Source organism: Paraprevotella xylaniphila YIT 11841, from assembly GCF_000205165.1.
Taxonomy (GTDB): domain Bacteria; phylum Bacteroidota; class Bacteroidia; order Bacteroidales; family Bacteroidaceae; genus Paraprevotella; species Paraprevotella xylaniphila.
Window position 1 is genome coordinate 1 of sequence record NZ_GL883826.1, and the last position, 57,246, is coordinate 57,246.

The window sequence follows — 57,246 nt, forward strand, 5'->3', positions numbered from 1 at the left end:
CGGCCCATGCCGGGCGGGGGAACGGGTTTTATTCCCCGGGGGCTTCTGAAGGGAAAGCTTTATCTTTTACGTCTCCGAATTGTGCCCTGGTTTGTCACGTTGGTATAATACCAGTTAGATACCGAGTGGAAAAGCCACGCAACTTTGACCCTTTTGGGCAATCAGGATTTGCCCACCTTTGGCTACAATATGATTGACCCTTTAAAGTCCTGGTATTGGGGCAATATTATTTTACCCTTTTAAAATTTCTCGTTTTTCTTAGACCTTAACTTTCTCATACTTTCACCATATAACTTTATGGTATGGGCTGTATGTATGATGCGGTCAAGGATTGCATCGGCTATTGTCGGTTCACCTACCATGTCATACCAGTTGGAGGACGGGTACTGCGATGTGATGATGACGGATTTCCGTTCATGCCTGTCCTCGATGATTTCAAGCAGTATGGGACGCTCCTTGGCGTCAAGCGGTACAATGAACAGGTCGTCAAGGATGAGTAACTGGCAGCGTTCAATCTTCTTGAGTTCCGTTTCAAGTGTACTGGAAAAACCACAGCGTGTTGCCCCCGTACGCCAAACGTCGTTGACCCTCGCGGCGATTTAATCATTGACCCTTTTGTCTAAAATAAGAAAAAGAAGTTGTGTCAAAACGTTGGCACGACCTCTTTTATATTTTAAGTTCTGCTATATTTTCTTTTGGCTATGCTGCTTTTTCCTCATGCATTTGGCAACAAGTTGCTATATTCCAATTATCTCGTGTTATAAATAGTCCCATAAACATATATTTGGCAACTGTAATGATCCCCTTTCCTTCTTTTATCAGTTTAGCACACATTTTTTTGATATTAAAGGCTATGGCAAAGAAAGCAAAGTCCATTGTAACCTTGTCTTTTCCCACATGCCGGAATCTTCTGTATGCCATGTTGTATTTCATTTGTCCAAACACAGCCGCCGGTTCTATACACCTCCTGCCTCTACGCTTGATACCTTCTTCTGAGAGCAACCTTTCCCGTGCCTGCCGTTTGTATTGATTTAATCGGTGGTTGACTTCTATAATACGGTTCCCCCGGGCTTTAAAACAACTGCCACGCAAAGGGCAACCTTCGCATCTTTTTGCTTTATACCGGGCACTTTCGGTGATGTATCCGCTCGCTGTCTTGTCACGTTTGGTTCCTATACGGTTCATGTGCTGTCCCATAGGACAAACGTAATAATCCTCCCCCTCATTGTAATGGAGACTTTCGGCATGGAACGGGTTGGGAGTATAACGGGGACGCTGTTCTTTATGGAAGTAATTGTACTTGATGAAGGCTTCTATCCCATTCTCCTGCATGAACCGGTAATTTTCTTCCGAACCGTAACCGGAGTCTGCCACACAGATATTCGGTAAACGGTTATAGCGGTACTGGAAAGAGTGGAAAAAAGGTATGAGGGTCAGTGTATCGGTAGGGTTGGGAAACAGACGGAAGTCCGTGATGAATTGGTTTTCAGTACCTATTTGCAGATTATATCCGGGTTTGGTCTGCCCGTTCTTCATGGCATCTTCTTTCATGCGCATGAATGTGGCACCAGGATCGGTCTTGGAATAGGAGTTACGTTCTCCAAGGGTATCAAGGTGATTGTCGTATTCTATCAGCTTGTCACGATACCCTTCAAGTTCCCTGGCCTGCTTCTTCTTTTCGCGCAGGGCTTCCTTTTCTTCCTTATCCTTTGTTGCAGGTTGGCGTTCCAGGGCTTCTTTAAGTTCATCCACTATGTCAGAGAGCCTGCAGGGAGTAAACTCCAGGGATGTGTCTTTTATAGAGTTCTCCTGTGCAATGGCTTCATCCACCTGCTCCAAGAGAATACGGATTTTATCCATTAGTCTCGTACGGTTCCGTTCGACTCTCTTGCGCCAGACAAAAGTATATTTGTTGGCTTTGGATTCAATCTTTGTCCCGTCGATATACTCCACATCAAGGCTGATGAAACCTTTATCGGAAAGGACAAGAACCAACTGGGTAAATACATTATTTATTTCCTCCTTTACACGGTTACGAAAACGGTTGATCGTGATAAAATCCGGATGCTCATTACCGGCAAGCCAAATATAATGAATGTCACGAAGGAGGTGCTTCTCTATTTTACGGCAAGAGTGGATATTATTCATATAGGCGTAGATTATCACCTTAAGCATCATTTTAGGATGATAAGGACAACGGCCCGTTTCCTTATAAAGCTTCTTGAAACTCTCAAGATTGAGATTGTCAATAACTGCATTCACGATGCGGACTGGGTCGTTCGCAGCTATGTTTTCATCAATTCTTTGTGGAAAAAGAACGGTTTGGTTGGGAATGTAAGGACGAAAATGTAACTTTGCCATAACGAAAAACTTTATGCCTAAAGATACGAATACTTTGGGTAATAACAAAGCCCGGGCTTGAGAAAGTCTGGGCTTTGCGCATAAAAAAAGGCTGTGTCAGAGTTTTGACACAACCTCTTTACTGTATTTTGCTTTTCTTTGAAGTGGTGCCACCAGGAATCGAACCGGGGACACAAGGATTTTCAGTCCTTTGCTCTACCAACTGAGCTATGGCACCGACTTACTTCGGTTTTGCGAGTGCAAAGGTAAGGCAAAAAGAGGTTCAAACAAAATATTCCAAGAAAAAACTACGAATATTTTTTTTGTTTCAGAAAAAAACTCTATCTTTGCACTCGCAAAACGGAAAGTAGCGCAGTTGGTAGCGCACTACGTTCGGGACGTAGGGGTCGGGCGTTCGAATCGCCTCTTTCCGACATGAAGGCTTAATTCGTATAGGATTAAGCCTTTTTTGTTGATTTCCTAAAAGCTGAAATTGACACCTCCCATAAAAGTGGCTTTGGGCATCGGGTAGCCGGATATGATTTCGTAACGTTGCGCTAGTAAGTTTTCTCCACGAAGCCAAAGGGCAAGGTTGCGAGTGGCCTGGAACATTCCGCGAATATTCCACAAAACAAAATTTTCTGAGGTCTCATCGCCTTTCCCGTTTACCTTCACGTTCGTATAAAGACCTTGTATATATTGTACGCCGGAGGACAACAGCCATTTCTTTTTTGAAAAGGAAATGCCGACATATAACTTGTTTTCCGGTGCCGTTACGACAGGATGTTCCATGTGCAGGTAACTGTAGTTGGCGTCGGCCGACCATGTTTTGGATATACGGTATGCCATTTGTATTTCAAATCCGGCATTCTTGATTTTTCCCGTATTTACGTTCATCATGCGATGGTCAATGGAAGCCGTGGTAATCATGTTTTTACCGTTGATGTAGAAAAGGTTGAAGCCATAGGACAGGCGATTGTCAAGCAACCGTTGGTTGAATGCAAGTTCATAGTTCCACATGCTTTCTGCTTTCAAATCCGGGTTGGCTGTTCCCCACATGAACATTTCGCGGATGAGCGGATAACGGAAACCTTTGCTGGCTGTAAGTTTGATTTCAGCGTTTTTCGGAACTTGAAAGGCCAGGCCAGTTTGCGGAATCCATTCGGTTCCCGCCTGACCATGGTGGTCTATGCGGAGGCCGGCATTCCACGTCATCCACGAGCCGATTCTCTGGCGAAAGTCTATATAACCGGCGATTTCATTATGTTGCTTGTCTACGATGTCCTTACGTTCTCCTTTTTGCGGACCTTCTACGAACTTGTTCCATGCTTCTCCGCCAAAGTGGTACCAGTCTATTCCGGCGGTCAGCAGGTTGCCTCGGAAAAGCTGTGAATTTTGATACCACGATACCCCCATCATATTGTCACGGGAGTGGAAACGGTAAGGCAATGGGCTTTCTCCTTCGCTCGGGGCATAGCCGTCATTGATTTTATGACGTCCCCAGTTGTAGAAAAAACTCAATCTCCCGGAAGTCTTTTCATAATGGTTCTCCAAAGCGAAAGACGTCATTCCCCGCGTGATGTTTTGGTCGGCGTCCAGTAACGGTTGGCTGACTTCACCCGGTTGTGAAGCATTAAAGTGGGTGATGTTCACGTCCGCTTCGGCTTTCCACTTTGAGGACAGCTCATATCCGAGTTTGGCATACCCGCCATATTGCTCGAAACCCATGTCTGCACGGTGTCCGTCGGTACGATTGTACGATCCGCTGACGATGTTGGTGAATCGTCCTTTACGGATACGGTTGGTGGCTTCCGTTTGGAGCGTGTTGTAGGAACCGTAACCGACGTGGGCATGGGTGCTTATGCCTTCTGTCTGCATTTTCCTGGTGATGATATTAATGACTCCTCCCATCGCATTCGAACCGTATAAAACAGAAGCCGGGCCACGCAGTATTTCCACCTTCTCGGCCATTAAGGACTGGTAGGCATCAGCTATGGGATGCCCCATTAAACCCATGTACTGAGGATGTCCGTCTATCAAGACCATCAGCCTGCCGGAGCTTCCGCTGATGCCTCTCAAATTTATTTCTCCGGCAGCTCCGCCCGATACGCCGTATCCCATGATTCCGCGCGAGGAGACGAAAAGCCCCGGAACTTGCTCCGTCAGTATCGGAAGCAGCGAGGGCGTGTTGGCCTGTTCTATTTGTTTACGGTCTATGACGGAAACCGTAGCAGGGAGTTGTGCGGCATCGGTCTCATTTCGCGTGCCTGTCACTACGACTTCGTCCAAGGAACGGTCCTTTGGGGCGTTGCCCGTTTCTATTTGTGCTGCTGCGAATGGGGAATATAACATTCCTCCGGCTAGCAGGGATATGGCGAATGGCCTTTTCATAACTTTTTGATTTTTAGATGAAGCAAAGTTAACCGGAACTATTGGATAATGTATTACCTCAGCCACGGATAGAACAACCATTTTTACCTTGTGGGATATGGTTTTGTCGTTTTGCTGAGGAGCGTATATATGCGGAGCGGATGGTCGTGGACGCATATACGCTCTTACCAGTCTATTTCTTGAATCCCGTTGCTTTTTAAATAGGCATTGGCTTTGCTGAAGTGCTTGCAGCCTAAAAAGCCATGTTCGGCAGAACGCGGTGAGGGATGTGCGGCTTCCAATATCAGATGTTTTTTCCCGTCAATCAGGTTCTTTTTGGCTTTTGCATAGTTTCCCCATAGCATGAAAACCAGATGTTCCCGTTCCTCGCTGAGCTTGCGGATGACGGCATCGGTGAACGTTTCCCATCCTACGTTGCGGTGGGAACCGGTTTTGTATGCCCTTACCGTCAGTACGGAGTTCAAGGAGAACACGCCCTGTTCGACCCAACGGTCTAAGTTGCCGGAAGCCGGGACGGGTTTTCCTAAATCCTGATGGATTTCCTGGAAGATGTTGGCTAAAGAGCCGGGGATGGGGATTCCGTCCGGGACGGAAAAGCAGACGCCATAATATTGCCCGGGAGTGGGGTAAGGGTCTTGCCCGAGTATGACAACCTTCACCTTTTCGAAAGGACAGGCATTAAAAATGTAAAAGATACGGGAACCCGGAGGCAGCACGTGGGCACGGGCGTATTCGTTCCGCACGAAAGCGGTGAGCCTCTCGAAATAAGGCTTGTCGAACTCTTCCTGCAAGCGTAGCCGCCAACTTTCTTCAATTTTCACTTTCATAGTACGATGTGAGTTTGCTTGTTTCGGGCAAAGATAAGCAAAAATGTGTGTTTTCCTTGGTTTGTTTTTTAAAAAGAATGAAAATGATTCCATACGTTTTGCCAATGTGCCCTTTTTCCGTTAAATTAGAAGAATGAAACGGTTGTTTCGTTTTTTGTGTGTAACCCTAAAATAGAATATGTATGAAGCAAAAGAATAAAGCGGTTACCCTGCATGAGGTCAGGCTGTTATTCGAAAATAAATTTCCAGAATTGCTCGCCGGGGCTGTAGACAGCCCGGACGAGGCCTCTTTCCGTCAAAAGATAGACGCTTATTTGTCGGATGCGTCGTGGAATGCGGAAGGGGTGCGGGTGGTAAGGCGTTTGTTGGAGTATGACGGCCGGGTCGTTCATGAACTTTCGGTCGGGGAAGACGTGAAGGTGGAGACCCTTGACTTGTTGTGGCGTTTCTTGTCCGGACGTATGGAGGGAGAGGAGATTTCTCCGGATTTTGCGCTCGAATTGTACCACCAGTTTTCCAGATTGCATGCCGCCCCTTCCGGCGTGCCGGAGAAAGAGGATGTGCTCCGGTGGATGCGTCGTTGGCCGGACGGGCTGAATGAACAGGTGAGGGCCATCCGTGAGGCGAACAAAGAGAGGATTATGGCGTTGTTGGTCCGGAAGATAGAACATCGTCCGGCTTCTTCCGGACGCTATGTGTTTCCGGAAGGGTGTGGCGAGGCGGAAAAGCTCGGATGGGTGCGCCAGTGGTGGGGCGAAGCCCGTTTCCATTTGTCTATGGCCGTAAAAAGCGCCGCCGAACTGAACCGGATGTTGGGCGGTACGCTTTCTGGCGAGACGATGCGCGTTTACCAACAGGCGCAGGAAAAAGGGATTCCCGTTTTTGTTACGCCTTATTACCTTTCCTTGTTGAATCCTACCGGGAAAGGCTACGACGACGCGGCCATCCGCAGCTATGTCATTTATTCGTCCCGCCTGGTCGAGACGTTCGGTGGCATCCGCGCATGGGAACGTGAGGACATCGTCGAGGAAGGCAAGCCGAACGTGGCCGGTTGGTTGCTGCCCGGCGGGCATAACATCCACCGCCGTTATCCCGAAGTGGCCATCTTAATCCCCGACACGATGGGGCGCGCTTGCGGAGGCTTGTGCGCTTCCTGCCAACGGATGTACGACTTCCAAAGCCGGAGGCTGAACTTCGAGCTGGAGAAATTGAAGCCGAAAGAAAATTGGAACACCCGCCTGCGGAAGCTGATGGACTATTTCGAACACGACACGCAGATACGCGACATCCTGATAACGGGAGGAGACGCGCTGATGAGCCGCAATGCCACGTTGCGCAACATCCTGGATGCCGTCTGCAAGATGGCCGTCCGCAAACGGCAGGCTAACCTGTCCCGTCCCGATGGAGAGAAGTATGCGGAATTGCAACGTGTCCGTCTGGGGACGCGTTTGCCGGTGTACTTGCCGATGCGTGTGGACGACGAACTGTTGGACATCCTGCGCGATTTCAGGCAGAAAGCCGCAGAGGCGGGCATCACCCAACTTTTCGTGCAGACGCATTTCCAGTCGCCTTTGGAGGTCACGCCCGAGTCGCGGGAGGCCATCCGGAGGATACTGTCTACCGGATGGGCGGTCACGAACCAGTTGGTCTACAACGTGGCGGCTTCGCGCCGGGGGCATACGGCAAAACTGCGGAAGGTGCTGAACAGCCTGGGTGTGATTTGTTATTACACGTTCACCGTGAAAGGCTTTGAGGAGAATTATGAGGTCTTCGCCCCGAATGCCCGTTCCTTGCAGGAAAGTGCCGAGGAGAAAGCATGGGGGCGTCTGGCACCGGAGGCTGAGCACGACTTTCTGGAAAGCCTGGGCGGCGCACCGGACAAGGCCGTGGCCGTCCGGCAGTTTTGTGCCGCGCACGACGTGCCTTTCCTGGCTACGGATCGTAGTGTGCTCAATCTGCCCGGCATCGGCAAAAGCATGTCTTTCGCTTTGGTGGGAGTGGACGCCAAGGGACGCCGCATCTTGCGGTTCGACCACGACCGCACCCGTAGGCACAGCCCGATAATCGACCGTGTCCGCGAAGTGTATATCCGGGAGAACAAGCCGGTCTACCGTTACTTGTTGCAGTTGCAGGACATGGGAGAAGATATGGGTGAGTATGAAACGCTTTGGGCATATACCGAAGGCGAGACCGAGCGTCGCTTCCCGTTTTTTGAATATCCGGTTCCGGATTTCAGCGTGACGGGCCGTTATACGAATCTGGATGTGGGGGAAGACGAAGTCCGGGACCTCCGGCCTGACAGGTAAGCAACCTCATTTTGTTCGAATCTTTTATTCTTTCGCGTATGGATGCCTAACTTGTTGTAAATCTGCGCGAAAGATACTGCGAAATCAATCTCCGTAGATTTGAAAATCAATCTCAGCCGAACGATTTTTCGTTCGGCTGAGATTGATTTCTCGTTCTGCGCCAAATGATTTTGCAGCTTCCTGAGACCCCGTTTTGTCCGACTTTAATACTTTGGCTTCGTGCCTGTAAACAAGCGTCCATGCCTCTTCGCCTTCGTAATCGGAAGGGCGAAAGGGCATGGACGCTTGATATGTTGCCGGATAGGCCGGATTCGTTGGTTTACAAATCCTTAATCTCATCCAGATTATGCTGGATGTCTTCGTCTTTCAGTTCGTAGTTGGTCAGGTTTCCGGCCAGGTACTGGTCGTAAGCGGCCATATCTATGAGGCCGTGTCCGGACAGGTTGAACAGGATGACTTTTTCTTCCCCGCTTTCCTTGCACGCCTTGGCTTCGTTGATGGCGGCAGCGATGGCATGACAGGATTCCGGTGCCGGAATGATGCCTTCGGCCTTGGCGAACAGGCAGCCCGCGTCGAAGGATTCCAGTTGCTGGATGTCGGTGGCCTCCATCAGTCCGTCTTTCAGGAGTTGGGAGACGATGACGCCCGCGCCGTGGTAACGCAGTCCACCCGCATGGATGTTGGCCGGAGCGAAGTTGTGTCCCAGGGTGAACATCGGCAGGAGGGGAGTGTAGCCCGCTTCGTCTCCGAAGTCGTATTGGAAATGTCCGCGCGTCAGTTTCGGGCACGATGCCGGTTCGGCTGCGATGTAACGTGTCTTTTTCCCTTCCTTGATGCTATGGCGCATGAACGGGAAACAGATGCCGCCGAAGTTGGAACCGCCGCCGAAACAGCCGATGATGATGTCCGGATATTCACCGGCCATTTCCATCTGTTTCTCGGCTTCCAGGCCGATGATGGTCTGATGCAGGGTGACGTGGCTCAATACTGACCCGAGCGTGTATTTGCAATTCGGGGTCGTGCGTGCCAGTTCGATGGCTTCCGAGATGGCCGTACCCAAAGAACCTTGATAGTTCGGGTTCTTGGTCAGGATGTCCTTGCCCGCACGGGTGGACATGGAGGGAGAAGCGGTGACTTGCGCGCCGAACGTCTGCATGATGCTGCGGCGGTAGGGCTTCTGCTCGTAACTGATTTTGACTTGGTAGACAGCCGCTTCCAGCCCGAACACCTTGGCGGCGTAGGAGAGGGCCGCTCCCCATTGGCCCGCGCCGGTTTCTGTCGTCACGTTCGTCACGCCCTCCTTCTTGCAGTAGTAAGCTTGTGCCAATGCCGAGTTCAGTTTGTGCGAGCCGATGGGGCTGACGCTTTCGTTCTTGAAGTATATATGGGCCGGTGTCCCCAAAGCCTCTTCCAATCCGTAGGCTCTTACGAGCGGTGTGCTCCGGTAGTATTTGTACATTTCGCGCACTTCCTCGGGAATCTCTATCCACGCGTCCGTCTGGTTCAGTTCCTGACGGCTCAGTTCTTCCGCAAAAATCGGATACAGGTCTTCCGGTTTCAACGGCTGCTTGGTGGCCGGATTGAGTGGCGGCATGGGTTTGTTCACCATGTCGGCCTGGATGTTATACCAATAGCGAGGGATGTCCTCTTCTGCCAGGAAATATCTTTTTTTCTTTTCCATAATGCTTGTTGTATTCGATGTGTTTATTGAATTTCTTGTTCTTTAGTTGCAAACTTACTAAAAATCTCTGGAATAACCTCGAAAAACGGGTGAAATGACGCTAAACGACTTAATATCAGAGTTGTTACGGTGTCAAATGATGACAAGCCGAAAAAGCGGAAAACGCAAAGAAAAGCGGATTTAAGAAGAAGAATGGTTTGCAAATCATTACCCGTGAAAGAGTAAGATTTAACATATGGGAGATGCTATTGCACCGTTTGTCACCGATTTGCATATCAAGGTCTAACTCGTTGATATTTAACTTTGCAAACAAAAAAAACGAGTATGGCAAGAAGTACATTCAAAGTGCTGTTCTACGTGAACGGCAGCAAGGAGAAAGACGGTATTGTCCCCATCATGGGACGAGTGACAATCAACGGTACTGTGGCGCAGTTCAGCTGCAAGCAGACCATCCCGAAAACCCTTTGGGATGCGAAAGGCAACCGAGCCAAAGGCAAGAGTGCCGAAGCACGGAACGTCAATCTGGCATTGGACAACATCAAGGCGCAAATCATCAAGCACTATCAGCGCATATCCGACCGAGAGGCATACGTAACGGCTGAAATGGTGCGCAATGCCTACCAAGGGGTAGGAAGCGAGTATGAGACACTGATAAAGGCTTTTGACAAGGATTGCGCCAACTTCCTGAAACGTGTCGGTAAAGACCGCAGCATCGGCACGTACAAGGTCATGGTAAGGGCAAGGAACTATGTCGCAGCCTTTATCAAGTCATTCTACAGACGGACGGACATGTCCATGCTGGAACTTACACCCGACTTCATCAAGGAGTTTGCGGCTTATCTTACGGCTGAACGGGGACTGAAAAACGCCACCATCTGGCTGAACTGCATGTGGCTGAAAGGGGTGGTCATGCGTGCGCACTATAACGGACTGATACCGAGAAATCCGTTTGCGCAGTTCCATATCAGCCCGAATGTTAAGGAACGGGAGTATCTGACAGAGGACGAAATCAAAAGAATCATGGCGCACGAGTTTGACAACCCCACCCTCGCATTGGTGCGGGATCTGTTTATTTTCGCCTGTTTCACCGCCTTGTCTTTCGTGGATATGAAAGAACTCACAACGGATGAAATAGTGGAGGTGAATGGTGAGAAATGGATATTGTCGAAACGGCACAAGACAAATGTCCCGTTCCAAGTGAAGCTGCTGGATATTCCCTTGCAGATAATCGAACGGTACAAGTATCTGTCGGAAGACAAGCTGGTTTTCGGGAAAATCAACTATTGGACGATGTGCAAACAGCTGAAAAAGGTAATGGCGGAATGCGGAATAGAGAAGCAAATCTCCTACCATTGCGCTCGTCATACGTTTGGAACACTGGCTCTTAGCAAGGGGATGCCCATTGAAAGCGTGAGCCGTGTTCTGGGACACACGAACATTGTCACGACTCAAATCTATGCGAAGATAACCACGCAGAAACTTGACAATGACCTGACGATGTTCGGCAACAAGCTGAACGCATCGTTCGGAAGTGTAACCCCATAACCAAGCATAGCCATGAAACGAAGCATCATAACAACAGACGGTAACATCATCATGCCGACCGACATTAGCGCAACCGCCATGAGCGAATGGGAACTTTGCGACCTGTTCGGAGTAACCGCCCCGACATTCCGTGCAGGGCTGAAGGCTCTTTGCAAGAGCGGAGTTTTAAGGGAATACGGGATAAGGCGAAGCATACGGGTATCCGATAATTGCTGTATGGAGGTTTACAACCTTGAAGCGATAGTTACCCTCGCTTTCCATATCGGCACATTCGGAGCGGAACGGGTACGCAATGCCGTTCTTGAAATACTGTACCTGCGAAAAGAGAAAACAAGCATCTTCTTCTCGCTGAATACCAACGGTATATCCAAATCCGAATACTTCTCGTAGCTGAATGCCTGACATAATTCACTCGGTAAGTCAGTAATTCATTAAGTCAGTACGACAGACGCTCTGATTTTTTCTCCCGAAAAGCGTAATCCGACATTCGCTTTTCGGGAGTTTTCCGTTTGCACAACCCGTTTCCTGTCCCAAACCATTGAAAGTTTTTGTTTCGGGGGCTATTTGTCACCATTCTGCCGTGTTTTGCATAACAACCTATCCGATAATTGATTATATTTTTGCAGCTGGTAATTTTCAAACTTAAAACCATTTGATTATGTCAGCTATCGAACAACAGGACAGCCACAGACCGCCATCGGATGGCGGCATGGCAAAGGAAGAGTTTATCCGAGTGGGGACAACGCTCTATAAGATTGTGGAGCAGCCCAAACTGAACGGAGGGTATATAAGGAAACGCATCGCATGGAACAACGAGACCCTGCGACAGGATTACGGCAAGGATTACATCGGCAGAGTTCCCAAGTATGACGGCTTCTGCACAGTACCCGAACACATCGGCTACCGTTCCGTGGTCGGCAAGTTCCTTAACCTCTACGAACCGATAGACCACCGACCGCAGGAGGGCGATTTATCGCATATCCAATCTTTGGTACGGCACATCTTCGGGGAACAGTACGAGTTGGGGATGGACTATCTGCAACTGCTCTACCTGCAACCAATTCAGAAGTTGCCTATCCTGCTGTTGGTGTCGGAAGAACGCAACACGGGCAAAAGCACCTTCCTGAACTTTCTGAAAGCCCTTTTTCAGAACAATGTGACTTTCAACACCAACGAGGATTTCCGCAGCCAGTTCAATTCCGACTGGGCTGGCAAGCTCCTTATCGTGGTGGATGAGGTGCTGCTCAACCGCAGGGAGGATAGCGAGCGGTTGAAGAACCTCAGCACCACACTTTCCTATAAGGTGGAAGCCAAAGGCAAAGACCGTGATGAGATTGCGTTCTTCGCCAAATTCGTGCTGTGTTCCAACAACGAGCATCTGCCCGTAATCATAGACGCAGGGGAAACACGCTATTGGGTGCGCAAGATAGACCGCTTGCAGTCCGATGATACCGACTTCCTGCAAAAGCTGAAAGCGGAGATACCCGCCTTTCTCCATTTCCTGCAACACAGAAAACTGTCCACCGAAAAGGAAAGCCGGATGTGGTTCAACCCCACATTGCTGCATACAGAAGCCTTGCAGAAGATTATCCGTAGCAACCGCAATCGGCTGGAGATAGAGATGTCGGAACTGCTGCTTGACATTATGGTTGCAATGGATGTGGATAGCGTTTCATTCTGCCTTAACGACCTTGTCGTACTGCTGGTGCACTCGCAGGTAAAGGCGGAAAAGCACCAAGTGCGTAAGGTGGTGCAGGAGTGCTGGAAACTGACACCTGCACCAAACGGGCTTACCTACACCACCTATCAGGGCAATTACAACAGAAGTTGTCACTATGAGCCGATAAAGAGGGTGGGACGCTTCTACACCGTCACAAGGAAGCAACTCGAATCCCTGTAATACTATCATTTTTCTGTTGAATTGTTGAATATGGGTATAAATACACTGACAATAAACGATATACATTCTCAACAAAATCTCAACAAGCCAAAAGAGAAGTTGAGAGACCACCGACACCCGTTTGTGGATTTCTCTTTTGGCGAGCGGTTTGTTGAGAAGATGTTGAGAGGTTACGAGGCTGTATATAAACATATTACATTGACAATTCATCAAATCAACAAATTTTCATCAACTTCAAAACCGTATGTAATATGACAATCCAAGATGTAAAGCAAATCAAACTGGCAGACTATCTGCAAAGTCTGGGCTATACGCCTGTAAAGCAACAAGGCAGGAATCTGTGGTACAAATCACCGTTACGGGAAGAAACGGACGCATCGTTCAAGGTAAACACCGAGCTTGAAAAATGGTATGACTTCGGCATCGGCAAAGGCGGAAACATCCTCGCATTGGCAGCGGAACTCTACCGTTCGGAAGATGTAGCCTATCTGTTGAGACGCATAGAGGAGCGGACAGCATACATCCGCCCTGCATCGTTCTCTTTTGGCAGACAGCATTCCGACAATCGTACTTATCAGGGATTAAAGGTTGGAGAATTGTCCTCCCCTGCTCTTATAGCCTATCTGCAAGAAAGGGGAATAAACATCGGACTTGCCAAAAGAGAATGCAGGGAGCTTCGGTTTATGAATGCCGACAAACCCTATTTTGCCATCGGCTTTCCGAACATGGCAGGAGGATATGAAGTGCGCAACAGATACTTCAAGGGATGTGTCGCCCCGAAAGATATCACCCATATCCGACAGCAGGGCGGACAACGATGTATGTGTTACCTGTTCGAGGGGTTCATGGATTACCTTTCATTCCTTACCATCCGAGTAGAAAACAATCCGCAACACCCGCGATTGGACACACAGGACTATATCATATTGAACTCCGTTTCCAATCTTGCAAAAGCGGAAAGCATATTGGAGACCTACACCCAAGTCGGCTGTTTCCTTGACAACGACACGGCAGGACGGAACACTTGCAAGAAGCTGAAAGAGAAGTTTGGGGAACGGCTGCTTGACAAGTCAATGTACTATCGTGAGTATAAGGACTTGAACGACTACCTGTGCGGTAAGCCCTTGTCCCAATCGGCAGAGCCGATAAAGGAGAAGAAGCAAGTCCAATCCGCAAGGCGGATGATGCAGCCACCGAAAAAGAAAGGGGGATTTCATCTGTAATGTGCTCGTCTGCTTTCCGAAAGGTATTTAGACAGAAATACCATAGCTCAATAGGGCGTTTTCTTCACGCATTACTCCGTAACGCTAAAAACACCCTATCGAGCCAAAGGGAAATCCCTTTGGAAACCCTGTGCAAACGAGAGCAGAAGCCAAACTCGTTTGGATTATGCCGAGTGCAGCAAGGGTTCATTTGCATAATAAACCCTGTGAGCCGATGCCACAGGCAGAGAGAAGAAACATAACGATAACCGCAAAATAGAAATAAAATGGGATATTTTTCATTGGACATTAAGAAAGCAAAGGGTACATCGGACACCACTCAGTCCGACCATATAGAGAGAAAGATAATACCTAAAAACGCAGACCCGACAAGGACACATCTGAACAGGGTGCTTGTCGAATACCCCGATGGCGTTCACGGCAGGGATGAAGCGATTGCCCACAGACTGAACACGGCAGGCATCAGACGGAAAATCACACACGACCAAGTCCGTGTCGTTCGGGTGGTTTTGTCGGGTACGCACGAGGACATGATGAACATACAGGAAAAAGGAGAACTCGATGAATGGTGCAACGACAGCATCCAATGGCTGCAAGCCACATTCGGCAAAGACAATGTGGTTGCCGCACATCTGCACATGGACGAGAAGACTCCGCACATCCACGCAGCCGTTGTTCCCATCGTGACGGGTGAAAGGCGCAAAGCCAAGAAAGAGCAAACGGACGGTAAGCGCAAGTACCGCAAGAAAACAAATTCCGTCCGCTTGTGTGCCGATGACCTGTTCAACCGCCAGACCTTGGTCGCCTACCACGACAATTACGCAAGGGTGATGGCGAAATACGGATTGCAGCGTGGGGTACGGGGTTCGGAAGCACGGCACACCACCACCATGCAGTATTATAGGGACTTGAAAAAGAAGAATGAAGTCCTCGAAACTGAAACCAGACTGTTGCAGGAGAAGAAAGCCGAGGCGCAGGAGGAACTGAAGCAGGTGAAAGCGGAAATCCGTACCGACAAGCTCAAAAACGCAGCCACCGATACGGCAACCGCCCTTGCAAGCAGTGTGGGCTCTCTTTTCGGAAGTGGAAAGATGAAATCGTTGGAGCGCAGGAACGAGGATTTGCAAGACCGCATCCTTGAACTTGAAAACGAAGCCCGACAACGGGAACGGCAACAAGCCAAGCAGATACAGGAGATAAGAAACGCTTACGAGCAACAGCACCGCAAGCTGTCGGAGTTTGCGGATTTTGTCAGACGCTACTTTCCATATGTGGAGAAGCTGATGCCTATAATAAACTTCCTGCGTGACCGATTGAAGTTCAATGACGGAATAATCAGAAGACTGTGCGAGTTCAAGGAGGTCGGGATAAAAGGCGAACTCTATTCTTCCGAATTTAACCGAAGTTTTGATACCCGACACTCCGTCTGCTCTATCAAACAGGATGAAAACGGTAAATTCGATTTCAAGATAGACGGGGTTTCTCACGTGAACTGGTTCAGAAAGAAGATGAATGAGTTTAGAGAAGCCATCGGAATACCGAAGCCAAGACAGAATAGAAGTATGAAACTGTAAATCAAAAAAATCCGTGATAGTAGAATGGTATATCACGGATTTTTCATACTTTTGTATTGGATTGAGGCTACTCTTTCCAAAACATATTAGAATTAAGAAGAAGCGTTATGCTTATCTTGTACTTGAAAACGTAGGAAATTTTCAATTAGATGCAAGGATAGCATAGTGGTTCTCACGCATATAGCGTGGGCTACTATTGTTACATCTGCATCTATGGTTTCCTACGACCTTCAAGTAAGAGTGTGGCTTTGTAGTTCACGCTTTTTCGTAGGTTGGACTAAAATGTTTATTAAATATAATACAACAAATTATGAAGAAGTTGATTGTATCATTCGCATTTGTTTTAATTGCTTTGACATCGTATGCTCAAAGTAGTTCCGAACACCTTACCTTTAAGGGAATTCCCATTGAGGGAAGTATGACTGAATTTTGTCAGAAGTTAAAAGCTAAAGGATTCACTTCTATTGGCAGTGAAAACAATCTTGCATTGTTTATGGGAGACTTTACAGGTCGTAATGCAACTATAGGTGTAACAGCTACAGATGATGGGAAAAGTGTATTTGCCGTAGCTGTGTTGTTTGACCCAAGTGGTGAATGGAATACGCTTGTTAATACTTATAACTATTATAAAGATTTATACACCCGAAAATATGGCAATCCGACTATTTCAAAAGAGAAGAACCCTGCCCATTCGGATTCCAATACAGCTTTAATGGCAGAAGTTCATCAAGGAACTGTTGTTTGGGGTAGTGCTTGGGAGGTAACAGGAGGAAACATTGAATTATCGATAGAAAAAACTTCTGGTATTTATGAGGGTATGGTAATGATTCGTTATCGTGATTCTCAAAATGTAGAAACTAAAATTCAAAAAGATTTAGAGGATATTTAGTATCCAATGTATGCGACTTATTCAAAATGTATCTGGTACATGAATAAGAAATACAATCCGTTAATTGTCAAATAATAACATAACAGAATTATGAAAAAGCTTTTCGTATTATTCGCTTTAATGGTTATAGCTTTTACATCATATGCTCAAGTCTATAAAATGTATAAGACTCGGAACTATCATAATCAACTTCGCTTAAATACAATGACAGGCGAAGTACAACAAATTCAAGATGATGGTCAGTCTTGGGAAATTTGTAGTGCGAGAGAAATTTTAGGAGATAAAGAAGGACGATTTCGCCTTTATGAAACACAGAATATGTGGACATTCATAATGCTTGATACATATACAGGTAAGAATTGGCAAGTCCAGTTTAGTGTCAAGGGTGAGGATTACATGTTTGCTGCACCAATCAACATATTTTCTCTTGCATATCCTGAGAAGTCGTCAAATTGGACTAATAGATTTCAGATGTTTGCCACTGACAACATGTGGACATTTATATTGTTGGACTCATATAATGGACGACTATGGCAAGTTCAATATAGTACACAAGATTTAGACAACCTATTTTGTATTCCTATAAATAAATACGAATTAGTAGAAAATAACGAAAGGTGTATATTCTCTATTCAGCCACTGACAAGTATGTATCAATACTATCTTATAAACGATAATACAGGTGATATGTGGAAATTTCAGTGGAGTACTAAGGGGGATGATTATAGATGGATTGAAAGATTCAGATAAATATTACTTCCAATATGCAGCCATTGTTCATTTGGGTAATTTGTATAATTGCTATTTCGGTTATTGTAATAGCGATGGTACGAACACGCCTAAAAAACAAATCCAAAGAGCTTGCAGAAAAGCTAAACCATATATCTGCATATAGCGAGAAATCAAATTATGAGCAAGCAAAAGAGAGATTATCGGCTCTTAAGGAGGGGGCGTTTATAGATATTCCCTCAGACTTAAATAATGGCTTTTATGGCAGGGTAATCTCCGCAACGCAAGAAAAAGATTTCATCAATCATTATAAGGTACATTTCCAAGAGGCATATTCACTTCTGAAGAAACTTAAAGCCTTTAACATCACTCCATCAGAAACCATATCCAAATTCATTAACGACTTTGGAAGAATCAACAAACTTGTAAAACAACATAATGATGGTGTTATAACCTTTCTACTTGACACGCACAGGGACTTTTTCGACCATTGCCTAAAATACCCATTAGACAAGCAACAAAGACGCTCAATTGTTTCAGAAGAGGATAATTGTTTAGTAGTCAGCAGTGCAGGTAGTGGTAAAACCTCTTCAATTGTCGGTAAGGTTAAATATCTCACCGAAATCAAGGGTATAGCACCTGAAAGAATTTTACTTATCAGTTATACCAACAAAGCAGCAGCCGAACTAACCGAAAGAATGGCGACCAATGGATTGAAAGGTTACACATTCCATAAGTTAGCCATTGATATTATAGGCAAAACGACAGGTACAAAACCATCTATTTGCGACAATACAGATTCATTGTTTGTAGATATATATCACAAATTGTTAGATAAATCGTCTTTCAAGAAAAGTATAGTGGAATACTTTATTGATTACCAAACGAATGAAGCTGATTGGGAACAACGCAAGAATGAAAGACGGGAGCAATTATCAGGACTAAAGAATGTGCAGCTAAAGGCGATGTTCCCCGATATGGACGGCAGAGCCATATATGTGAGAAGTGAACAAGAACAAAAAATATGTTTTGCTTTGTCCTCGCTGGGAGTGAAATTCAGATATGAAGAACCATACGAACATCAATTAGCAGATGAGATGCACTCACAATATCGTCCCGACTTCTCAATATATTTTAAGCAAGGAGGAGTAACCAAACGCATCTATCTTGAACATTTCGGAGTTGATGAACACGGGCTTGTTCCTGCTTGGTTCGCAAAAGATAAGGGTATAACCTACGAAGAAGCCAATCAGAAATACAATGATGGTATAACTTGGAAGAAAACTGCTCACGAGAAATTTGGCACACAACTTTTAGTAACATCAAGTGCAGATTTCCATTATTCTGATATTAGGGATAAACTCCGTAAACTATTAGCTGAAGCAGGTGTACCAATTCAAGAAAAGACCGATGAGGAGTTATACGATTTAGTACTACCCAAAGGCAGCAAGCAGGAAAAGGCGTTTATACGACTTGTTGTTACTTTCGTTACATTGGTAAAATCAAGTTGTAAATCAGTTAAAGAGGTTTTAAAACAAGCCAAAAATGCAGATGATGAACGAAGTGTGTTTATCATCAAGAATATATTTCAACCTGTATATGAACGCTACATAAATGCGTTAAGCGATAGTAACCAAATTGATTTTACCGATGCTATTCTTCAAGCCACTGAGATATGTCGTACTTCACACCCTGTTGAATATGATTATATCATAGTGGATGAGTTTCAAGATATATCTGTTGACCGTTACAACTTCTTGAAAGTATTGCGAGAGGGTAATCCTCCTGCAAAGTTGTATTGTGTGGGTGATGATTGGCAGTCTATTTATCGTTTTTCGGGAAGTGATATGGCTCTATTCAATCAATTCCCCGAATATTTTGGAGCAACGGAGATAAACAAGATTGAAACTACATACAGGTTTGGAGAGCCTTTGGTTTCTTTATCGTCGAACTTTATACAACGCAATAAAGCCCAAATACAAAAGAATATCCATTCGTTCAGCTCAGAAATGAGAACCGAGTTGGAATTCTATGCTTATGATAGACGAGATTACTGCAATACGATAGGGCAACTTGTGGCTTCTATTCCATCGGATAAATCAATATTCCTATTGGGGCGTTACTCTTTTGATGATTACTACCTCTCTTTTATGTACCAATCAATTAAAGAGGGTAATAGATTCTACTATGTGATAGGAGGACGAAAAATAGAGTTTTTAACCGTACATAAGTCAAAAGGTCTTGAAGCGAATTATGTAATACTCTTACAATGCAATAAAGATACATACGGTTTCCCATCACAGGTGAGTGACGACCCTGTGCTTAACTATGTGCTCACTAAGAGCGACCAATTCCCATACGGAGAAGAAAGAAGATTATTCTATGTTGCAATAACAAGGGCTAAGATAAAAACGCTTGTATTATACGATAAGCGTTTCCCGTCTGTATTTGTGGATGAATTCTTGCACCCCGAAAAGGTGTCAGAAGAAAGCTATGTAAAGCACCCTAACGCCAATAAAAGATGGACAAGAAGTGCAGACCAATTTTTATTGAAACTGCACAATGAAGGTAAGAGTGTCAAATATATTGCAAACAAAATGGGTAGAAGTCAAACTTCGATTGTAATGCGATTAAACAAACTAAAAAAATAGTCGAACTTTTTCTTTGATGTACCTTGTGTACATCGGACTATTCTATTATTTTTGTACACAGAAACGAGTTACTTGAAAGCAATTCAAGGTAGAACGCAGCAGATTGTACCGTTGCCAAGTCATTACCTCAAAAACGGGTAATTATCCCAAAGTCCTTTGTATAAGGTACTAACAGAAGTTTTCCAGAATTACGCAAAAAGTTTGGAATATATGACGATTTGCAGGAAAATATGTAGGACATGCTTGATAAAAGTATTGGAAGTATGGTCGTGGCATACGGTATGGGGGTGGCGTGTGATGGTGTGGTCGTGTTGCATAAATATGCAGGAAAATCCGGGTCATTCAACTCTTCTTTCTTTTGGTAATAAGCGGAATATGATTTGTTTTGAATAAAAATAAGAAAATATCTGTATATTATGCATGCGGTGAGGCTTAAAATACATATCTTTGCATCGAAGTAATAAAGGATAGGGATTTATGAGGAATAAGGACAGCCGTTTGGAAGCCATTAAGATGGTCGTGTCTGCACAGGATATTTCAAGCCAAGAGGAATTGTTGCACGAGTTGAAAAAGATGGGTTTCATACTGACTCAGGCTACGCTTTCCCGTGATTTGAAACAACTGAAAGTGGCCAAGGCGACGAATGCCTCTGGTAAATATGTATATGTATTGCCGGCTTCGCCTCTTTACAGAAGGGTCTCGGATACTCACCTGACCGCTTCTGCCGTACATCAGGCCGGTGCTTTGTCCGTGAAATTTTCAGGTAATCTGGCTGTGGTTCATACTTTGCCCGGTCATGCAAGTCATATCGCATACGATATAGACAACAAAAGGTTTGAAGAAATATTGGGGACATTGGCCGGAGACGATACCATCATACTGGTGTTAGCAGAAGGAGTTTCCTCCGAACTGGCCCTGCGGCGGTTGGCCGAAGTGATTCCCGACATACAATGAATATAAAGAACGTAGAAAATCGCGAGTAAGCGAGCGCAGACGGAGCTTGCTCCAGGTCTGCCGAGCGGGAGCGGTTTATGTAAACAGTATATAGTTTAAGAAAGAAGTGGAATACAACGATGGAATCAGAGTGGTTGTGGCAGATGCCAGCCACGAAAAGTATGTAGATGTTATTCTTGCGACCATAACGGATTCTGCGAAAAAGAGAGGCTCCGGGATAGCTTCCCGTACGCATGAATATCTGGCCACGAAGATGAAGGAACGCAAGGCGGTCATAGCTTTGGCCGGTGAAGGCGATGAAGAGGAGTTTGCCGGGTTCTGTTATATCGAAAGTTGGGGAAATAAGGAGTATGTGGCCAATTCGGGACTGATTGTCGTAGAGAAGTTCCGGCGTCATCATCTGGCTACCCGTATCAAGCAGACGGCCTTCACGCTTTCGCGCCTGCGGTGGCCCCATGCCAAATTGTTCGGGTTGACGAGCCAGAGTGCCGTGATGAAGATCAATACGGCGTTGGGTTACGTGCCGGTCACTTTTGCCGAGCTGACGGACGACGAGGCGTATTGGAAAGGTTGCGGCACGCCGGAGCATCCGTGTTGCGTCAATTATGACATCCTGCAGCGCACAGGGCGGCGGTATTGCGTGTGTACGGCCATGTTGTATGACCCTGCCGCGCATCCGAACGAGAAACTTCCGGTGGAACTGCCGGAGGATGTGGTGAAGATGGCCCGCGAGGCGGCTGCAAAAAATCTGCGTTAATTGGAATAGACAAAATAAAAGGAATATTATGGCAAAAAAAGTAGTAGTGGCATTCAGCGGAGGTTTGGACACCTCTTATACGGTGATGTATCTGGCCAAGGAAAAGGGGTACGAAGTGTATGCGGCTTGTGCCAACACGGGCGGTTTCAGTGCCGAGCAACTGAAGGCCAACGAGGAAAATGCTTATAAGTTGGGTGCCAAGGAATACGTCACGTTGGACGTGACGAAGGAGTATTATGAAAAGAGCCTGCGTTACATGATATATGGCAACGTGTTGCGCAACAACTGCTACCCGATTTCGGTGTCGTCCGAGCGTATTTTTCAGGCCATCGCCATCGCACGTTATGCCAACGAGGTGGGGGCCGATGCGATAGCCCATGGCTCGACCGGGGCAGGCAACGACCAGATTCGTTTCGACATGACTTTCCTGGTGATGGCACCGGGGATGGAAATCATCACGCTCACGCGTGACAGCAACCTGAGCCGCCAGGAGGAAGTGGATTATCTGAACCAGCACGGTTATTATGCCGATTTCACGAAGTTGAAGTATTCCTACAACGTAGGTATCTGGGGCACGTCGATTTGTGGCGGCGAGATTCTGGACAGCAATCAGGGATTGCCTGAGAGCGCTTATCTGAAACATCCCACGAAGACGGGGACGGAGCTGTTGAAGCTCGGTTTCAAGAAAGGGGAGATTTGTAGCGTGAACGGTGTGGAGTATGACGACAAGATCAAGGCCATACAGGAGATAGAAAAGATAGGTGCTGCCTATGCCATCGGCCGCGACTGCCATGTGGGCGACACCATCATCGGTATCAAGGGGCGTGTAGGTTTCGAGGCGGCAGCTCCGATGCTGATTATCGGTGCGCACCGTTTCTTGGAAAAATACACGCTGAGCAAGTGGCAGCAATATTGGAAGGAACAAGTGGCCAACTGGTATGGCATGTTCCTGCACGAAAGCCAGTATCTGGAGCCGGTCATGCCGGACATCGAGGCCATGCTGACCAGTTCGCAGCGCAACGTGAACGGCGTGGTGACATTGGAGCTTCGTCCTTACGGTTTCACAACGGTCGGCGTGGATTCCCCGGACGACTTGGTGAAGAACAAATTCGGCGAGTATGGCGAGACTCAGAAGGGATGGACGGCAGAGGACGCCAAGGGCTTTATCAAAGTGACTTCCACTCCGCTCCGCCTGTATTATGCGAACCATAAGGACGAGGAACGAATCAAGTAAACCATGGCGGCGGAAGATAAAAAAAACAGATATTTCAAATGATAAGAGTTGGAATCATAGGAGGGGCAGGATATACGGCCGGCGAACTTTGCCGCATCCTGTTGAACCATCCCGAAGCGGAGATAAAGTTTGTCAATAGTTCCAGCAACGCCGGGAATAAGATCACCGACGTGCACGAAGGGCTGTATGGGGAGACCGATTTGGTGTTTACGGACCAGTTGCCTTTCGACGAGGTGGACGTGATCTTTTTCTGTTTCGGGCATGGCAAGAGCGCGGAGTTCTTGCAGGCTCACGATGTGCCTTCCCGGGTGAAGATCATCGACTTGGCGCAGGATTTCCGTCTGGTGGCTCCGGGCAATGACTACGTGTACGGTCTGCCAGAATTGGACAAGGCGGCCATTGCCGGGGCGCAGCATGTGGCCAATCCCGGTTGTTTTGCCACTTGCATCCAGTTGGGGTTGTTGCCTTTGGCTGCCCACGGCCTGTTGAGTGGCGACGTGTCGGTGAATGCCATCACGGGGAGCACCGGTGCCGGGGTGAAGCCCGGCGCGACCACGCACTTCAGTTGGCGCAACAACAACATGAGCATATACAAGGCTTTCAACCACCAGCATGTGCCGGAAATTTGCCAGTCTCTCCGTGCCTTGCAGCCGGACTTCGACGGAGCGATAGATTTCATTCCCTATCGCGGCGACTTCGCCCGAGGAATTTTTGCCACCGAGGTGGTCCGTGTGGACGCGTCGGCTGATGCCGGGTATTTTGCTGGGCTTTATAAGGAGTATTATAAGGACGCGGCCTTCACGCACTATGTGGACAAGGCCATCGACATGAAGCAAGTGGTCAACACCAACAAGGCTTTGGTGCACGTGGATAAGTTCGGCGATAAATTGTTGGTCACGGCCACGATAGACAATTTGCTCAAAGGCGCTAGCGGGCAAGCCGTGCAGAACATGAACCTCATGTTCGGGTTGGACGAAACAGTCGGTTTGTGCCTGAAACCGTCCGCATTCTAAACGGGGGCGCGACGGAATGTCATATTTAAGAAAGGAGGAATAAAATGAATCTATTCGACGTATATCCGCTTTTCGATGTGAACATCGTAAAAGGGAAAGGATGCCATGTTTGGGACGACAAGGGGCAGGAGTATCTGGACTTGTACGGCGGCCATGCCGTAATCAGTGTCGGTCACTGCCATCCGCATTATATAGAGAAGCTAGCACGGCAACTTGGCCGGTTGGGTTTCTACAGCAATTCCGTGGTCAACAAGTTGCAGGTGGAACTGGCGGAGCGTTTGGGCAAGGCCTGCGGTTATGAGGACTATCAGCTCTTTCTGATTAATTCCGGTGCGGAAGCCAATGAGAATGCGTTGAAGTTGGCCAGTTTCTACAATGGCCGCAAGCGCGTGTTGTCCCTTTCAAAAGCGTTCCATGGGCGTACGTCTTTGGCCGTGGAGACAACGGACAATCCTAAAATCATAGCTCCCATCAACGCCAACGGGCATGTGACTTACTTGCCTTTGAATGATTTGGACGCTTTCAAGGCGGAGTTGGCCAAAGGCGATGTGTGTGCCGTGATTGTGGAGTGTATTCAAGGGGTCGGAGGTATCCGGTTGGCCACAGCCGAGTTCATGCAAGGCGTGCGGCAGGCATGTGACGAAACGGATACGGTGTTGATTTGCGATGAAATCCAGTGTGGTTACGGCCGTTCGGGCAAGTTCTTCGCCCACCAGCATTTGGGGGTGAAGCCGGACTTGATTACGGTGGCCAAAGGCATCGGCAACGGTTTCCCCATGGGGGCGGTGCTGATTTCGCCCAAGTTTACTCCGGTGTACGGCCAGTTGGGCACGACTTTCGGTGGAAACCATTTGGCTTGTGCCGCCGCCTTGGCCGTGTTGGACATCATGGAAGAGGAGCATCTGGTGGAAAATGCCGCCAAGGTCGGAAATTTACTGATGGAAGGCATAAAGGCTTTGCACCTGCCTCATGTGGTGGATGTCAGAGGGCGCGGCCTGATGATAGGCGTGGAGTTGGACGTGCCTTACAAGGAAATCAGGAACAAGTTGCTCTTTGAGGAGCATTGCTTTACGGGATGCAGTGGCACGAATGTGCTGAGGCTCTTGCCGCCGCTTTGTCTGAGTGAGGTGGAAGCGGCTGATTTCTTGAAACGGTTGGAACGTGTAGTGAATAATTAATGAATAATCAAGCGGAGATAAACCGGTCGCAGGCGTATGCCGGAGACCGGTTTGTCTGCTTTTAAGGAGGAGAGTGACAATGAAGATTGCAATTATCGGTGCGGGCAATATGGGAGGAGCCGTTGCCCGTGGTTTGGCAAAGGGAAGCTTGGTCAAGACATCGGATATCACGGTGTCCAATCCCAGTCGGGGTAAGTTGGAGGCATTGAAGGTTGAGTTTCCGGAGTTGAACATCACTTGTGAGAATTCCCGGGCGGCGACAAGGGCTGATGTGGTTATATTAGCTGTGAAACCCTGGAAGATACAAGAGGTGATAGAGGAAATCAAAGGTGGTTTGGATTATGACAATCAGGCGATAGCCTCTATGGCAGGTGGGATTGGCACGGCGCAACTTTGTACTTATTTGGATCGTGGCGACGGAGAATACCCCGGAGTGTACTATTTGATACCGAATACGGCCATTGCGGTTATGAGCGGTATGACTTTTATGACTTCCGTTTGTTCCACGCCGGAATTGGACGCCCAAATGCTGGCGATGTTTAAGGAGATGGGGGATGCCATGTTGGTTGAGGAACGCTTGATGGACGCGGGAATGGCTTTGGCTTCCTGTGGCATAGCCTATGTGATGCGTTACATCCGTGCGGCTACCGAAGGTGGTGTGGAATTGGGCTTTTATGCCAAGGATGCGCAGCGCGTCATCATGCAGACCATGAAGGGTGCCGTGGATTTGTTGGAGGCCGGAGGATTGCATCCGGAAATGGAGATTGATAAAGTGACGACGCCCGGAGGCTTGACCATCCGTGGGCTGAATGCGATGGAGGAGGCAGGGTTCACCCAAAGCGTCATCAAAGGATTGAGGGCTTCGGTGAAGAAATAAGGAAAGGAGTGTCTTTATGTCACAACAATATAAACGCATAGCCGTCAAGATAGGAAGTAACGTTCTGACCCGTAAGGACGGGGCTTTGGACGTGACACGCATGTCGGCTTTGGTGGACCAGATTGCCGAACTGCGGGAAAACGGTATCGAAGTCATATTGATTTCTTCCGGTGCCGTGGCTAGCGGGAGAGGCGAGCTGAAAGAGGCCGTCTCGCGCAAGATGGACAGCGTGGACCAACGGCAACTGTTTTCCGCAGTGGGGCAGGCCAAGCTCATCAACCGCTATTACGAACTGTTCCGCGAGCACCGCTTGCCGGTGGGGCAGGTGCTGACGATGAAAGAGAGTTTCAGTACGCGCCGCCATTACCTGAACCAACGGAACTGTATGATGGTGATGTTGGAAAACGGGGTTATTCCGATTGTGAACGAGAATGACACAGTCAGCGTGACGGAGCTGATGTTTACGGATAACGACGAACTGTCCGGTTTGATTGCCACGATGATGGACGTGCAGGCTTTAATCATATTGAGCAATGTGGACGGCATATACAACGGCCTTCCCGGCGAACCGGGCGTGGAGGTTATCCGTGAGGTGGAACCGGAACGGGATTTGCAGGAGTATATCCGTACGGAGAAATCCGGTTTCGGACGCGGCGGGATGATGACCAAATGCTCCATAGCCCGCAAGGTGGCCGACGAAGGCATCGAGGTCATCATTGCCAACGGCAAACGCGACGACGTGCTTACGGACTTGGTTTTACGTCCCGGCAGCCGGGTGTGTACCCGTTTTGCTCCGCGTGAAGGCAATGTTTCGAGCGTGAAGAAATGGGTGGCTCACAGCACAGGGTTCACGAAAGGGAAGGTTTACCTGAACGACAAGGCGGTGGAAGCCGTTTGCGGCGACCGTGCCGTGAGTATCCTGCCGGTAGGAGTCACGCGTGTGGAAGGCGATTTTGAAAAAGGCGACTTGGTACGTATCATGTCGCCCGAGGGGCAGAATCTGGGAGTGGGGCGCACGGCATATAGCTGCGAGGAGGCCGTCCGGGTCATCGGGCAGCACGACTGCAAGCCTTTGGTGCATTATGATTATTTGTATTTGGAGTGAATCCATGCTTTCCGGTGTGGGGCGCACGTGTCCGGTGCCGGACGTGGAACCGTGTAGGTGAAAAATCAATGAAAACAATAATAAAAGGAAAACTATGGATTTGACTTCTCTGTTTGAACGGGCAAGAGCAGCCGGCCGCGAGTTGCTGCAATTGCCGGTAGGACGTGTGGATGAGATACTACGTGCGGTAGCGGATGAAGCTTTGGCACAGTCGGAATACATCCTGTCGGAGAATGCGCGCGATTTGGAGCGCATGTCTCCCGATAACCCGATGTACGACCGCCTGAAACTTACATCGGCGCGTTTGGAAGGCATTGCCGCAGACACGCGTCATGTGGCGGATTTGCCTTCTCCTTTGGGAAGGGTGCTGAAACATACCGTATTGCCCAACGGATTGGACTTGAAACGGGTGAGCGTGCCGTTCGGCGTGATAGGGGTGATTTATGAGGCACGCCCCAACGTGAGCTTCGATGTCTTTTCGCTCTGCCTCAAGGCCGGGAGTGCCTGCGTGCTGAAGGGCGGAAGCGACGCCGACTTTTCCAACCGTGCCATTGTGAAAGTAATCCACGGCGTATTGGAGCGTTTCGGTGTGAATCCGGACATCGTCGTCTTATTACCGGCCGAACGTGAGGCCACGGCGGCTTTGTTGCAGGCACGCGGTTATGTGGATTTGCTGATTCCGCGTGGCAGTAGTGCTTTGATTCAATATGTGCGCGAGAATGCCCGTATTCCGGTCATCGAGACCGGAGCCGGAGTTTGCCATGCTTATTTTGACGTGGATGGGGATGTGCGGAAAGGTGCCGCTATTGTCAACAATGCCAAGACGCGCCGGGTGAGCGTATGCAATGCGTTGGATAGCGTGTTGGTTCATGCCTCCCGTTTGTCCGACCTGCCGCAATTGTGCGCTCCGTTGCAGGAGAGCCGTGTGCGCATTTATGCCGACAGCCGCGCCTTGACCGCCCTACAGGGGCATTATCCGGCAGATCTGTTGGAAGCGGCTACGGAGAAACATTTCGGTACTGAGTTTATGGATTACAAAATGGCCGTGAAGACGGTGGACTCTTTGGACGAGGCGCTGGCCCATATCGCCCGTTTCGGTTCGGGACATAGCGAGTGTATCATCACAGAGAACGCTGGTGCAGCCGAAAAGTTCTTGCAGTTGGCGGATGCCGCCTGCGTGTATGCCAATGCGCCGACCTCGTTTACCGACGGGGCTCAGTTCGGACTTGGAGCCGAGATAGGCATCAGCACCCAGAAGCTGCATGCCCGCGGCCCGATGGCGTTGGAAGAAATCACGACCTACAAATGGTTCGTGCAGGGCGACGGACAGGTACGCCCGAAGTAGTCCGATTATCAATCATTAAACAACAATCTTATGAGAGTATTTCAAAACGTAGAAGACTTAGGCGATTTGAAAGCCGCCTTGCGCGAGGCTTTCGAGGTAAAGAAGAATCGTTTTCAATATCAGGAACTGGGGCGGAACAAGACTGCCCTCCTCATCTTCTTCAACAACAGCCTGCGCACGCGGTTGAGCACGCAGAAGGCAGCCATGAATCTTGGCATGAACGTCATCGTGCTCGACGTGAACCAAGGGGCATGGAAACTGGAGACGGAGCGTGGCGTGATTATGGATGGCGACAAGAGCGAACATTTGTTGGAGGCCATTCCCGTGATGGGATGTTATTGCGACCTTATCGGAGTCCGTTCGTTTGCCACCTTCGAAAGCCGTAAGGACGATTATGAGGAAAAGATATTGAACCAGTTTATCCGTTACTCCGGCAAGCCCGTATTCTTTATGGAGAGTGCCACGGTGCATCCCTTGCAGAGCTTTGCTGATTTGATTACCATCGAAGAGTATAAACGGACGGCGCGCCCCAAGGTGGTGCTCTCGTGGGCTCCTCATCCCAAGGCGTTGCCGCAGGCCGTACCCAACAGTTTCGCCCAATGGATGAACGCCGCCGATGTGGATTTTGTCGTGACGCATCCTGAAGGTTATGAACTCGATCCGAAGTTCGTAGGTGACGCCCGTGTGGAGTACGACCAACTGAAAGCCTTCGAAGGAGCCGACTTCATCTACGCCAAGAACTGGAGCTGTCCCGGTGTGACCCGTCCGGCGGACTACGGAAAGGTGTTGAACAAGGACATGAGTTGGACGGTGGATGCCGCTCACATGGCTGTGACGAACAACGCTTTCTTCATGCATTGCCTGCCTGTGCGCCGCAATATGATTGTGACGGACGATGTGATAGAAAGCCCGCAATCGTTGGTCATCCCCGAGGCTGCCAATCGTGAGATTTCAGCCACAGTAGTGCTTAAACGAATGCTTGAGGCATTATAGCCTTGACACATCTGGCCGGCAAGCGTAGGGTGTCCTTGTTTGCCGGTCAGGTTAAAAGGAATACAAAGGAAAGCCAAGGTCTTTTTATGAAGACTATTTGGGCGTGAAGTACTAAAAGCCGAACTGCCACGTTTTCCGCCCGTCGAAAGTCAGAACCGTGAAGGCGATGCTGTCACCTTCTTGTAGGCCGAGAGGAAGAAGGGGGAGGCTGGCATATACCGTGGTGGAATATGAATACGGGTCGCCGGGCTGTCGGTGATAAAGTGACAAGTGGTAAATTGTTCCGGTGTAGGAAGAACGGGTGGAATCCGTCCGGTATCCCCATTCCTGCCTGCCACCTTGTGTTTTAGGTGCGAGGTGAAGGTTGAGGTAATCTCCTCCATGCCATATACTGTTGATTGCCAATGGAGCGTCATCGTCCGACGGTTCTTCTTTCGGTTTCAAGAGGTTGACCGTCTCGGCTGTATAGACTTTAGCCACAGGATGCCCTTCTTGGTAGTCGGCTGTCACTTCGTAGCCGCATACGAGACGGTAGGCGGCATCAGGCTGCAAGCCTTGTATAGGGCTATTGATGGCATATATTTTACCGTCGTCGGTGACAAAATGCGTGCCGTTGCCTCTTGCATCGGTGTAAACCTCGACGAATTCCGTCAGAAGTGAGGGATATACGTATCCGTTTTCTTCATCGTCACTACATGCTGTACAGCACAGGCAGCCTATAAGAAACAGACAGGCTTTCCCCCTTTCCGGCAGGAACCGGAAAAGCGGAAAGCCTGTTTTTAATCCCAAATGCCTTTTCATATCCTTATTTCTGATGGGCGGCCATATAATTAAACACCGGATTGGCATACATCGTGAGCAGGCGTTCGCGTAAGAAAGCCGTGTCAGGGTTGGGTAAGGTTACTTTTTCCAGACGGTTTTCGAGGTAAGCTTCAAAACGTGCTTTCTCTTCAGAAGTGTAATGTGCTGCAAACTCTTGTGTGCCCCGTAGCAAGTCGGCAGCCACATAATTTCCGGCGTATAACTTGTAATTGCGGTGAATCTCCTTGTCGATATGAGATGCCACGGCCGTGAACAGTTCCGTCTTGGGCATATCGGCGGGTAATGTGCCCAACCAATCGTTCAGCGGGCCTGCCATCCGGAAGCATATCCTTCCTTTGTATCCGAAAATCCCGGTCTGCATGTTCACCAGGTCGTCTTTCGGACTCTTCTTGAAACCTTCGATGTCGCGCTTCTGTTGGAATTCCTGTGCTTTCAAATAATCGCAAGGGTCGTATTCGTATGAAAGTGCAGTCGGTACGAGATTCAGCTGTTTCAGGCGGTCGATGGTGCTTCCTTCTCCTCCCATGGCCATCATTTTGAGGATGGAATCCTGCGTGCGGTCGTTTGAATCCTTGGCGCGTCCTTCCCGTTGGGCAATCCAGATGTTCTCATGTTTTGTAGCGATGGCATAGTGCATGTAGCGGCTCAACCGTGTGCTGGAAGCTAGCATTTGGCGCAGGCTCACAGAGCGTTGCACGATGAATGCCTTGTCCACCCTTACCAGTTTTTTAATCCATGGGCGTATCAACAGATTGTCGCCGATGGCAATTTCCATAGTGTTGCCGAAACCGTTGTCCAAGAGACTGATGGAAAGGAAAGCAGAGTCCATCACGATGTCGCGGTGGTTGGTGATGAAAGTATGCGGTACACTTTTGTCTACCGACTGGCTGTTCTCCAACACCAGGCCGTCGCTGCATTTGCCGACAATACCGTGAAGCAAAGGGTAGAAGAAAGTCTGTTGCACTTCTAAGTTTGTCCGGCAACGGCGAAGACGGTTGCATGCCACTTCGTAAGGTACTTCGGGCAAGACCTGTTCGGTGGCGGCGCGGAATTCCGGGTCGGCTATCAGTTCTTCAAAAACGGCCGGGAGTTCTTCCGGGTCGTATGGACGGATTTCGTCGAATTCTTCAGGCGTACGCATAAGCGGATAATTGAGTTATGACAGTTTGTTTTCGATGATGTCGGTCAACACGTCTTTCATGTCCATTCCGGCAGCCCGTACCTGTTGGGGAATGAAACTGGTGGCGGTCATGCCCGGTGTGGTGTTGACTTCCAACATGTTGATTCTTTCTTTCTCTTTGCCGTTTTCGTCGGTGGTGTGCGTGATGATATAGTCCACCCGGATGATACCGTTGCATCCCAATATGTCATATATCATGGAGGTGATGAGGCTTACGCGCTCGGCGGTTTCTTCTTTCAGGCGTGCCGGCGTGATTTCCCTGACCTGTCCGTTGTACTTGGCGTTGTAATCGAAAAACTCGTTGTCGCTCACTACTTCGGTGGCGGGCAGCACCACTTCTTTCTCTTGCGTCTTGTAGCAACCTTGGCTGATTTCCGTTCCTTCCATGAACGCTTCCACCATGACTTCGTCACTTTCGTGCATGGCTTTCAGGATGGCTTCGTGTATTTGGTCTGCACTTTTTACTTTCGTCACACCGAAACTGGAACCGCCCGCATTGGGCTTCACGAAACAGGGTAGGCCTATTTTCTCTATGATTTCGTCGTCGGTGACCAAATGCTCGAACCCTTTACGGACGATGAGGCTTTCGCTGACACTGACACCGAATCCTTTCAGGTACTGGTTCAGGGTGAATTTATTGAATGTCATGGCCTCCACGAGCACGTCTGATGTGGAGTAAGGCAAATGGATGAGGTCGAAATATCCTTGCAGGATGCCGTTCTCGCCCGGAGTGCCGTGTATGGTGATGTAGGCGAAATCAGGCCGGATACGCTTGCCGCCTTCCATGAAACTGAAATCGTTGCGGTCCACGTTCGAACGGCTCCCGTCTTTCAGGTGAGCCTCCCATGCCATGCCTTTGATTTCGATGATATAAACTTCATATCTTTCCTTGTCGAGAAAGGAATAGATGCCTTCGGCGCTCCGAAGGGAAACGTCGTGTTCGGAGGAATCCCCTCCGGCTACAATCGCGATTGTTTTTTTCATTTTTTGCCGATATTATAAAAGCTTATGTTCTTGTTTATTCCATACCCCTATGCGCGGTGTAACTGCGCCACCGTTCCAATAGTGCCGTCATGTCTGCCGGGAGTTCCGAAGTGAAATACATCTCCTGTCCGCTGCGCGGATGTATGAATCCCAACGTCCGGGCATGGAGTGCCTGACGCGGACATACGGCAAAGCAGTTCTGTATGAATTGCTTATATTTGCTGAATTGTGTGCCGCGCAGGATCTCGTTCCCGCCATAACGTTCGTCGTTGAAAAGCGGATGGCCGATATGCTTCATGTGGGCACGGATTTGATGGGTACGTCCGGTTTCCAACCTGCATTCCACGAGCGTGACATAATTGAAATTCTCCAGTACGCGATAGTGGGTGACGGCATGTTTCCCGATTCCGCTGTCCGGTGGAAATACTGCCATCTGCATCCGGTCTTTCGGGTGGCGGGCGATGTTGCCTTCGATACGTCCTTCTTCATCCTGAAAGCTTCCCCAGACCAAAGCATTGTACAGCCTTTGGGTGGTTTTGTTGAAGAACTGCCGCCCCAGATGCGTTTTGGCATCGGCATTTTTGGCCACTACGAGAAGTCCGGAGGTGTCCTTGTCTATGCGGTGTACCAACCCTACAGTCGGGTCGTTCGGGTCATAGTCCGGATTGTCTTTCAGATGCCAGGCGATGGCATTGACCAACGTGCCGGTATAATTCCCGCAGCCGGGATGTACCACCAATCCCGCAGGTTTGTCCACCACCATCAGGTCTTCGTCTTCATACACGATGTCGAGGGGAATGTCTTCCGGGATGATTTCATTTTCATATTTAGGCCGATCCAGGAGAATGACGATTTCATCGAGCGGTTTCACCTTATAGCTGCTTTTCACCGGCCGTCCGTTTACGAGGATGAATTCCTGCTCGGCAGCCCGTTGCAGCCGGTTGCGCGACGTATTGTATAGATGTTCCATAAGGAATTTGTCTATTCTCATCGGCTTTTGTCCGCTGTCCGCTGTCAGGCGGTGGTGTTCGTACACCGATACGCCTTCTTCGTCTGGTTCTTCGTCCGTGAACGGAATGCCGTTCAATGGTAGCCTGTCTTTGTCGTTGCTACAGTCCGTATTCATTGTGTCATGAGGGAACGTGTGTTAAAAATCATCCGGGGCCGTGACATCCCGGTCTTCGTCATAAAGCTCTTCTTCCGTGACGGGAATAGAGTCGTTGCCGGAAACGTAGAGCGAATCGTCGCCAAAGCTTCCGCTTCCTACCTGTAGGGTCAATTCGGCATCAATAGGGATACGGTCGCCCCCGAAGATATTCTTTCCACGGTATTTCACACCGTACACCCAATCTCTTTCACCGTCTACGTATTCACACGGGCTGAGTTTGAATCCCATGGCCGTCAACCGCGCTTCCGCCTCGCGCAGGGAGCTGTTGTCGGCAATGTCCGGCATCGGGAGGGTGGGAGTGCGTGTCGTATTGATGGTCAGGTAGATTTCCCGCCCGGGTTTCACTTGGCTGTTGTTGGCCGGAGTCTGTTCCAATACCGTACCGGAAGGCAGCGTCTTGTTATATCCGGAATCCGTGACGACAGCCACTAACCCTTGCCTTTCCAAAGTCTGGCGTGCGTCGTACACACGCATGCCTTTCACGTTCGGCACGGTGATTTCCACCCCATGCATGGTGTAGCGTTCCAGTCCGATCCAGATGCCGGCAGCGATGGCTACTATGATTAGGAACATCGCCAGCAGATTCACCCAAATGATTTTGCTAGTCAGTTTGCCGAAGAATTCTTTTATGGTCATTGCGAGTACCTGTGTATGTTCGGGGGACAAAGGTACTAATAAAAAAGAAAAAAGAAGTAAGGGTTTCCTTACTTCTTTCAATTTCTTTCGGAAAAAGATGGCTATAACTTATTTACCGTGTCTTTCGTCGGATACGGAAAGTTTCTTACGGCCTTTGGCACGGCGTGAAGCCAATACTTTGCGACCGTTTTTCGTAGTCATTCTTTCACGGAAACCATGCTTGTTCTTTCTCTTTCTGTTGTGGGGTTGAAATGTTCTTTTCATTGTTATATTCTGTTTTTATTTGTTTCTTATCGGGTTCGGGGTGCAAAATTAGGCACTTTTTTTAAATTAAGCAAGAGATAAGTCATTTTCTACCAAAACTTTTGTGTTTTTTTTCTTTTTTCCATTAACTTTGCAGCGCAAACGGAAGTGTGCATTGATTATATACATTTAAAATAGAATACAAAGCAAGATTTTTATGATTAACGCTCAAGACATTAAAAAAGGTACTTGCATTCGTATGGATGGCAAGTTGTATTTCTGTATCGATTTCCTGCATGTGAAACCGGGTAAGGGCAATACCTTCATGCGTACGAAGTTGAAAGACGTGGTCAACGGTTATGTGCTCGAACGTCGTTTCAACATCGGCGAAGCCTTGGAAGACGTGCGTGTGGAGCGTCGCCCCTACCAGTATCTTTATCAGGAGGGCGAAGATTATATTTTCATGAACCAGGAAACTTTTGAGCAGATACCTATCGCCAAAGGACTGATTAACGGTGTGGATTTCATGAAGGAAGGCGAAGTCGTGGATGTGGTTTCGGATGCTTCTACCGAGACGGTGCTTTACGCTGATGTGCCGACCAAGGTGGTATTGAAGATAACCTATACGGAACCGGGACTGAAAGGCGATACGGCCACCAATACCCTGAAGCCTGCCACGGTGGAGACTGGTGCGACGGTGCGTGTGCCTTTGTTCGTGAACGAGGGTGAGATGATAGAAGTCGATACTCGCGACGGTTCGTATTTGGGCCGTGTGAAGTAACGGAAGATATTTTAGTTTTTAATGACGGAAAGTGAATAATAAGGTGTTTTGCACCTTGTTGTTCACTTTTTTTTGTTACATTTGCCTGACGATGCCGTGGCGCGTCCCGTCGTGGCTCGTTTGGAAGATAGGATGTCCAATGAGGGTTAGTCTCTCGTAGCGTGAGTTGAAACAATGAAATATTCTCTGATTATACCGGTTTATAATCGTCCTGATGAGGTGGATGAACTGTTGGAAAGCCTTACCGGGCAGACGTTTACGGACTTTGAAACGGTCGTGGTGGAGGACGGTTCTTCCCGCCCGTGCCGCGATGTGGTGGAGAAATACGCCGGACGTCTGTCGGTGAAGTATTATGACAAACCTAACTCTGGGCCGGGCCAGACCCGTAACTACGGGGCGGAACGCAGCAGCGGCGAGTACCTGATAGTGTTGGATTCGGACTGTGTGCTTCCGGCGGGATATTTGCAGGCCGTAGATGACGAGTTGAGGAGCGAGCCTGCCGATGCTTTCGGCGGTCCCGACCGGGCACATGAATCTTTCACGGACGTGCAAAAGGCCATCAGCTATGCCATGACCTCGTTTTTCACTACGGGAGGCATCCGGGGGGGGAAGAAGAAAATGGATAAGTTTTATCCGCGTTCCTTCAACATGGGAGTGCGGGCGGAAGTCTACCGTCGGTTGGGAGGCTTCTCCAGAATGCGTTTCGGCGAGGATATAGATTTCAGCATCCGGATATTCAAGGCCGGGTGCAGTTGCCGTTTGTTTCCCTCTGCCTGGGTATGGCACAAGCGGCGCACGGACATGAAGAAGTTTTTCAAGCAAGTGCATAATTCCGGCATTGCGCGTATCAATCTGTATAAGAAATATCCCGAATCGCTGAAGTTGGTGCATCTGTTGCCCATGGTGTTTACCGTGGGGGCATGCTGCCTGCTGTTGGCCGCACTTGTAGGATGGGTAGGTTCTGTCTGGATTTTTCAGATGACCCACCGTTACGTCTATGCCGTGGAGATGCCGGGCTTGGTGCAGCATGCGGCTGTGTTCCATGCCTTGTCGTGGATACCCTTGTTGCCCTTGTTGTTGTTCGCCCTGTTGATTTGCACGGATGCCACGGTGGCCAACCGCAGTTTGAAAATCGGCGTACAGGCGGTGGGGGCTTCGTTTGTCCAACTGACAGGCTACGGTACGGGATTCCTCCGTGCATGGTGGCAGCGGTGTGTGCGCGGTAAGGATGAGTTTTCGGCTTTCGAGAAGAATTTCTATAAATAAAGCTATGGAGACGGCGAAACTGAACATCAAGCAATGGGCCGAAGACGACCGTCCGCGTGAAAAATTGATGCAGAAGGGGCCTTCGGCGCTGAGCAATGCCGAGCTGTTGGCCATCCTTATCGGTTCGGGCACAGTGGAGGAATCTGCCGTGGGCTTGATGAAACGTGTCATGGCCGATTGCGACAACCGTTTGAAGGCGTTGGGGCGCATGTCGCTCGAAGAACTGACCGGGAATGTAGAGGTATGTGACAAGGAGACCGGGAAGAAAAAGAGGGTGCGCCGTTACAAAGGGTTGGGCGAAGCCAAGGCCGTGGCTATCATGGCGGCTTGCGAACTGGGACGCCGCCGGATGGAGGAAGATGCTGCGGAGCTGCCTTCCATCCGTTCCAGTGTGGACTTGTACCATTATTTCCTGCCGCAGATGCAGGATTTGTTCCACGAGGAATGTTATGTGCTTCTGATGAACCAGGCTTGCCGCATTTTGGATAAGATACTCGTAAGTAAAGGCGGGTTGACGGAGACGGCGGTCGACATCCGCCTGATTTTGCGCGAAGCCCTGTTGCACCGTGCGCCTGTCATTGCGCTTTGCCACAACCACCCGTCGGGGCAGGTGCGCCCCAGCATGGAGGACGACCGGCTGACCGACCGGCTCCAGAAGGCTTGCCGGATGATGAATATCCGTCTGTTGGACCACATCATCGTGGCCGAAGGCGGTTTTTACAGTTATTGTGAAGAAGGTAAATTAGTATAACAAGATAAATAAAGATCGATATATGGAAGAGGAAAAGAAAATGCCGGAGAAATTGCAGGTGGAAGAGAAAGTGATCGAGATGCTCAAGACGGTGTACGACCCTGAGATACCGGTGAATGTGTACGACCTCGGATTGATATATAAGATAGACTTGGCAGACGATTATGCCCTGAGCGTGGACATGACGCTTACGGCCCCGAACTGCCCGGCTGCGGATTTCATCGTGGAGGACGTGCGCCAGAAGTTGGAGAGTATAGAGCAGGTAAGGTCGGTGGAGGTCAATCTGGTGTTTGAACCCGAGTGGGACAAGGACATGATGACCGAGGAAGCCAAAATGGAATTGGGATTCTTGTGATGAAAAGCGTATATTTTCTTTCGGATGCCCATCTGGGATGCCGTTCCATCCCGCACGACCGTACGCGGGAACGCCGGTTGGTGCGCTTTCTGGACGGCATCAAGGATAAGGCTTCGGCGGTTTACCTGTTGGGGGACATCTTTGATTTCTGGTATGAATATAAGACGGTGGTGCCCCGTGGCTATACCCGTTTCCTCGGGAAGCTCAGCGAATTGGCCGACCGGGGAGTGGAGGTACACTTCTTTACGGGCAACCACGACATCTGGTGCGGCGATTACTTGGTGAAGGAATGCGGCGTGACGCTGCACACCGAGCCGATGACGGTGGAGATGGGCGACAAGGTGTTCATGTTGGCGCACGGTGACGGTTTGGGCGACCCCGACCGCAAGTTCCGTTTCCTGCGTGCCGTGTTCCGCAACCGCCTTTGCCAACGCATGTTTTCCTGCATCCATCCCCGTTGGGCTGTGGATTTCGGCCTGTCGTGGGCGGCGCACAGCCGCCTGAAGCATGGCGTGGAAGGCGGTGACCCTCCGTATCTGGGTGAGGACAAGGAGTATCTCGTCCGTTTTGCCAAGGAATACCTGAAAGCCCATTCCGAAATCAACTATTTCATTTTCGGCCATCGCCACATCGAGCTGGACCTGATGCTGACCCGTTCGAGCCGTGTCCTGATTCTGGGCGACTGGATTACGCAGTTCACTTACGCCGTGTTCGACGGGGAGAACCTGTTTATGGAGAACTATGTAGAGGGCGACACTTGCCTGTAACCTTTGTAGCGTGTCTGTCGCTGTTTCCGCCGGACGGTTTGCGGAAATGAAAGTTCTGTAAAATACATGACAGAATCTGCTCTGTGCTGTCCGGAAAATCAATCTCCGCAGAACGGAAAATCAGTCTCAGCCGATTGAAAAATCAATCTCAGCCGAACGATTTCCCGTTCTGCGGAGATTGATTTTTGTTTTGTATTTTATTGAAAATTAGCGGATTGCTTTTTGGTGCAGAAAAGTAAGATGTTTTGTCACCACCACACCTGTCTTCCCTGCTCGTAGGTGAAGATGCGTTCTTCCTTTCCTTTGGACAGGTCGCGCAGCCAGTACAGCCCGCCGGACGGGACGTTGCGGAACCGCAGGCAGATGTTCGCGGCTTCCTGTTTGCCCAAAGAACTCCATCCCTGCCCGTTCCAGTAGAACAGCTCGTAAGTGTCGCCGATGTCTATCGTGTTGCCGTCGCCCCGTGCGGTGTAGATGATGCGTTCCAAGGCCACGGGGCGGCCAAAGTCCATGCCGGCCCATGCCCCGGCCGGGAGGGGCGCGTCGAAGAACGTGAGCAGGTCGTCGTCGAACACCTTGTCCTTCGTGCCCTCCGGGTTCCCCTCCCAATGGCCGTCCGTGCCGATGATTTTGCCCTTTATCTGTTTGTGGCTTCCCCTTTCATAAAAACGGATGTCGGCGATGTTGCAGTATGAGCCTTCCTTGGGTTGGTAGAACCGCCAGTAGCGGTAGGGGCGTACGGTGTCGGACAACAGGATTTCCTTTCCTGTGGCCGAGCAGTCCGTCACGCGATGGAGTACGGTTTTCTCCTTGAAACGGGCTTCGTTGGAGGCTTGGAACTCCCCGCTGTCGATACGCATGATGACTTCCTGTACATGGGGCAGGACGGGATATTTGCGCCACAGCACGAGGTCGGTACGTCGCGTCGTGTCGGCTATGACGGGACGTACCTTGCCGCCGTAGGCAAAAAGGAACGGGGCGGCCAAAGGTTTCATTTTTCCTCCTTCCTCATAACATACGGGCAGGTAGACCGTGTTCATTCCCACTTTATGGAATGTGGCTTTCCCGTCTTCCATCCGTGCAAAGTCCACCGGTACCCATTCCTTGTTGTCGAACACCGTGAGGAAGGCATAATGCCCGTCTTTTCCTTCCGGCACGTGGATGGCCGCATCCCGGCAGTCCATGTATTCTTCCGTCACGTCCCTGACGAACGGGTTGCGGAACATGTCCGGCACGTATTCTTCCGTTTGGAGCATCCGGCGGAGTTCCGGGTTCATGGCGTATGTGCGCCGGAACACCTTGGGCATGCGTTCGCCCAACTTGTGGGGCTGTCCGGGGTTGCTGCATGCACCGCTGAAAGGGATGCGCTTGCCGTCCTCGGCCAGCAGGATGTTCCAGGAATGGCCCAGGCTGCGGAAAGCCCATTGCGGTGTGAAGTCCATTGCCACAGGGATGCCCTGGCTCCGGAACACGGACGTGGCTATGGTGCCGTAATCCGCACAAGTACCGATGGGAAGCCTCAGGCGGGTACGCCAACGATGGACGGGCAGCAGGATGGTTTCGTCCGTGATGCCCGGTTTCATGTAATACCACAGGTTGTCGTTCAGCTTGATACCGGCCTGCAGGGCGGAATTCCGGTACAGGTCGCAATAGGCCAGTTCGTCGAGATGGTCGGGGTGGAACGAGCGCAGATGCGTGCGCCAACCGTCCAAGGGCTGAAGTTCCTCGGCCTTGTAAGGCAACAGGTATTCACAGAAATCCTCAAAGCCCAGATGCCGTGCCCATGGTCCTTCCTTCCATTGTACGAACGCGCTGTCTATGTTTTGGATGAGGAAACCGGCGGTGACGATTTTCACGTCCTGCACTTTTCGGGGACGCAAATGGCCGAACCTCCGGCTGAGGGCTACCAGAGAGTCCCGCACCACCCATTTGTCCGTCGTGTCCTTCATGGCCGTGAGCAGGGAGTCCACGGCGTTATAATATGGTGTGAATGCCGCCGTGTCGGTTTGCGAGTAATGCCCCGGCATGTGCCGGATGAGGTATTTGGCGGCCTCCAGTTTCAGGGAGTCACCGGCATAATGCGCCAGTACTTTTTCCAGTTCCGTGCGGTTTTCCCCGGCCATTTCCAAGGCTTCCTCAAGCAGGGGGTCGTGCGTGCGGTCGCAGGCCGGGAATGCCATGCCGCATGTGATGGCCGCAAAAAGGATGTATCTTCTCATAAGGCTTTGTCTTTTCTATGTGTTTTTGGAGTGTGGGTTTGCCGGAGCAGTCCTTCCGCTTCTTCTTTCATTTTCCGTACGGCAGGCGAATCCACCTTGGCACGGAAGGCTACTATCCGCCGCGCCATGTCCCGTGCCTTTCCGCCTTCGCCCGTGGCTTCGTACAGCTTCATGAGGCGGTAGAGGGGATAGGCGCGGTCGGGCAACAGGCTGAAAGCCTTGCGATAGGCCGTTTCGGCCTCACGGGCGGCTCCGAGGTCAAGGTAATTGTTCCCCATCATGACATGGAACATGGGGTCGCAACTTACGAGCGTGCCTTGTCGCAGGGTGGCGTTGCTGTCGTTATACCGTCCCAGTTCGCGCAGGGCATTACCGTAGGTGAACAGGTACTCGGGCCGGTTTTCCAACAGATTGTAATTCTTTCGGAAATCATCCACGAAGGCGGCATCCTGTATGCCGGAGAGGGCACGGTATTCCCTGTAGGCTTCCACCCGTGTCCTTGTTCCTGCCGTCCACCATGCGGCAGGCACGGCCAACGATACGGCCACGACGGCTCCTGCGGCCTTTTTCCACCAGACGGTCCCCATGCCGGTTCCGGCCTGCAGGCTTACGGCGTAGGCCGCCCATCCCGTAGCCCACAGGCGGAACGGCCATAGGGCGAACGGATAGGAAAACATTGAGGCCACGAGCAGGGCTATATAGCCGCAGGCCGACACTTCGCGTTTTCGCACGAGGATGAAAGCCGTCCACGAAGTAATCGTGAGCGCGCAGGCCATGCCGATGAGACCCTGCTCCACGCCCACTCCGGCCAGACCGTTGAAGGCATATTCCGGACTTCCGGCCACGGACAGCAACGGGGAATTCGGATGCCCGGCGAAGAACGCGGCTTGTGCTTCCCCGTAGGCGTGGGCGAAACCGCCCAGTCCGTGTCCTGTCAGCCATTCCGCCATCCATGCCTTTCCGGCTACGATGGCCATCAGCAGGCGGCCGTCGGCCGAACCTTGTTTCATGAAATAAGCACATGCACCGAGGATGGCGGCTGCGGCCAACCCTCCAAGCACCATGCGGTGGTGGCCACGCCATAGCATGACGGCAAGGGCTACCGCCAGAGCCACCCATGCCGTGCGGCTCCATGTGGCGGCCAACACCGGCAGTCCGGCTGCCCATAGGGCGTATACGGTTGCACGGGATACTTTGTCCGGACGGGACAATCCTGTCCATGCCCCTTTATGGTCGTACAGCCATGCGGCGGCTACTGCCAGCGCAATGGCCACCAGGATGGCGTACGGGCCGGGATTGAAGAATGTGCCCGTCAGGGCATAACGGTAGTGGTGTGAAGGTTCCCAACCGGCCAGTTGGGCGATTCCGGTATAGGTTTGGTAAAGTCCGGCCAAGCATAGTCCGGCGGTCCATACCTGCCCGAATGCCTTTCCGCAAAAAGGGATGGCGAGGCGCAAGGCCGCATAGGCAAGGCACAAGGCTTCGGCTTCGCGGAAGTCTTCCGTGGCCGGATAAGGGGAGAGGAACCAATAGTTGCAGGCCATGTAAAGTGCCCATAGCAGGACGATGGCATCCAAGGCGTGCGGCCTTGGCCACTGCTGTGCCCGGAGGGAGGCACAGGAAGCCGCGATGGACAACATGGCCACCATCCCGTAACACCATACGTCGGAAACAGACGGGTAGGCCACCGTCTGCCATACCGCCGGGAGGCACAGGCAGGTCGTCAGGATGGCGGCCATGCCGTATCGTGTCAGGTCATGCCGCTTCATTTTCGTCAGTTTGGGGAGATTGGGGATAGAGCAGGTTCAGTCCGGCGCGTTCCTTGCGTTCGCGTCCGGTAGTGCGGTCTATGGATTCCACCACTTCCGATACCACGCCCACGATGTATTCTTCCGGCACGAAGCCCCAATAGCGCGAGTCGCGTGAGTTGGCGGCATGGTCCCCGCATACGAAGTAGTAATTCCTTTGGAACCGGTAGTAGGGCAGGGGCTTCCCGCCGGAGAGGCAAACGTTCCGTTCCCCGTCCCAAATGAGCGGTTTGCGGGTCTCGAACTCGATGGCCATGCGGTAGATGTCCGCCTTGCGCCAGTCGTCCATCCGGATGATGTCGTCGCGTCTCGGCACGTAGAGCGGCCCCATGTTTTTCGCGCTCCATCCCAAGCGCGGGTCGCCCGTCAATATCGGCCACATTACGCCCCACGGCAGTTGGTCGTCGGGCACGCTTTCCAGTTGTTGCTGCATGTCGGGCACGCCTATCGTGCCGTGGTAGTTGTTGTTGACGGGGCGGCTGTGTACGAACGAGATGGTGTCGCCCGGCAGGGCCACACACCGTTTCACGTACACATAGTTGATTTTGAATCCTATTTTCCCGTCGTTGACAGGGTAGTTGAAGACGATGATGTCGTTCGGGCGCAGTCCGCGCCGTCCCCTTGTGCGCCAACACTCCAACCTGCCGTCCGTGAAGTCGAGGGATTTGTATATCCGCGCCCCGAAGATGAGCTTGTCCACCTTAACCTTATCTCCCGGCATCAGGGTGGGTTGCATGGAGTCCGACGGCACGATGAAAGTGTCTGCCACGAAGGCGCGCCAACCGTAGTGTATGCCCACGGCCAACACGGTAGCTACACACAAAAGGCTAAGGGCGAATATACCTTTATATATATAAGTGCCTATTGTCATTAAGGCTTTATAATGAGCTATTTTTTTAAGGCTTTTCTATATAAATTCCACATTTTAGGAGTTTCAATAGGATCCCCCACTAATATTATTTGGTTTTTGGGAGATAGTAAGAAAGTGGAATATTTTACTTTTTCCAAAATTGGATTTAGCTTGATTAATTCTTCATATGTATGGGTCTTATGTAATCCATAAAGATTAATCATAGAATCAACGTTGGACGATAGTCTAATGTCCTTGGGTAGCACAAAGGTTATGCTTGTTGGTTGTAAGTCTCGGTCTTCCATATCCAAACTGTAGATATACCAATTATTAACATGCATGTTACAAGCAGAACAGTCCCCTGTATCCTTTATTAAAACAAGAATCTTATTTTGTTCTTTTTGAAGAATGGAATCTTTAGGCATTTTGATGTTATTATTAGTGAGTGTCTTCACTTTTTGTTTTATTTCCTGTTCATGGCTATTACATGAGAAGAAGCATAACGCAATAAGGCTTGCGAAGACTATACGTTTGATTTGTTTATTTTTCATTGAAATCATATGTGTAAATTATGTTTGGAGTTTCTGAGCACATTGCATATAATATGTTATCTTCGGAAATACTAAATAAGTCAAAAGGCTTATCAAATAGAATACGTCTTTTTAATTCACCCTTCCATGACCATAATTGAACTTCTAATATAATATTTAATTTTTTATATAGTTCACTCATTGTATACCCTCTGCTATAAAGTGCGACAATGTAATGTGAATTAGCACTTATTTTATGATAACAGCATTGGGATTCATAGGCACTATTTTTCTGTGGGCGTTCAAATGAATCTTTAATTTTTATTTCTTTCACTAAATTACCATTAGTATCATATGAACGGATTAAATTCATATAATAATAGAAATCCCATATTTGTTTTTTGTCAGTTCTTCCTACTGTAGATTTAAAATTAAACTTAAATCGCTCTTCTTTCTGTAGTGATTGCTCTGGATATTCTCCAAAAAAACTATATTCTCCGTCTTTATATAGGATATGTTCTCCTTCTTGTCCATTGGTAAGCCCTGAGGCAATATAACTGTCAATACCTGTTTTAACAAGTTGGTTTAGTGCGTCGGGGATGATGATAGGTGTCCTGTCAATGCACTTTAGCCGACCGTTTTTTATTGTTATTTCTTTTTCTATATTAGCATCCAATGCAAAAAAAGAACTATCTGTACATGAAAAATAGTTGCGATTTAAATTGATGAATTCATCTAAAGTGTGTCCTTTACTTCCTCCTGAAAATAATAGGTTTAAACTATCCTTGTTCAGGACAACGAATAACTTATCGGAAGCATTGGGCTGCATAAAAAGTAGTTTGTCGTGAAAGACATTTAAAGAACGTGGATACGTGATGATGCTATCTATGTTATGTTGGGTTAATGTCTGTTTTTCAATAGGCGTTTTTTCTAAATCGCACTCTTCTTTTTGTATATTTTGGCAACTAAAGAGTGTTGCGATAGACATTACTATTATTTTTAATTTCATGGCATGCATAATAAAATAGAGTGTTTGTTTATACTCAATTATTAAAAGCCGCCTTGGTTTATTGAACACCAAAACGACTTTTTTCAAAAGAGGATTCCTCTTATTTAGTACATTTGCTAGACTCTGTATAATCAGAACAGTCTTCTGTCATACAAGTAGCGCAATACATCGTATTTAAAGAACCTTCACCTCTGTCTCTTAGAACTTTGTAGCATTCGTATTCTTTCTTTTCCCCCTTGTCGTCATCTTCATAGTCGGATGCTAATACTTCAATGTTTTCAAGAAACAAATCGCTTTCACTCGCGACTTTGTTTTTTTCATAAGTTTGATACCCCGAGTATCCTGTAGTACCAATTACCATTGCACCAATTAAAGATGCCAAAGTTGTTTTCATTTTCATGGATCTTTCTTTTTAGTCGTTTATAATATTTCTTTGTGAGGCTCTTCCTCCCAAAGTGTCATTGCAAAAGTATATGATTTAAAAATGGGCTGCAAATATTTTCAAGAAAGATTTCTATTATGACGTGCTTTTGACGCAAAGGATGTAGGACTTGACGCATTTGTATATAAAATACTTTGATGGGTGTCAAAATTACATCTTATAAAATAACCTTGTGGGAGATGTTTCAGGAGGTTGGGAGGGCAGAGTAGTAACTCGTACCATACGTTGTTTTACAATGGATGGATATTAATATAGGGCGAATGGTATGTTGGGCGAATATACTTTTATATATGTAATCTCCCGTATTCATTTTTGCAGGGTTTGTTTTTCTTTTTTCCTTATCCATGCGATGAGGAGGAACCCGGTCAACAAGCAGAAGCCATGCCGGTATGCGACCTAACTGTTCCATGCGGCGAGCTGCTTGAGGTGCGTGACATGGTGTATCGGTTTGGTTGGGCGAGTGTCTAAATTCCATTTGGCACGGATGATACTGTTTTCCACGATGAGGATACCTTTTTCGTTGCGGAGTATGGACTTCAGGGTCACTTCATCAGCATAACAGGTTTCCATTGTGTTTCTTTCGTTCAAGCCCGGGAGAGACATGAGGCAAAGGGAGATGTCTCCTTGCTTCGCCAAGGTGTTAAGTGCCTTCAGTTTCTCCCAATCCTCCGCTTTCAGTTCTTTCCTTGCCGTAATGATGGCCAATGGCCTGCTTCCCGACAGGTTGATCAGCGAATCCGTCACTTCTTCGTATTGCCCGTTGAAGATGGCGAAGTCGGGATGCCCATTGAGGTTTGTTCCCCGGTTGTAAGGCAGAAAGTCCTGCATGGTGGTCTATCATAAAGGTGGGAGCGATAATGTTTATCGTCCCACAGAATCTTTCGGTTCTCCTAACTTCTCTTTCACGATGCGCCAAAATAACTTTTTAATACGTGGGTTACTTGTAGGGTCGCCTACTAATATGACATTGTTTTGTTCGTCTAATAAAAAAGTTTGTAGCAACGATGATTTGGGAATATTCCTATTTTTATTTAAAAAAGCATTTACAGTATCTACATAAACATGGCTGTTCAGGTCTGCCTTTTTCCTCATAGACAAACGTAATTCGTTTCTTTTGAAAGAAAGAGGTTGAAATATAAACTCTATTAAACTTAATTTATTCATAGCATACTTAGGATGGATTCTCTTGTATTTTGAACGTAACTAACAGTGGATTCATAAAACCTTTGTCTAAATAATCTTTTATTAAATTGTAGATGTATGATTCTTTAGTGACAAAATCAGGATATATTAAGGCATAAAATGTATCTGAACTTGCACCGATAACAGTTAGTCCCGTATCTTTGTCTGAAGGACCTGCGTATGCTTGTCCGCTTTTTTTGTTGTAAAATACATCATAATAAGTTTGTGATGGCCCTGCTGTTCTTAAATATAAGTAATCCGAATTTTCTTGAATAGACAAGATGGACTTGAAATAAGATTGCATATTGTCAGTCTTATTAAATTCATCATAGTTCTTAGGCAAATATTCTTCAGGTAGGTTTTGGCCATTGAAGTCAACATGGTATTTGGGCTTTAATTGTCCATTCTCATAGTTATCTATCGTGAATTGTCCATAATCCGGATATACTACATAGTTTGTATTAGAATAAAGAAAGTGACTATAAACTAATTGATACCCTTTACGTTCTCTTAAACCCGTTAAAACGCTGACGCTGTCCAACTGGTAAATGCTATAATCTTTGTTTGTAGAAAAAAGCAAATAGGATTTTTTATCATAAGGCATGAAACTATAGAAGTTCCCCATGTCAATATTGTCTATCTCTCTTTTACAAATGAAGCTTCCGTTTTCTGAATTATAAACCTTAATACCACTAAGGTCTAATATTTCTATGTTAGATTCATCTTTGTTGAAATTTACATCTCGCAAGTCAATGTATTCATTTCGTGCGTTCCCTCTTCTTCCTGCCGTGAACAGAAAATCGCCTTTATGATTGAATACATAAACAGTCTTAGCTTTGTAATCCCAAAAAAGTATACGGTTTGTCCCTATTATGCACTTTTGAGCAAGAGACAAAAAAACAGAATCCGCTTCGCTCCCCAAAGGAACAATATCATTTACCTTTATTAAAGAAGACCAATCAGAAAACTCAGTGTTGGTTAGTTTAATAGTTTCATAATTCTCTTCTTTTTGTGTGCAAGAGAATAAAATAAATAAGGATAAACAAATCCCCAATGAAAAATTACGTATATACATGGTATCGTATGTGATAATGAAAAACAAAATGCAGGCTCTTAATTGATGTCAAAAGCCCGAATTTTATAAAAATTAGCAGTCACTTGGTACACAGTCATCGGCATCACCGAATCTCTTACAAGTTACGGAATTTTTATAGTCAATCTGGTAAGGACACGGACTAGAAATTACCTCCCATCCTTTATAACTTTCATTATTTGCCAAGGCTTCAATGTTTTCAAGGAACAAATCACTTTCATTCGCTGCTTTGTTCTTTTCATAAGTTTGATACCCCACGTATCCCGTAGTACCAATTACCATTGCACCAATCAAAGATACTAAAGTTGTTTTCAATTTCATAGTTCTTATTTTAAGTTCGTTTATAATGTTTCTTTGTGAGACTCTCCCTCCCAAAGTGTCATTGCAAATATATGTGGTTTGGGAATAAACTGCAAACTTTTTGAATGATTTTTTTAAATTTCGTTTTTAACACAAAAATGTATTATTAAGCATATTTCTATTCAAAATAGCTTGAAGAGTGTAAAAATTATATCTTGTAAAAGGTGTTGTGAGAAATGCCCCAAGGAGTCGGAAAGACACTGTAGAAACAACCGTCAAACGATTCTCCGATGTGCTCCAAACGATTTTTTGTTCTGCTGTGAACGGAGGACAGGGCTAAGGCCAACGGGATAGAGATGCCTGCTTCCATATACAATGTGTTCATTCAAAAAAAGGTTCGCATCCTTCATACTTGCTGTAATTCAGTTTGTTAAGGTGAACTTTCTCGGGGATTAGCCTTCACCGGGCCTTCACTCGGGCTTCATCGGGGGACGGTGTGGGACAGGAACGAAAATCGGGCGCGGAAGCGATTCCACGCCCGATTACATCAGGGGTAATTCTCATATCAATATGAGAAAAGCATATTGGGCATAATTAAGGCTCACACCAAAGCCATGGTGTCTTTGGCAATCATCAGTTCCTCGTCGGTCGGGATGACACATACCGTCACTTTGCTGTCCGGTGTGGAGATGATGGCTTCTTCGCCACGTACGGTGTTGTTTTTGGCTTTGTCGAGCGATACGTCCAGATAGTCCAGACCGTTGCAGAAAGCTTCGCGCATGTCGGCCTGGTTTTCTCCCACGCCTCCGGTGAAAAGGATGATGTCCACCCCGTTCATGGCCGCAGCGTAAGCACCGATATACTTTTTCACGCGGTAGGCGTACATGTCGAGAGCCAAGCGGCAGCGTGGGTTGCCTTCGTGGGCTGCGGCAATCACCTCACGCATGTCCGAAGAAACTCCCGTGACACCGGCCACGCCGGATTTTTTGTTCAGGAGATTGGACATTTCAGAAGGAGCAAGCCCTTCCTTGTCCATGATAAAGGTTACCGCGCCGCCGTCTACATCGCCGGAACGGGTACCCATCATCAGGCCTTCCAGCGGAGTCAGTCCCATGGAGGTGTCGATACATTTGCCGTCTTTTACGGCCGAAATGGAACCGCCATTGCCCACATGGCAAGTGATGATACGTTTGCCGGCAGGGTCTACGCCAAGGTATTCGCAGACACGTTGGGATACATAACGGTGGGACGTGCCATGGAAGCCGTAACGGCGGATGCCGTATTTTTCATACATCTCGTAGGGCAGGGCATACATATAGGCATAGTCGGGCATCGTCTGATGGAAGGCTGTGTCGAATACGCCTACCTGGGGAATCGAAGGCAGAAGGGCCGATACGGCATTTACACCTTTCAGGTTGGCGGGATTATGTAGCGGGGCCAAGTCGTTGCAGGCTGTGAAGGCTTCCAACACTTCGGGAGTGAGCAACACGCTTTGGTTGAACTTTTCTCCTCCGTGTACCATACGGTGTCCTACGGCGCCAAGCTCTTCCAACGATTTCAAGGCACCGAGTTCCGGGGCGGTCAGGATGTGGAAGATGAATTGTACGCCTTTGGTATGTTCGGGGATGTCTTCCTCGATGATTTTCTTCGTCCCGTCCGGCAAGGTCATTTTCAGGAAAGAACCGGGCAGGCCTATTTTTTCTATGCCGCCCTGTGCCATGACGGAATGGTCGGTCATGTCGTATAATTTATATTTGATGGAGGAACTTCCGCAGTTCAATACTAAAATCTTCATATTATATAAATAGGTGTAATTTTAAAGTTTCCGTTTATTTTTGTTCTTTTGCCGCGATGGCCTGATTAGCCGTGACGGCTACCATGGTGTAAACGTCCTCAATGGAGCATCCTCGGGAAAGGTCGTTGACCGGACGTGCTATGCCTTGGAGGATAGGGCCGATGGCTTCGGCATGTCCCAGACGTTGTACCAATTTATAGGAGATGTTGCCGACTTCAAGGTTGGGCACAACTAGCACGTTGGCATGTCCGGCGATTTCGGAACCCGGGGCTTTGCTTTCGCCTACGCTCGGCACAAGCGCGGCATCAGCCTGGAGTTCACCGTCGATGCTGAGGCCAGGAGCCATTTCTCGTGCCAACTTGGTGGCTTCCACTACCTTGTCCACGACTTCATGTTTGGCCGAACCTTTGGTGGAGAAGCTCAGCATGGCTACTTTCGGGTCGATTCCGGCCACGGCTTTGGCTGTGCGGGCGGTACAAACGGCAATCTGTGCCAACTGTCCTGCATCGGGTACGGGGGTGACGGCTACGTCGCCCATGACCAAAATGCCGTTCTTTCCGTAATTAGGAGCTTTGGTGAGCAACAGCATGGCTCCGGAAACGCAGGTGATGCCCGGGGCGGTCTTGATGATCTGGAGGGCAGGGCGCAATACGTTGCCGGTCGTGTTGCGTGCACCGGCCAACTGTCCGTCGGCATCACCGGCCTTAATCATCAGGCAACCGTAGAACAAGGGGTCCTGCACTTTTTGGTGGGCTTCTTCTATCGTCATGCCTTTTTTCTTACGCAATTCGAAAAGCAATTGGGCATATTCTTCTTTTTTCGGGCTGGTAGCCGGGTCTATGATAGTAGCCTTGGATATGTTTCCCAATCCCCATTTTTTTGCCGCTTCTTCTATTTCTGAAGGGTTTCCTAATAAAATCAAGTCGGCCACCTCGTCGGTAAGAATCTGGTTGGCAGCCTTTAATGTGCGCTCTTCCGTACCTTCAGGAAGAACGATGCGCTGCTTGTTAGCTTGAGCGCGTGAGACAATCTCTTTGATTAAGTCCATATTTAAAATCTTTAAATTGATAACTCTACATTGCAATTAGTAGGATTGTGCAAAATTACTGCTTTTTGACCGAATAACCGTATGATTCCTATTTTATTTTTTTATATTCCGGAATGGTGTTCCTCTCATAATTTTTATGTTACTTTGGTATCAAAAAATATTTTATGTCCCTTGATTTTCGTCCTTTGTCTTTAGCAGACCGTTCGCTTGTATGGAAGTATACTGAAAACGCAGGTCGCCGCAACTGTGATTTGTCTTTTGCCAATCTTTATGCCTGGAGAATGCTTTATCGCACGGAAGTGGCGGAGTGGGGCGGTTTTCTGGTGTTTCGTTTTTATGCAGATGGGCATTTGGCTTATCTTATGCCTGTGGGCGAGGGGGATTGGTGTGCCATCCTGCAGGCTTTGAAAGAAGATGCGTGCCGGTTGTCTCATCCTCTTTTACTGTTAGGCGTTTGTGAGGATTTGATGCCGCAGGTGGAAAGGTGCATGGGGGAGGACTGCCGTGTGAATGTCAATCGGGACCATGCGGATTATGTCTACTTGCGCGAGTCTTTGGCTACCTTGTCCGGTAAGAAGTTGCAGCCCAAACGTAATCATGTGAATCGTTTTAAAGCCTTGTATCCGGATTATCGTTATGAGGAACTGGCGGAGCAATGGGTTCCGGCTTGTTTGGATTTGACTCGCCGTTGGGTGGAGGCGCGTCAGGACGAAGCGGAGAAAAGGGCGGTGGCAGCGGAGTCGGAAGCCATTCAACGTGCATTGGCACATCGGGATGAACTGGATCTGAGGGGAGGTGTATTGTTGGTTGGGAGACAGGTCGTGGCATTTACTTACGGGGCCCCGATTTGTCGTGATACCTTTGATGTGTGCGTGGAGAAAGCCGATGTGGAGTTTGAGGGGGCTTATACGGTAATCAACAAGGAGTTCGTTTCACGGTTGCCGGCACAATATAAATATGTGAACCGGGAAGAAGACTTGGGGATGGAAGGCTTGCGAAAGGCTAAACTGTCTTATCAACCGGAAATGTTGTTGGTGAAATACAGTGTGTGGTCGTCTTGTACGGTGAAGGCGGAGATTGAAGAGGGTAGGCTGACACCGGAACAGCATTTGATAAAATGGCAGACCCGTGCATTGTGGAGCTTGTGTTTCGGTGATACGGAAGAGTTTATGAAACTTTATTTTACCCGTAAATATACTCCTGAAAGAAACAGTTGCCTCGTAAGGGACGGGCGTGTGGTTGCGGCTTTGCAACGTTTGCCATACCGGATGATGTTTGGAGGAGAGGTTGTTCCTGTGGCTTATGTTTCAGGGGTTTGCACGCAGCCGGAATGCCGAGGCAAGGGACTGATGACGGAACTGATGGGGCAGGCTCACCGTAAAATGTATGCCGACGGGTGTCTGTTCAGCCTTTTGATTCCGGCTGATGAGGGCTTGTTTGCTTTTTACCATCGTTTTGGCTATTATACTTGTCCTGGGGTGGCATTACCGAAGCGAGAGGAATCATGCGATGCCGATAAGGTGGTATGTGAAGTTTATACCGCTATGCATGAAATTGAACCAGTGTTGGGGGATTTGCAGTTTGATTTGGATGTTTTTTTGCGCCGTGCCCCTTATGCTGTGTTGCATGATGAGACAGACTTGTATACAGTGTGTGCAGATTTGTTCCTTGGGAACGGTTGTGTCGTGGTGGCGCGTTGCGACGGACATTGCGTCGGACTGGTTTGGGCCGTCCCGCGTGAAGGGAAACTATGGGTTTTGGAGTGTTTTTCCGTTTCTGCGGTCGTTGAGAATATTTTGTATAAGCAGGTGCGGGAGGCATTCGGCTTTGCCGGGAATGTCGCAATGATTCGTCAGGAAAACAGGGGGCAGTTGCGTGTGATACATGTGTATGAGGTCTTGAAGTTGTATGCGCGGCAACATGCGGACACGGCCGGTCGGATACGTGTGGTCGGAGATGAGGATATCACGGAGAATAACGGAGTTTACGTGTGGGGCGATGGGCAATGCCGGAAAGAAGGGTACGGTGCCTTTTGTTGTTCGGAAAGCGGCGGGGTTTGTCGTAGCATACATATTCGGGAGCTGCCGGAAATGCTTTTGGAAGACGCCTGTCCTTATTTGGGTTTGATGATGAACTGATTATGTGCGTTCTTCCGTGAGAAAACGTTCCAACTCTTCAGCGGACAGGCGGAGATGGAATGTGTCTTTGTAGGCTACGGAGATATTGCCCGTTTCTTCGGAAACGATGACGGCCAAGGCATCGGTTTCCTGCGATATGCCTTTGGCGGCACGGTGGCGCAAGCCTAATTCTTTCGGAATGTCCATGCTGTGGGATACCGGCAGGATGCAGCCTGCTGCTTTGATACGTTTCTTGCTGATAATCATGGCTCCGTCGTGCAGCGGACTGTTTTTGAAAAAGATGTTCTCGATAAGCCGTTGGTTGATGTTGGCATCGATGAGTTCGCCAGAGCGTATGATGTCGTTGAGGGGCAAGTTACGTTCGATGACGATTAATGCCCCGACCTTTTGTTTGCTCATGCTCATGCAGGCCATGACGATGGGCATGATGTCGTCCTTGTTTGTCTTTTTATTGTCTTTCTTGTTGCGCCGGATGAGTTTGAGGAGGCTTTCCACTTGCCGGTGTGTACCAATCGTGAAAAAGAAGTTGCGGATTTCTTCTTGGAACAGGATAATCAGTGCCAGTGTACCGACGCTGACCAGCTTGTCGAGGATGGACCCCAAAAGCTTCATTTCCAATATTTGGGAGACAAACAACCAGAATACGACGAAAATCAGCACGCCGAAGAATACGTTCAGTGAACGCGACTCTTTCATGACCTTGTAACAATAGAACAGCATCAGCGCGACAAGGAAGATGTCGATAAAGTCTTTCAGTCCGAATTCTAATGGCATGGAAATGTTTTTTTTATTTCTGTTCGTTCATTTGATTGAATATTCTCACGGCTTCCACACACGCTTTTACGTCATGCACACGCAAAATGTCTGCCCCTTTGGTCAAGGCGATGGTGTTCAATACGGTAGTTCCGTTCAGTGCTTCTTCGGGGCTGCTGTCGAGCAGTTTGTATATCATTGATTTGCGCGAAATGCCCACTAATAAGGGAAGTCCGAATAGCTTGAAGTCTTCCAAATGCTTGAACAGCTCGTAGTTGTGCGCCAAAGTTTTTCCGAATCCGAATCCAGGGTCTATAATGATGTCTTTGACGCCTCGGGCGTACAGCTCTTGCACCTTGAGAGCAAAGTATTGCATGATTTCCATGCGGAGATGGTTATAATGTATATGTAGCTGCATGTCTTGGGGAGTGCCTTGCATGTGCATCATGATATAGGGGACGTTCAGACGAGCTACGGTGTCGAACATCCGCTCGTCCATTTGTCCGCCCGATATGTCATTGATGAGGGCTGCGCCGTATTCTTCCACACACATGGAGGCCACGTCTGCCCGGAATGTATCGACGGAAACGATGGCTTCGGGGGCGACTTCGCGGATGATTTCGAGACCTTTTCGAAGGCGCGCCATTTCTTCCTTCGTGCTGACGTGTTCCGCATTGGGACGCGAAGAATAGGCACCAATGTCAATCATGTCGGCTCCCTCCGTAATAATCTGTTCCACCCGGTATGCGATGTCGGACGTGGTTTCCTTGCGGCTTCCGGCATAAAAGGAGTCGGGCGTGACGTTCAGGATGCCCATGACTTTCGGTGTGGAAAGGTTCATAAGTTGTCCGTTGACTCTTATGGTACGTTCTATATGTCCTTCCATTGTTTTTGCAGTATTTACATGCAAATGTACACAGAATAATCCGTTTTTTCGTGCTTCTTGGATTATATTTATATAACATAGGTGGCATCTCGGCAAAATATTTCAAGCAAGTTTGATATTTTGCTCTCGATTTACATTATATTTGTGGGGTAAAATACAGAATTATGAAGATAGCAGAACTTTATGAAATTTATAAGCAGCATCCGGTGGTGACCACCGATAGCCGCAAGTGCCCGCAAGGGGCTTTGTTCTTTGCATTGAAAGGGGATTCTTTTAATGGAAATGCTTTTGCAGCCCAAGCTTTGGAGCAAGGGTGTGTTTACGCGATAGTGGATGAAGCTGAGTACGCAGTAGGGGACGACGAGCGTTACATTTTAGTGGAAGATGTACTGGCGACATTGCAACAACTGGCTCACTATCACCGGAAACAATTTAAGATTCCGGTAATTCAGGTGACGGGGACCAACGGAAAGACCACGACAAAAGAACTCACAGCGTCGGTGCTTTCCCAAAAGTACAACGTATTGTATACGCAGGGAAATTTGAATAATCATATCGGGGTTCCGAAGACTTTGTTGGAGCTAACCTCGGAACATACTATTGCCGTCATTGAAACCGGGGCAAGCCACCCCGGGGAGATTAAGGCTTTGGCTGAAATTGTGGATCCGGATTTCGGATTGATTACCAATGTGGGCATGGCACATTTGGAGGGGTTCGGTTCTTTCGAGGGGGTCGTGCGTACGAAAGGAGAGCTTTATGACTATTTGCGTGCCAAGCATGGTACGGTTTTCATCAACCATGATAGTGAAGACTTGAAGCGCATAGCCGGGGGCTTGCACCAAATTTGTTATGGGAGCCCATGTGACGAGGTTTTGAGCGTGGAAGGAGAGGTGCTCGAATGTGCTCCCTTCCTGAAGTTCCGTTGGCGGCCTGCCGGAGGTGAGTGGCAAGAGGTGCAGACCGGATTGATAGGTGCCTATAACATGCAAAATCTGTTGGCCGCAGCAACGATAGGACGTACTTTCGGGGTAGAAGTGGATGCTGTTAACCGGGCATTGGCGGCATACGAGCCTAAAAACAATCGTTCCCAACTCACGGAGACGGATGATAATAAGCTCTTGGTGGATGCTTATAATGCCAACCCTACCAGTATGAGAGCTGCCATAGAAAATTTCCGGGATATGAAAGTGGAACGCAGGATGGCTATACTCGGGGATATGGGTGAGTTGGGGGACTGCAGTTGGAAAGCCCATCAGGCCATTGCCGATTTATTGGTGGAATCCGGTTTCGAACATGTGTGGTTGGTGGGGCCGAAGTTCAAGGCGGCGCGTCATCCTTTCCGTACGTTTGATAATGTGGAGCAGGTAAAGAAGGCTTTGGAAATCAAGAAACCCAAAGGGTATTATATATTGATTAAAGGCAGTCATAGTACGAGGCTTTACGATTTGCCGGATTACCTTTAATGAAGTATGTTTTTATATGAAAAGAGACAGTGTGTCAAAACTCAATTTTAGTCTATATGAGTTTTTGATTTGAAACTTGAACATCCTTAAAGGCAAAAAGAAGAGTCGTATCATTCTCAAAATAGAGCTTGATATGACTCTTTTCGGCTTTGTGGTTGCAGTATGTAACTTTTTGGGGTGTGGGGAGTTATGATATGCCTTTTCGTGTATTGGTGTTAAAAACCGAATAAATCATCAGTCCATTCTATTTGGGCACATAAATTACCATTTTCTTCTTTAAACGTCACGGTGAGAATGTCACGACCGGTCACATGTTCTCTTTCCTTTACCAAAACGTGGTATTGCCTCATGTTCCCATATCAACTTCTCTGGTTTCACATTTATTTATAATATATTTAAATGAACTATTTAAATTTTTACCAGTTTCAGTTTGAGGGCATCAGGTATTTCTATGCCTACCATTCTGTCATATTCTTCTATGGTCTCAACATTGTTGGATACATAACTTAGAAGCAATTTCACTGTCATCCGGTTTAGTCTGATTTTAATGGGTACTTCTCCATGGTCGTATGATTTCCCTCCTGGGGAGTTTGCAAAAACATCCTTCATCTTTTAGGCAATATTCCAACTTATTGTCATATAGTGAGTTATGTTCTTAAATATTCTCCAATATGTAACGTCTGTATCCTGAGCGGATTATCTTGCATCCTGAAGGATGTTTTTGTAAACTCCATGTGGTAGGGGTAGTCTGCGGGAAGGACGGCATTCCTTATAGAAGGCTTCCGTGCCCCTATTCTGCCCCACAGCGGTGAATGTTTGGTGAATCCGTGGTGGAGGCTAGAACATGGCATCCTTCACCGTAAGCGATTGATGATGAGAGTGTCTGAAAGATGCGAATGTGGAACCGGATAGACTTCCTGTATGGAGGGGAGGGCGGCTAAGGGCTGCCTGAGGATGAGGTTTTACGCGGCAGTGAAGCTTTGTCACGGTTCCTCCCCTGTTCGCGTTTGGACGGAAAATCACTTTCAGCTGAAAAGCATAACGATTAATTAATATACAATGAAAGATCATTCGGCTTAGAATGACTTCCGGTCCTGCCCCGGCCGGTGCGTCACAAAGATGTGCCGGAGGGCAACGCGGATGCACTTCCCGGTACTGCAATCCCCCAACCCATGCAAATCTCATTTCTAGAGCAAAAAAATGTAGTGTCTTTCTCTCTGCCTCTTTCTGCTGTAAAACACGTGTTTTACAGCGTGTTTCTTGTC

The 57,246-nt window shown here is 48.4% G+C and carries 50 protein-coding genes, 2 tRNA genes and 1 pseudogene; 27 read left to right on the forward strand and 26 right to left on the reverse strand.

From position 1 onward, the window contains the following. Positions 1–239 precede the first annotated feature (239 nt). From HMPREF9442_RS15600 to HMPREF9442_RS03515, 3 genes and pseudogenes are all read right to left on the reverse strand, one after another. Positions 240–539: pseudogene (locus tag HMPREF9442_RS15600) on the reverse strand (ATP-binding protein); the annotation flags it as partial. Positions 540–699: 160 nt separating this feature from the next. Beyond that, the gene (locus HMPREF9442_RS03510; protein ID WP_008625461.1) at positions 700–2,361 is read right to left on the reverse strand and encodes an IS1182 family transposase; all 1,662 of its coding nucleotides are present in this window, start codon (positions 2,359–2,361) and stop codon (positions 700–702) included. Positions 2,362–2,505: 144 nt separating this feature from the next. Then, positions 2,506–2,578 (reverse strand) — tRNA-Phe (locus HMPREF9442_RS03515). A gap of 123 nt (positions 2,579–2,701) precedes the next feature. On the opposite strand from HMPREF9442_RS03515, the gene HMPREF9442_RS03520 reads away from it, so the two are divergent. After that, positions 2,702–2,774 (forward strand) — tRNA-Pro (locus HMPREF9442_RS03520). Between the two features lie 46 nt (positions 2,775–2,820). Here HMPREF9442_RS03520 and HMPREF9442_RS03525 read toward each other — a convergent pair. Further along, positions 2,821–4,731, reverse strand: coding sequence for a TonB-dependent receptor (locus tag HMPREF9442_RS03525; RefSeq protein ID WP_040602576.1), 1,911 nt, complete (start codon positions 4,729–4,731; stop codon positions 2,821–2,823). Between the two features lie 164 nt (positions 4,732–4,895). Further along, a complete protein-coding gene (gene ung, locus HMPREF9442_RS03530; protein WP_008625463.1) occupies positions 4,896–5,558 on the reverse strand; it encodes a uracil-DNA glycosylase in 663 nt (220 codons plus the stop codon). 182 nt (positions 5,559–5,740) lie between these two features. On the opposite strand from ung, the gene HMPREF9442_RS03535 reads away from it, so the two are divergent. Then, positions 5,741–7,864: a KamA family radical SAM protein gene (locus tag HMPREF9442_RS03535; RefSeq protein WP_008625467.1), complete on the forward strand. Its 2,124-nt coding sequence runs from the start codon at positions 5,741–5,743 to the stop codon at positions 7,862–7,864. A 319-nt stretch (positions 7,865–8,183) separates the two neighbouring features. On the opposite strand, the gene HMPREF9442_RS03545 is transcribed toward HMPREF9442_RS03535, so the two are convergent. Beyond that, complete coding sequence (locus HMPREF9442_RS03545; protein ID WP_087944066.1) at positions 8,184–9,548, reverse strand: TrpB-like pyridoxal phosphate-dependent enzyme; 1,365 nt, start codon at positions 9,546–9,548, stop codon at positions 8,184–8,186. Positions 9,549–9,869: 321 nt separating this feature from the next. Between HMPREF9442_RS03545 and HMPREF9442_RS03550 the strand changes: the two genes are divergently transcribed. From HMPREF9442_RS03550 to HMPREF9442_RS03630, 18 genes are all read left to right on the forward strand, one after another. Continuing rightward, complete coding sequence (locus HMPREF9442_RS03550; RefSeq protein ID WP_007855984.1) at positions 9,870–11,090, forward strand: site-specific integrase; 1,221 nt, start codon at positions 9,870–9,872, stop codon at positions 11,088–11,090. 12 nt (positions 11,091–11,102) lie between these two features. After that, positions 11,103–11,480 (forward strand): hypothetical protein, encoded by a 378-nt coding sequence (locus HMPREF9442_RS03555; protein WP_007855985.1) that lies wholly within the window; start codon positions 11,103–11,105, stop codon positions 11,478–11,480. A gap of 268 nt (positions 11,481–11,748) precedes the next feature. Further along, positions 11,749–12,990 (forward strand): primase-helicase family protein, encoded by a 1,242-nt coding sequence (locus HMPREF9442_RS03560; RefSeq protein ID WP_007855986.1) that lies wholly within the window; start codon positions 11,749–11,751, stop codon positions 12,988–12,990. Between the two features lie 251 nt (positions 12,991–13,241). Next, positions 13,242–14,213, forward strand: coding sequence for a DUF8464 domain-containing protein (locus tag HMPREF9442_RS03565; RefSeq protein ID WP_007855988.1), 972 nt, complete (start codon positions 13,242–13,244; stop codon positions 14,211–14,213). 266 nt (positions 14,214–14,479) lie between these two features. Then, positions 14,480–15,787 carry a MobV family relaxase gene (mobV, locus tag HMPREF9442_RS03570; protein ID WP_007855989.1) on the forward strand — a complete coding sequence of 436 codons (1,308 nt, stop codon included), beginning with the start codon at positions 14,480–14,482 and terminating at the stop codon, positions 15,785–15,787. Between the two features lie 310 nt (positions 15,788–16,097). Continuing rightward, entirely contained in the window at positions 16,098–16,676 is a 579-nt protein-coding gene (locus tag HMPREF9442_RS03575) for a hypothetical protein (protein ID WP_007855990.1), read from the forward strand. 90 nt (positions 16,677–16,766) lie between these two features. Then, on the forward strand, positions 16,767–17,426 hold the full coding sequence (locus HMPREF9442_RS03580) for a hypothetical protein (RefSeq protein ID WP_007855991.1): 660 nt from the start codon (positions 16,767–16,769) through the stop codon (positions 17,424–17,426). A 14-nt stretch (positions 17,427–17,440) separates the two neighbouring features. Then, the gene (locus HMPREF9442_RS03585; RefSeq protein WP_007855998.1) at positions 17,441–20,056 is read left to right on the forward strand and encodes a UvrD-helicase domain-containing protein; all 2,616 of its coding nucleotides are present in this window, start codon (positions 17,441–17,443) and stop codon (positions 20,054–20,056) included. Positions 20,057–20,295: 239 nt separating this feature from the next. After that, positions 20,296–20,421 carry a hypothetical protein gene (locus tag HMPREF9442_RS16855; protein ID WP_008625489.1) on the forward strand — a complete coding sequence of 42 codons (126 nt, stop codon included), beginning with the start codon at positions 20,296–20,298 and terminating at the stop codon, positions 20,419–20,421. Between the two features lie 112 nt (positions 20,422–20,533). After that, positions 20,534–21,010 (forward strand): arginine repressor, encoded by a 477-nt coding sequence (locus HMPREF9442_RS03590; RefSeq protein WP_008625490.1) that lies wholly within the window; start codon positions 20,534–20,536, stop codon positions 21,008–21,010. 106 nt (positions 21,011–21,116) lie between these two features. Beyond that, positions 21,117–21,767 (forward strand): hypothetical protein, encoded by a 651-nt coding sequence (locus tag HMPREF9442_RS03595; protein WP_008625491.1) that lies wholly within the window; start codon positions 21,117–21,119, stop codon positions 21,765–21,767. Positions 21,768–21,795: 28 nt separating this feature from the next. Next, positions 21,796–23,001, forward strand: a complete 1,206-nt coding sequence (locus HMPREF9442_RS03600) for an argininosuccinate synthase (RefSeq protein ID WP_008616600.1) — start codon at positions 21,796–21,798, stop codon at positions 22,999–23,001. Between the two features lie 38 nt (positions 23,002–23,039). Continuing rightward, positions 23,040–24,014: an N-acetyl-gamma-glutamyl-phosphate reductase gene (gene argC / locus HMPREF9442_RS03605; protein WP_008625492.1), complete on the forward strand. Its 975-nt coding sequence runs from the start codon at positions 23,040–23,042 to the stop codon at positions 24,012–24,014. Positions 24,015–24,058: 44 nt separating this feature from the next. Further along, on the forward strand, positions 24,059–25,192 hold the full coding sequence (locus tag HMPREF9442_RS03610; protein ID WP_008625493.1) for an aspartate aminotransferase family protein: 1,134 nt from the start codon (positions 24,059–24,061) through the stop codon (positions 25,190–25,192). A gap of 79 nt (positions 25,193–25,271) precedes the next feature. Continuing rightward, positions 25,272–26,069, forward strand: coding sequence for a pyrroline-5-carboxylate reductase family protein (locus HMPREF9442_RS03615; protein ID WP_008625494.1), 798 nt, complete (start codon positions 25,272–25,274; stop codon positions 26,067–26,069). A gap of 16 nt (positions 26,070–26,085) precedes the next feature. Next, the gene (proB, locus tag HMPREF9442_RS03620) at positions 26,086–27,174 is read left to right on the forward strand and encodes a glutamate 5-kinase (RefSeq protein WP_008625495.1); all 1,089 of its coding nucleotides are present in this window, start codon (positions 26,086–26,088) and stop codon (positions 27,172–27,174) included. A gap of 94 nt (positions 27,175–27,268) precedes the next feature. Continuing rightward, positions 27,269–28,519, forward strand: a complete 1,251-nt coding sequence (locus HMPREF9442_RS03625; RefSeq protein WP_008625496.1) for a glutamate-5-semialdehyde dehydrogenase — start codon at positions 27,269–27,271, stop codon at positions 28,517–28,519. Between the two features lie 30 nt (positions 28,520–28,549). Further along, positions 28,550–29,512 carry a Rossmann-fold NAD(P)-binding domain-containing protein gene (locus HMPREF9442_RS03630; protein ID WP_008625497.1) on the forward strand — a complete coding sequence of 321 codons (963 nt, stop codon included), beginning with the start codon at positions 28,550–28,552 and terminating at the stop codon, positions 29,510–29,512. Between the two features lie 111 nt (positions 29,513–29,623). Here HMPREF9442_RS03630 and HMPREF9442_RS03635 read toward each other — a convergent pair whose 3' ends face one another. From HMPREF9442_RS03635 to rpmH, 6 genes are all read right to left on the reverse strand, one after another. Beyond that, positions 29,624–30,313 carry a NigD1/NigD2 family lipoprotein gene (locus HMPREF9442_RS03635; RefSeq protein ID WP_008625498.1) on the reverse strand — a complete coding sequence of 230 codons (690 nt, stop codon included), beginning with the start codon at positions 30,311–30,313 and terminating at the stop codon, positions 29,624–29,626. Between the two features lie 4 nt (positions 30,314–30,317). Next, positions 30,318–31,475, reverse strand: coding sequence for a hypothetical protein (locus HMPREF9442_RS03640; protein WP_008625499.1), 1,158 nt, complete (start codon positions 31,473–31,475; stop codon positions 30,318–30,320). 15 nt (positions 31,476–31,490) lie between these two features. Then, positions 31,491–32,498 (reverse strand): D-alanine--D-alanine ligase, encoded by a 1,008-nt coding sequence (locus tag HMPREF9442_RS03645; protein WP_008625500.1) that lies wholly within the window; start codon positions 32,496–32,498, stop codon positions 31,491–31,493. Between the two features lie 34 nt (positions 32,499–32,532). Beyond that, entirely contained in the window at positions 32,533–33,624 is a 1,092-nt protein-coding gene (locus tag HMPREF9442_RS03650) for an RluA family pseudouridine synthase (protein WP_008625501.1), read from the reverse strand. A gap of 21 nt (positions 33,625–33,645) precedes the next feature. Beyond that, the gene (locus HMPREF9442_RS03655; protein WP_008625502.1) at positions 33,646–34,302 is read right to left on the reverse strand and encodes a PASTA domain-containing protein; all 657 of its coding nucleotides are present in this window, start codon (positions 34,300–34,302) and stop codon (positions 33,646–33,648) included. Between the two features lie 108 nt (positions 34,303–34,410). Beyond that, the gene (rpmH, locus tag HMPREF9442_RS03660) at positions 34,411–34,566 is read right to left on the reverse strand and encodes a 50S ribosomal protein L34 (protein ID WP_008625503.1); all 156 of its coding nucleotides are present in this window, start codon (positions 34,564–34,566) and stop codon (positions 34,411–34,413) included. Between the two features lie 196 nt (positions 34,567–34,762). Between rpmH and efp the strand changes: the two genes are divergently transcribed. The 5 genes from efp (at position 34,763) to HMPREF9442_RS03685 (ending at position 38,465) form a co-directional block, all read left to right on the forward strand. Further along, positions 34,763–35,326, forward strand: coding sequence for an elongation factor P (gene efp / locus HMPREF9442_RS03665; protein ID WP_008625504.1), 564 nt, complete (start codon positions 34,763–34,765; stop codon positions 35,324–35,326). A 174-nt stretch (positions 35,327–35,500) separates the two neighbouring features. Next, positions 35,501–36,592 (forward strand): glycosyltransferase, encoded by a 1,092-nt coding sequence (locus tag HMPREF9442_RS03670; protein WP_008625507.1) that lies wholly within the window; start codon positions 35,501–35,503, stop codon positions 36,590–36,592. A 4-nt stretch (positions 36,593–36,596) separates the two neighbouring features. Then, positions 36,597–37,343, forward strand: coding sequence for a RadC family protein (gene radC, locus HMPREF9442_RS03675; RefSeq protein ID WP_008625508.1), 747 nt, complete (start codon positions 36,597–36,599; stop codon positions 37,341–37,343). Between the two features lie 22 nt (positions 37,344–37,365). Continuing rightward, positions 37,366–37,698 carry a metal-sulfur cluster assembly factor gene (locus tag HMPREF9442_RS03680; protein ID WP_008625509.1) on the forward strand — a complete coding sequence of 111 codons (333 nt, stop codon included), beginning with the start codon at positions 37,366–37,368 and terminating at the stop codon, positions 37,696–37,698. Next, positions 37,698–38,465 carry a UDP-2,3-diacylglucosamine diphosphatase gene (locus HMPREF9442_RS03685; RefSeq protein ID WP_008625510.1) on the forward strand — a complete coding sequence of 256 codons (768 nt, stop codon included), beginning with the start codon at positions 37,698–37,700 and terminating at the stop codon, positions 38,463–38,465. The genes HMPREF9442_RS03680 and HMPREF9442_RS03685 overlap by 1 nt, the downstream gene beginning before the upstream one ends. Positions 38,466–38,713: 248 nt before the next feature. Here the strand turns inward: HMPREF9442_RS03685 and HMPREF9442_RS03690 are convergent, their stop codons facing one another. The 12 genes from HMPREF9442_RS03690 to pta all read right to left on the reverse strand — a co-directional run bounded on the left by HMPREF9442_RS03690 (position 38,714) and on the right by pta (position 50,741). Further along, a complete protein-coding gene (locus HMPREF9442_RS03690) occupies positions 38,714–40,684 on the reverse strand; it encodes a hypothetical protein (protein ID WP_008625511.1) in 1,971 nt (656 codons plus the stop codon). Then, a complete protein-coding gene (locus tag HMPREF9442_RS03695) occupies positions 40,681–42,453 on the reverse strand; it encodes an O-antigen ligase family protein (RefSeq protein ID WP_008625512.1) in 1,773 nt (590 codons plus the stop codon). The genes HMPREF9442_RS03690 and HMPREF9442_RS03695 overlap by 4 nt, the downstream gene beginning before the upstream one ends. Then, positions 42,440–43,363 carry a signal peptidase I gene (lepB, locus tag HMPREF9442_RS03700; protein WP_008625513.1) on the reverse strand — a complete coding sequence of 308 codons (924 nt, stop codon included), beginning with the start codon at positions 43,361–43,363 and terminating at the stop codon, positions 42,440–42,442. Before lepB ends, HMPREF9442_RS03695 begins: the two co-directional genes overlap by 14 nt. 17 nt (positions 43,364–43,380) lie before the next feature. Then, a complete protein-coding gene (locus HMPREF9442_RS03705; RefSeq protein ID WP_008625514.1) occupies positions 43,381–43,893 on the reverse strand; it encodes a hypothetical protein in 513 nt (170 codons plus the stop codon). Beyond that, positions 43,883–44,881: a hypothetical protein gene (locus tag HMPREF9442_RS03710; protein WP_147639876.1), complete on the reverse strand. Its 999-nt coding sequence runs from the start codon at positions 44,879–44,881 to the stop codon at positions 43,883–43,885. The genes HMPREF9442_RS03705 and HMPREF9442_RS03710 overlap by 11 nt, the downstream gene beginning before the upstream one ends. A gap of 100 nt (positions 44,882–44,981) precedes the next feature. Then, complete coding sequence (locus HMPREF9442_RS03715; protein WP_008625516.1) at positions 44,982–45,281, reverse strand: hypothetical protein; 300 nt, start codon at positions 45,279–45,281, stop codon at positions 44,982–44,984. Between the two features lie 438 nt (positions 45,282–45,719). Further along, entirely contained in the window at positions 45,720–46,151 is a 432-nt protein-coding gene (locus HMPREF9442_RS03720) for a hypothetical protein (protein ID WP_008625518.1), read from the reverse strand. Between the two features lie 33 nt (positions 46,152–46,184). After that, positions 46,185–46,487, reverse strand: coding sequence for a hypothetical protein (locus tag HMPREF9442_RS03725; RefSeq protein WP_008625519.1), 303 nt, complete (start codon positions 46,485–46,487; stop codon positions 46,185–46,187). 7 nt (positions 46,488–46,494) lie between these two features. Next, complete coding sequence (locus HMPREF9442_RS03730) at positions 46,495–47,580, reverse strand: DUF4934 domain-containing protein (RefSeq protein WP_008625520.1); 1,086 nt, start codon at positions 47,578–47,580, stop codon at positions 46,495–46,497. A gap of 72 nt (positions 47,581–47,652) precedes the next feature. Next, entirely contained in the window at positions 47,653–47,919 is a 267-nt protein-coding gene (locus tag HMPREF9442_RS03735) for an NVEALA domain-containing protein (protein WP_008625521.1), read from the reverse strand. Positions 47,920–48,499: 580 nt separating this feature from the next. After that, positions 48,500–49,693, reverse strand: coding sequence for an acetate kinase (locus HMPREF9442_RS03740; protein WP_008625523.1), 1,194 nt, complete (start codon positions 49,691–49,693; stop codon positions 48,500–48,502). 34 nt (positions 49,694–49,727) lie between these two features. Then, positions 49,728–50,741, reverse strand: coding sequence for a phosphate acetyltransferase (gene pta / locus HMPREF9442_RS03745; protein ID WP_008625525.1), 1,014 nt, complete (start codon positions 50,739–50,741; stop codon positions 49,728–49,730). Positions 50,742–50,905: 164 nt separating this feature from the next. Between pta and HMPREF9442_RS03750 the strand changes: the two genes are divergently transcribed. Next, positions 50,906–52,879, forward strand: coding sequence for a GNAT family N-acetyltransferase (locus HMPREF9442_RS03750; protein ID WP_087944067.1), 1,974 nt, complete (start codon positions 50,906–50,908; stop codon positions 52,877–52,879). Here the strand turns inward: HMPREF9442_RS03750 and cdaA are convergent, their stop codons facing one another. Together cdaA and folP are read right to left on the reverse strand one after the other, a co-directional pair. Next, the gene (gene cdaA, locus HMPREF9442_RS03755) at positions 52,880–53,653 is read right to left on the reverse strand and encodes a diadenylate cyclase CdaA (RefSeq protein ID WP_008625529.1); all 774 of its coding nucleotides are present in this window, start codon (positions 53,651–53,653) and stop codon (positions 52,880–52,882) included. It lies immediately after the preceding gene. 13 nt (positions 53,654–53,666) lie between these two features. After that, positions 53,667–54,518, reverse strand: coding sequence for a dihydropteroate synthase (gene folP / locus HMPREF9442_RS03760; RefSeq protein ID WP_008625531.1), 852 nt, complete (start codon positions 54,516–54,518; stop codon positions 53,667–53,669). A 164-nt stretch (positions 54,519–54,682) separates the two neighbouring features. Between folP and HMPREF9442_RS03765 the strand changes: the two genes are divergently transcribed. Further along, on the forward strand, positions 54,683–55,981 hold the full coding sequence (locus tag HMPREF9442_RS03765) for a UDP-N-acetylmuramoyl-tripeptide--D-alanyl-D-alanine ligase (RefSeq protein ID WP_008625533.1): 1,299 nt from the start codon (positions 54,683–54,685) through the stop codon (positions 55,979–55,981). The last annotated feature ends 1,265 nt before the right edge of the window (positions 55,982–57,246 follow it).

Bases quoted from the DNA above. Each gene is read 5' to 3' on its own strand.
- rpmH (WP_008625503.1), bottom strand. From the start codon at position 34,566: ATGAAAAGAACATTTCAACCCCACAACAGAAAGAGAAAGAACAAGCAT.
- HMPREF9442_RS03650 (WP_008625501.1), bottom strand. From the start codon at position 33,624: ATGAATACGGACTGTAGCAACGACAAAGACAGGCTACCATTGAACGGC.
- HMPREF9442_RS03640 (WP_008625499.1), bottom strand. From the start codon at position 31,475: ATGCGTACGCCTGAAGAATTCGACGAAATCCGTCCATACGACCCGGAA.
- HMPREF9442_RS03690 (WP_008625511.1), bottom strand. From the start codon at position 40,684: ATGAGAAGATACATCCTTTTTGCGGCCATCACATGCGGCATGGCATTC.
- HMPREF9442_RS03670 (WP_008625507.1), top strand. From the start codon at position 35,501: ATGAAATATTCTCTGATTATACCGGTTTATAATCGTCCTGATGAGGTG.
- pta (WP_008625525.1), bottom strand. From the start codon at position 50,741: ATGGACTTAATCAAAGAGATTGTCTCACGCGCTCAAGCTAACAAGCAG.
- HMPREF9442_RS03590 (WP_008625490.1), top strand. From the start codon at position 20,534: ATGAGGAATAAGGACAGCCGTTTGGAAGCCATTAAGATGGTCGTGTCT.
- ung (WP_008625463.1), bottom strand. From the start codon at position 5,558: ATGAAAGTGAAAATTGAAGAAAGTTGGCGGCTACGCTTGCAGGAAGAG.
- HMPREF9442_RS03730 (WP_008625520.1), bottom strand. From the start codon at position 47,580: ATGTATATACGTAATTTTTCATTGGGGATTTGTTTATCCTTATTTATT.
- HMPREF9442_RS03635 (WP_008625498.1), bottom strand. From the start codon at position 30,313: ATGAAAAGGCATTTGGGATTAAAAACAGGCTTTCCGCTTTTCCGGTTC.
- HMPREF9442_RS03585 (WP_007855998.1), top strand. From the start codon at position 17,441: ATGCAGCCATTGTTCATTTGGGTAATTTGTATAATTGCTATTTCGGTT.
- HMPREF9442_RS03510 (WP_008625461.1), bottom strand. From the start codon at position 2,361: ATGGCAAAGTTACATTTTCGTCCTTACATTCCCAACCAAACCGTTCTT.
- HMPREF9442_RS03580 (WP_007855991.1), top strand. From the start codon at position 16,767: ATGAAAAAGCTTTTCGTATTATTCGCTTTAATGGTTATAGCTTTTACA.
- proB (WP_008625495.1), top strand. From the start codon at position 26,086: ATGTCACAACAATATAAACGCATAGCCGTCAAGATAGGAAGTAACGTT.
- radC (WP_008625508.1), top strand. From the start codon at position 36,597: ATGGAGACGGCGAAACTGAACATCAAGCAATGGGCCGAAGACGACCGT.
- argC (WP_008625492.1), top strand. From the start codon at position 23,040: ATGATAAGAGTTGGAATCATAGGAGGGGCAGGATATACGGCCGGCGAA.
- cdaA (WP_008625529.1), bottom strand. From the start codon at position 53,653: ATGCCATTAGAATTCGGACTGAAAGACTTTATCGACATCTTCCTTGTC.
- HMPREF9442_RS03525 (WP_040602576.1), bottom strand. From the start codon at position 4,731: ATGAAAAGGCCATTCGCCATATCCCTGCTAGCCGGAGGAATGTTATAT.
- efp (WP_008625504.1), top strand. From the start codon at position 34,763: ATGATTAACGCTCAAGACATTAAAAAAGGTACTTGCATTCGTATGGAT.
- HMPREF9442_RS03615 (WP_008625494.1), top strand. From the start codon at position 25,272: ATGAAGATTGCAATTATCGGTGCGGGCAATATGGGAGGAGCCGTTGCC.
- HMPREF9442_RS03685 (WP_008625510.1), top strand. From the start codon at position 37,698: ATGAAAAGCGTATATTTTCTTTCGGATGCCCATCTGGGATGCCGTTCC.
- HMPREF9442_RS03705 (WP_008625514.1), bottom strand. From the start codon at position 43,893: ATGAAAAATAAACAAATCAAACGTATAGTCTTCGCAAGCCTTATTGCG.
- lepB (WP_008625513.1), bottom strand. From the start codon at position 43,363: ATGACAATAGGCACTTATATATATAAAGGTATATTCGCCCTTAGCCTT.
- HMPREF9442_RS03725 (WP_008625519.1), bottom strand. From the start codon at position 46,487: ATGAATAAATTAAGTTTAATAGAGTTTATATTTCAACCTCTTTCTTTC.
- HMPREF9442_RS03625 (WP_008625496.1), top strand. From the start codon at position 27,269: ATGGATTTGACTTCTCTGTTTGAACGGGCAAGAGCAGCCGGCCGCGAG.
- HMPREF9442_RS03610 (WP_008625493.1), top strand. From the start codon at position 24,059: ATGAATCTATTCGACGTATATCCGCTTTTCGATGTGAACATCGTAAAA.
- HMPREF9442_RS03655 (WP_008625502.1), bottom strand. From the start codon at position 34,302: ATGACCATAAAAGAATTCTTCGGCAAACTGACTAGCAAAATCATTTGG.
- HMPREF9442_RS03765 (WP_008625533.1), top strand. From the start codon at position 54,683: ATGAAGATAGCAGAACTTTATGAAATTTATAAGCAGCATCCGGTGGTG.
- HMPREF9442_RS03715 (WP_008625516.1), bottom strand. From the start codon at position 45,281: ATGAAAATGAAAACAACTTTGGCATCTTTAATTGGTGCAATGGTAATT.
- HMPREF9442_RS03735 (WP_008625521.1), bottom strand. From the start codon at position 47,919: ATGAAATTGAAAACAACTTTAGTATCTTTGATTGGTGCAATGGTAATT.
- HMPREF9442_RS03550 (WP_007855984.1), top strand. From the start codon at position 9,870: ATGGCAAGAAGTACATTCAAAGTGCTGTTCTACGTGAACGGCAGCAAG.
- HMPREF9442_RS03680 (WP_008625509.1), top strand. From the start codon at position 37,366: ATGGAAGAGGAAAAGAAAATGCCGGAGAAATTGCAGGTGGAAGAGAAA.
- HMPREF9442_RS03555 (WP_007855985.1), top strand. From the start codon at position 11,103: ATGAAACGAAGCATCATAACAACAGACGGTAACATCATCATGCCGACC.
- HMPREF9442_RS03740 (WP_008625523.1), bottom strand. From the start codon at position 49,693: ATGAAGATTTTAGTATTGAACTGCGGAAGTTCCTCCATCAAATATAAA.
- HMPREF9442_RS03750 (WP_087944067.1), top strand. From the start codon at position 50,906: ATGTCCCTTGATTTTCGTCCTTTGTCTTTAGCAGACCGTTCGCTTGTA.
- HMPREF9442_RS03535 (WP_008625467.1), top strand. From the start codon at position 5,741: ATGAAGCAAAAGAATAAAGCGGTTACCCTGCATGAGGTCAGGCTGTTA.
- HMPREF9442_RS03630 (WP_008625497.1), top strand. From the start codon at position 28,550: ATGAGAGTATTTCAAAACGTAGAAGACTTAGGCGATTTGAAAGCCGCC.
- folP (WP_008625531.1), bottom strand. From the start codon at position 54,518: ATGGAAGGACATATAGAACGTACCATAAGAGTCAACGGACAACTTATG.
- HMPREF9442_RS03565 (WP_007855988.1), top strand. From the start codon at position 13,242: ATGACAATCCAAGATGTAAAGCAAATCAAACTGGCAGACTATCTGCAA.
- HMPREF9442_RS03710 (WP_147639876.1), bottom strand. From the start codon at position 44,881: ATGAAATTAAAAATAATAGTAATGTCTATCGCAACACTCTTTAGTTGC.
- HMPREF9442_RS03575 (WP_007855990.1), top strand. From the start codon at position 16,098: ATGAAGAAGTTGATTGTATCATTCGCATTTGTTTTAATTGCTTTGACA.
- HMPREF9442_RS03600 (WP_008616600.1), top strand. From the start codon at position 21,796: ATGGCAAAAAAAGTAGTAGTGGCATTCAGCGGAGGTTTGGACACCTCT.
- HMPREF9442_RS03560 (WP_007855986.1), top strand. From the start codon at position 11,749: ATGTCAGCTATCGAACAACAGGACAGCCACAGACCGCCATCGGATGGC.
- HMPREF9442_RS03645 (WP_008625500.1), bottom strand. From the start codon at position 32,498: ATGAAAAAAACAATCGCGATTGTAGCCGGAGGGGATTCCTCCGAACAC.
- mobV (WP_007855989.1), top strand. From the start codon at position 14,480: ATGGGATATTTTTCATTGGACATTAAGAAAGCAAAGGGTACATCGGAC.
- HMPREF9442_RS03695 (WP_008625512.1), bottom strand. From the start codon at position 42,453: ATGAAGCGGCATGACCTGACACGATACGGCATGGCCGCCATCCTGACG.
- HMPREF9442_RS16855 (WP_008625489.1), top strand. From the start codon at position 20,296: ATGCTTGATAAAAGTATTGGAAGTATGGTCGTGGCATACGGTATGGGG.
- HMPREF9442_RS03720 (WP_008625518.1), bottom strand. From the start codon at position 46,151: ATGCAGGACTTTCTGCCTTACAACCGGGGAACAAACCTCAATGGGCAT.